This is a genomic window from Acinetobacter sp. ABJ_C4_1 (assembly GCF_044538495.1).
GTDB classification, from domain to species: Bacteria; Pseudomonadota; Gammaproteobacteria; order Pseudomonadales; family Moraxellaceae; genus Acinetobacter; species Acinetobacter nosocomialis_A.
Window position 1 is genome coordinate 1 of the sequence record NZ_JBIUCQ010000018.1, and the last position, 57,671, is coordinate 57,671.

The following is a 57,671-nucleotide window of genomic DNA, read 5'->3' on the forward strand; positions in this document are numbered from 1 at the left end:
CGGTTGTAACTGTAGATACTGCAGCAGCGAACTTGCTTGGTGCGATTACAGTACCGGATGACTTAAACATTGATGGCATCATCAATGCATCAGAACTTGGCACAGACGGTAGCTTTAATGCCCGTGTCGCGTTGGGTCCGGATGCAGTAGTGGGCACTGTCGTGAATGTTAACGGCACTGACTACACCGTGAGTGCAACTGATCTGGGCAATGGCTATATCACTGCAGCGATTCCTGTGACAGCAGATGGCCCAATCACCATCCATGCACAAGCAGTGGATTCACAAGGTCATATCAGCAGCCCGGCAGATGTCACTGTAACTGTGGATACAACACCAGCGAACTTACTTGGTGCGATTACAGTACCGGATGACTTAAACACTGACGGCATTATCAATGCATCAGAACTTGGCACAGACGGCAGCTTTAATGCCCATGTAGCATTGGGTTCAGATGCAGCGGTGGGTACTGTCGTGAATGTTAATGGCACTGACTACACAGTGAATGCAACTGACTTAGCTAATGGCTATATCACTGCAGCGATTCCTGTAACAGCGGATGGACCAATTATCATCCATGCACAAGCGGTGGATGCACAAGGCAATATCAGTAGCCCGGCAGATGTGACGGTAACTTTAGACGCTACTGCGCCGACAGTTGCGTTAAGTGATATAACCACCAATGACAGCACACCTGAATTAACAGGTACAGTGAATGATCCAGCAGCGACTGTTGTCGTGACTGTAAATGGTGTGAACTATACTGCGGTCAATAATGGCAATGGTAGCTGGACACTTGCAGACAATACACTTCCAGTGTTGGCAGATGGTCCACATACCGTGACTGTGACAGCAACCGACCCTGCAGGTAATGTGGCTACTGGCAGTGCGGTGGTGACTGTCGATACGGCAGCAGCGAACCTACTTGGTCCGATTACAGTACCTGATGACTTAAATAGTGACGGTGTTATCAATGCAGCAGAACTTGGCACAGACGGTAGCTTCAATGCCCGTGTTGCGTTGGGTCCAGATGCAGTGGTGGGCACTGTCGTGAATGTTAACGGCACTGACTACACCGTGAGTGCAACTGACCTAGGCAATGGCTATATCACAGCAGTGATCCCAGTGGTTGCTGATGGCCCAATTACCATCCATGCACAAGCAGTGGATGCGCAAGGTCATATCAGCAGTCCAGCAGATGTAATCGTGACAGTAGATACGCTACCAGCGAACTTACTAGGTCCGATTACAGTACCGGATGACTTAAATACTGACGGCATTATCAATGCATCAGAACTTGGCACAGACGGCAGCTTCAATGCGCGTGTCGCGTTGGGTCCAGATGCAGTAGTGGGTACTGTCGTGAACGTTAATGGCACTGACTACACAGTGAGTGCGACTGATCTTGGCAATGGCTATATCACTGCAGCGATTCCTGTGACAGCAGATGGCCCAATTACCATCCATGCACAAGCAGTGGATGCTCAAGGCAATATCAGTAGTCCAACAGATGTCACTGTAACTGTAGATACGCTACCAGCGAACTTACTTGGTGCGATTACAGTACCGGATGACTTAAACACTGATGGCATCATCAATGCATCAGAACTTGGCACAGACAATAGCTTCAATGCGCGTGTTGCGTTGGGTCCGGATGCGGCGGTAGGTACTGTCGTAAACGTTAATGGCACTGACTACACAGTGAGTGCAACTGACTTGACGAATGGCTATATCACAGCAGTGATCCCAGTGGTTGCTGATGGCCCAATTACCATCCATGCACAAGCAGTGGATGCGCAAGGTAATATCAGTAGTCCAACAGATGTCACTGTGACTGTGGATACAACACCAGCGAACTTACTTGGTGCGATCACAGTACCGGATGACCTAAATACTGATGGCATTATCAATGCATCAGAACTTGGCACAGACGGTAGCTTCAATGCCCGTGTTGCGTTGGGTCCAGATGCAGCGGTGGGTACTGTTGTAAATGTTAATGGCACTGACTACACAGTGAGTGCAACTGACTTGACGAATGGCTATATCACCGCAGCGATTCCTGTAACAGCAGATGGTGCAATTACCATCCATGCTCAAGCAGTGGATGCGCAAGGTAATATCAGTACTCCAACAGATGTCACTGTGACTGTGGATACAACACCAGCGAACTTACTTGGTGCGATCACAGTACCTGATGACCTAAATACTGATGGCATCATCAATGCATCAGAACTTGGCACAGACGGTAGCTTCAATGCCCGTGTTGCGTTGGGTCCGGATGCAGTAGTGGGCACTGTCGTGAACGTTAACGGCACTGACTACACAGTGAGTGCAACTGACCTAGGCAATGGCTATATCACCGCAGCAATTCCTGTGACAGCAGATGGCCCAATCACCATCCATGCACAAGCAGTGGATGCTCAAGGTAATATCAGCAGTCCTAGCGATGTCACTGTAACTGTGGATACAACACCAGCGAACTTGCTTGGTGCGATTACAGTACCGGATGACTTAAACACTGACGGCATCATCAATGCAGCAGAACTTGGCACAGACGGTAGTTTCAATGCCCGTGTTGCGTTGGGTCCGGATGCAGTAGTGGGTACTGTCGTGAATGTTAACGGTACTGACTACACAGTGAGTGCAACTGACCTAGGCAATGGCTATATCACCGCAGCCATTCCTGTGACAGTAGATGGCCCAATCACCATCCATGCCCAAGCAGTGGATGCACAAGGCAATATCAGTAGCCCGGCAGATGTGACGGTAACTTTAGACGCTACTGCACCGACAGTTACTTTAAGTGATGTAACTACCAATGACAGTACACCTGAATTAACAGGTACAGTGAACGATCCAACTGCGACTGTTGTCGTGACTGTAAATGGTGTGAACTATACTGCGGTCAATAATGGCAATGGTAGCTGGACACTTGCAGACAATACACTTCCAGTGTTGGCAGATGGTCCACACACTGTAACTGTGACAGCAACAGACCCTGCAGGTAATGTGGGTACTGGCAGTGCGGTTGTGACTGTAGATACGGCAGCAGCGAACTTACTAGGTCCGATTACAGTACCAGATGACTTAAATAGTGATGGTGTTATCAATGCAGCAGAACTTGGCACAGACGGCAGCTTCAATGCCCGTGTAGCGTTGGGTCCAGATGCAGTGGTGGGCACTGTCGTGAATGTTAACGGCACTGACTACACAGTGAGTGCAACTGACCTAGGCAATGGCTATATCACTGCAGCAATTCCTGTGACAGTAGATGGTCCAATCACCATCCATGCCCAAGCAGTGGATTCACAAGGTCATATCAGCAGCCCAGCAGATGTAATCGTGACAGTAGATACGCTACCAGCGAACTTACTAGGTCCGATTACAGTACCGGATGACTTAAATACTGACGGCATTATCAATGCATCGGAACTTGGCACAGACGGCAGCTTCAATGCCCGTGTCGCGTTGGGTCCAGATGCAGTAGTGGGCACTGTCGTGAACGTTAACGGCACTAACTATACTGTCAATGCGACTGATCTTGGCAATGGCTATATCACCGTAGCAATTCCTGTGACAGCAGATGGCCCAATCACCATCCATGCCCAAGCAGTGGATGCGCAAGGTAATATCAGTACTCCTACCGATGTCACTGTGACTGTAGATACCACACCAGCTGATTTGATTAGTGCGATCACAGTACCAGATGACTTAAACATTGATGGCATCATCAATGCAGCAGAACTTGGCACAGACGGTAGCTTTAATGCCCGTGTAGGATTAGGTCCAGATGCAGCGGTAGGTACTGTCGTGAATGTTAACGGCACCAACTACACTGTCAATGCAACTGACTTGAGTAATGGCTATATCACAGCAGCAATCGCAGTAACTGCAGATGGCCCAGTGACTATCCATGCACAAGCAGTAGATGCACAAGGCAATATCGATAACGCTACTGATGTCACAGTAACTGTGGATACTACGCCACCAGACATTAATACAGCTGCAATTGCGATTAATCCGATTACAGGTGATAACGTCCTTAGTCCGATTGAGACTGCAGGAACAGTAAATATTACTGGAACGGTGACTATTCCTGCTGATGCAACTATTACTTCGGTTGTTGTTAACGTTAATGGCACAGACTACACAGCTGTAGTAGATCCAGTAAGTGGAACATGGACAATAGGTGTACCTGGTAGCCAGCTTGTAGCTGATACTGATTTGACAGTTGATGCAAAAGCAACCTTTACGGATGCTGCTGGCAACAGTAGTAATTTGCAAGCTACCCAAAGTTATACAATTGCAAGTTCTTCTATCATTGCATATGACAACTTTGATACGGCTGTTCTTGCTCCACAACCATTACAAATTGCAAATGATGCGGCTCTTGGTAGCAAAACTTACTTGGCGCTTGTATCACTTGCTGGTCTTAACCTACAACTTGGTTCTGAAGCGGTTAACTTTAATGTAGCTGCCAATCAAGAAGGTAATGCGACATTCACCTACAGTGCTTTAATTGGGGTCAATGCTCTATCTGATTACTCATTAGTTGTACAAAAATTTGATACAGCTACTGGTCAATGGACTTCTATATATGGTGGTGGTCAAGCAGATATTCTTCACCTGACTCTATTAGGTTCTACACCAGGTGTTGTTATCGATGGGCTTGAGCAAGGTCAATACCGTGCATTCATGACTTATAACGGTCTAGCAGGTATTGGTTTACTCGGTACTTTAACAGGTACTATGGATATTTATGATACAACTCAAATCGGTAGTTTCTACACAGAAACTGCGGACGGTAATGTGATCGTAGATATTAACTCAAGCGGCCAAGCTGATGTCGTAACTCCAAATACAGTTGTGAGTGAAGTTAATAACCAACCTGTTCTTGCTAATGGCACAGTCATTAATGGTACATACGGTACGTTGGTGATCAACCTTGATGGTTCATACGTTTATACTCCAAATCAAAATGCTTCAGGAGTTGGGCAAGTCGATCACTTTGTATATACCTTAAAAGATTCTGTAACTGGTGATGTGGCCCAAGCAGCACTTAACATTCAATTAAGTTCTGTTAAAGCTGCAGATAACTTGGCAGTTGCTGAAATTAACCCAGAATCTTTACTTGTTGCGAATGATGTAGCGCTTGGTAGTGCAAGTTATTTAGCAGCAGTATCGTTAGCAGGTCTAAATTTACAACTTCTTGGTAACCCAACAGTTGCATTTAATGTAGATGCTGACCGTCAAGGTACTGCGACATTTACATTCAGTGGTTTACTCAACGCTGGTGTATTGAATGACTATTCGATTGTTGTTCAAAAATATGATGCTGCAACAGGACAATGGGTATCTATTGGCGGAAACAACCCACAAGCGACTTTAGTTAGCTTATCTCTAATAGGAGGTACTCCAACCGCAGTCATTGAAGGGCTAGATCCAGGACAATATCGTGCATTCATGGGCTACAGTGGTCTGGCAGGTGTGGGTATTGGTGGTACATTGACAGGTACAATGGATGTGTATAACCCATATGTTGTATCTGGATATTCAGTTGATCCGATCTCTGGTAACGTCATCAAAGATGCAGGTATTAATGGTGCAGTAGATGCTGCAAGCAATAATGCAGTGATCTCAGCGGTGAACGGAAATGCTGTTAATGCGACGGGTACAACTACAATCACTGGTACTTACGGTACGTTAGTCATTGATCAACATGGTAATTATACCTATACACCAAATGCAGATGGTCTCAACCTTGGTAAAGTGGATCAGTTCTCGTATACGTTACTAGACCCAGCAACAGGTAATACATCTCAAGCTATCTTGTATGTCCACTTGGATAGTAACAAGGTTGCTATGACTTGGAATGCAGCAGATCCATCACAACCTGCGGTTATTACAGGTCATGTTCCAGTTGATGCAATGGATAACGTTGCTTCAGCAGCAATTGATATGGTTTACCCGACTACACAACAAGTTCTTAATAACGCGATTAGCTATAGCTGGTTGTTAGGTGTTGGTGGCGTTGTTGTTGGTTCTAAACAAGGTACAGCAACTTTTAATGTAGCTGAAGGACATGTGTCTGAAGCTATCATCTCGGTTAACTTTGGTTCAGTAGCTACAGTTGTTGATGGTTTACATGTGGTATTAACACGAGTAAATCCAGACGGTACTCGTACAGTAATTGCAGATAGCGCGAATACTGGTGTGCTTGACCTATTAGGTATCTTCGGCTCTGAAGTGAAATTCAAAGTTGATAATTTAGGTTCTGGTAGCTATGAGCTATTTATGGAAAGCAATACGCTTCTAACTGCTCTAGGTAGTGTCACTGCAAGTATTACTTTGAATAATGGTGATATTACGCAAGTACCTAACTTGGTTGTAACTCCGGTTACAGGCAATGTTCTTTCAGACGACAACTCGGCTGTATATGGACCAAACTATACGCCAGACTATATTACGACTACGACAGTTGTGACTTCTGTGTCTTCTGAAACAGGTAATACATCGGCTGTGAATGTAGGTTCATCAACAGTTATTGTGGGTGCTTATGGTTCCTTAACGATTAATGCTGATGGTACTTACAGTTATCAAGCTACAGCGAACACACAAAATATAGGAAAAGTTGATAGCTTTACCTATACAGTGACGGACCCTGTAACTGGTAGAACAGACACAGCAACATTGCATATTCAAATTGGTTCTCCAGATGTGAATATCACTTGGAACAATGCTAACCCTGGTGCAGATGCGGTAATTCCGTTACCTGTAGCAAATGCTGATATTAATCATGCAACTGTTAGTATGAAACAAGTGACTGATGCAGTTGCTGATGTACCAAGTGGCACAGTCACTATTGGTAACCTTGCAGGCTTCCCACCATTACCTGTATTAAGCAGTACAGTGACTTCGAACCAATTCGTTATTGCTGCTAATACGGTAAGTGATGTTCATGTACAGTTAGACTATACGGCATCATTAAGCTTGTCGGCTCTTCCAACAACTGGTTATAAAATCCAGCAGTTGGTTGGTGCAACATGGGTAGATACTGTTTACTCAGGTTCTGCGACAGCCTTGGCAGGAGTTTTAGGTGCACCAGCATACTCAGCTGACGTATCTCACTTATCTGCTGGTACTTATCGAGTGGTATTTAGTTTATCTAGTCTGATTTCTTTAGGAACTGTGACTTTAGATTCTGTAGTAACTACAAAAGCTACACATCTAGATCAATACACACCTGATGGTTTAACAGATTGGATTCACGGCAATATCTTGTTAGGCGACACAACTGGTGGAGTTGCAGATACTTCAGCTGCTTCTCAACTATATGTTGAAGTTACACCAGGAAATTACCAAATTGCTGCTGGTCAGGCGATCAATACTGGCGAAGGTACGTTGTATCTCTACCATGATGGTTCGTACTACTATAAAGCTCTTGATACTGCGGCAAATGCTACGATTGATACGATTAACTACAAACTCGTATCGGTGACTGGTGCGGAGTCAACTAGCACATTAACCATCAACTTAAGTCAAGAGTTGAATAGCCTAGCTGTTAGTACAGGAGCAAATGATACATTTACGCTCGGTAATGGCGCGGATACCTTGATTTACAACACATTGACTGCTGCTGGTGTAAACAACCCAACAGGTGGTAATACAACTGCAGGTGGTGTAGATACATGGACTGATTTCCATGTGGGTAATACAGCAACTGATAGTCAAGCTGATAAGATCGATATTAGTAACTTGTTAGTTACTCATCCAAACAGTTTAACCATTGGTCAATATGTATCTGTAAGCTATGACGCTGCCACACAAAATGCCACCATTAGTGTAGACCGTGATGGCTTAGGTTTAACTTATTCAAGTACGCAATTGTTGACGATTCATTTGGATCAAGCTAGAACATCATTAACGCTTAATGATCTTCTCAACAACGGTCAAATTATCTATTAATAGATAATTAACCAAATAAAAAAGAGAACCCTAGGGTTCTCTTTTTTTATGTTTAAACAATACGTTAACTTAGCTTTTAGAGAGTTCATGCTATGATTGAAAATTTTATAGAACAACAAATAACGAATAGGGACTTAATTCGAGTGTCGGTATTTCTAGACTTTAAAAGACAACTTAAGCTTTGGTTGGAACATTTCGTTCAGCATGTTTCAGACCTTCCAGAAGAAACAGTTTTGTTTATATCATTTGGTCCTAAAGATCAAAGATGTAGTGTCTGGCATACCGAAAAAACAGCTTTTTCACAAGCAACTGTACAATTATTCGATTTTATTGATAAACAGTTTTCTCCAGATCAACTTCCAGACTATATAAAAATTGATGTTGCGTACAACCTAGAAAAACAAAGTTGGAGTCAAATAGAACAACTTGTTCATCATCAATTTCATAATAACCACTATCGTAGAGGAATTGCATTTGATGAAGCATGTTCGGTAGTTTTTCTTGAGCAAGAGATATATGGCAAAGCAATTATCCGGGGCTTAAGTTATGACAAGCCCAACTTTTTTGATGAAACCAATCTGAACTATGCAATTAAGCAAAAATATAACGCTACTAAACCACAAATTAGACTACAAGAGCTGCAAGACATTTGGACTTTCGATACCTATGCAACTTTTTATGAAAATGGACAGTTTATTAATTTAGCAAGCCGTTATGATGCAAATGGTATTAGAGCTATTGCAACCAACAAGAAGCAGCATTTTAAAGAGCTTATTGAGAAAAATGCAGCGTTTTTTCACAGTCAGATTCAAGAAAATGGCAAATTCATTTATGGCTATTTTCCTGCTTTTGATCGAGATATCCGCAACTACAATACGGTACGTCATTGCACATCACTTTATGCTCTATTAGAAACTTTCGAAGTACAAAATAAACCTGAATATTGGCCTAAAATTGTGCGTGCCATCCAATATGTACTTACTCACTTTTATAAAGAAAAAGACTCTATCACTGCTTTTATGATTGATGGAAAAGAAGGGGAGTTTGAAATTAAATTAGGTGCAAACGCAGCAGCTATTTTAATGTTAACGAAATATCAGGAAATTTCTCAAAAAGCGGATTATTTAAAATATGCAGAGAAACTTGCAAATGGTATTTTAAAATTAGTTGATTCAGATGGATTAACTACTCATGTATTAAATTATCCAAACTATGATTTAAAAGAAAAGTTTAGAATTATTTATTACGATGGAGAAGCAGCATTAGCTTTACTCAGGTTATACCAAATAAATCAGGATAAAAGATTATTAGATACCGTTAAATTAATGTTTGAAAATTTTATTTATAAAAGATATGAAAAATATCATGATCATTGGTTAAGTTACTGTACCAATGAGCTTACAAAAATATGTCCTGAAGAAAAATATTTTATTTTTGGTTTAAATAATTATTTAAAACATTTTATTTTTATTCGGAATAGAAAAACAACGTATGCGACTTTGTTAGAAATGCTCATGGCAGCTTATAAAATGGTAAATCATTTAAAAGAGCAAGGCCATCAAAAACTTTTTGAACAAGCATATATGCACGAGTTAAAAAAACTCATTACATTTCGGGCTGAGTTTCAAACCACAGGTTTTTTCTATCCAGAAATAGCGATGTATATGGCTCGTCCAGATAAAATATTGCATGCTTTTTATGTAAGACATGATCGCTTTAGAGTAAGAATAGATGACCAAGAACATAACTTATCGGGCTATATTGCCTATGTAAAAGATTTCGAAGGAGAGGAGACATGACTGATCCTCTGTTTGAAATTAAGTTATTGGCAGCTCTAGATAATACGAACTTTGATGATGCGGTTTGGGAATTTGAAATTGATGGAGACATCTCAACTTTATTGCTCATTGATTATGCATTAGAGCAGTTTCATCAAAAAAACATCAAAGCAGGTAAGACCTATGTTGTATCTGAGCAAAAGCTTAAACAAATGGGTGAGCAAAATTTAGGTTTAGAAAAAAATGAAACGTATACATTTGTCGAGCTCCTACAATTCTTAATTTTTACTCAGGCAAATGATGTCAAACATGCTTTAAGCAATATGTTTTTTGGTTCAGTTGAGCAAGCACAATTGACCTTGTCTCAAAGAGCAGGAAACTATCATTTAACTTTAAATCCATCTAATCAATTAAAAAAACTCTTTCTATTAGTACAGCACATTTATAGCTATCCAGCCGAGCTAAAAAAACTTTTCTTTATTAAGTCACTTTTTTTTAAAAATAAAGTATATCAACCTATTACACCTTTACTTGCTCATCCTGTGTTAACTTCAGTTTTATATATCTCACATACAGTTAGACAAATTTATATTACTTATTCTGAACAAAACCAGAGCATTGGCTTTTTCTCTTTTTTAGATGACATTCACCGTCTTGAGCATTTGGTTCCTTATTATCACTATTTCCAAGAAGAGTATGTAAACGCGAAGAGTTGTACTTCACGGACGGGAATCATCAATATTCTTGGAGATACTTATTTCGGTGAAATGTATACTGAAAAGCGTAAATCTAGAGGGAAAATAGATGCTCTACAACAATATGGATATCACTATTCATTTGAAAAAATACAGCCATTTTTAGGTAAAAATGACATAAACATAGCTAACTTTGAAGCAGTCTTTTCTCTAGAAAACCAATCACCTTTAAAAGATAAAAAGCCATTCATTCTAAAAGCCGATGCTAAAAAGACATTAGAAGAATTTAATAACGTTCATCTTAACTATTTGGTGTTAGCAAATAATCATTTGAAAGATTATGGCGATGAAGGGGTGGCCTATACATTACAACAGTTGGATCAGGCGAATGTTTCATATATAGGTGCTGGACTAAATCAAAAAGATGCCCACAATTACTTTGAAATATCTTTTGAAAATAAGCACTATGCGATTTTTAATGGTTACTGGCATAGAGACACCGCTTATCTAGACTATGATTTCTATGCATTAGGACCGCGAAGTGGAGTGGCTTGCTTAAATGGTGTTTTACTTGAACAAATAGTACGTTATAAGCAGGCTCATCCTAAGCATAAAATTATTGTTATTTGCCATTGGGGAATCGACTTTAAACCTCCCACAAAAGAGCAAATTAAACTTGCCGCTATTCTTACACAGGCGGGAGCTGACCTGATTATTGGTCATGGTGCTCATACTATTCAACCCATTCAGATCATCAATCGTAAGCCAGTTGTGTTGGGTATAGGCAATGCTGTGTTTAATAGTGATGGAGAGTATGAACAGCAAAGTGCTTTACCATTTGGTTGTATAGCGAGACTAGATCTAGCAAAGGACTTGCTTCGACTTTATCCAATTTATACGAATAACTTAAAAACTTTTTGGCAACCGTATCCTGTAGATACTGAGGATTTCTCAAAGGCCAGTACTTATATGACATCTTTACTGGCCCATGAGGATTACACTACTACCCAAGACAACTTGGGGGTGTATATTGAAATTAAATTTTAAGTATATTGTTTATAACTAGATAAAATGGTTTGAAGCTGTGCTTGCGTAAACCCTAAGTTTCTTAAGCCACCACTGCCTAATTTACATTCAGCGCTGGCCATAATATTGGTAGGGGTAGTTTTGGTTGCATTAGGTGCACACACGTGTTTTAAGCCGAAAGCGTGGCCCATTTCATGAATACTACCTGCTTGAATATTATAATTTAATCGATTCCAGTCTAATAAAATAAAGGGTTTTCCATTATTACGGAATGTCCGACTCGTAACATCATCAAACTCTAAGTTTTTTGAATATGCGTCGTATATAAAGATGATAACTTCTTTACGTGCTGTGCGTTTAGGGAAGCAAGCATTGGCACTTGCAGGGATAGAGCCTATAGAAATAGGACGAGCTTGGTTTATTTCATTACCAAGTTCGCAGTGCATTTTTGAAAAATCTTGATAGGAAATATAACGGTTTAATTTGAAATTAAATATTTTATTTCCTTGGTCATCTAAATAATATTTATTTAAGATGCGAACTTCTTTTCGCATTTGTGTCAGGTTATCAAAGCGTGCAGCAGAAGGATTGTCAGTAGTAAAAACGAAAGTGACTGGAACTACAGGTCTATTATTGGCAGGCTCCTCTGATAAATCAGGCGTTTGTAGAGGAGGACGGGTCGTACAAGAAACACACAGAAGTGTCCCTGTAATCATCAGTAAGGTTTTTTTCATATTCATCGCATTGTCTCTGCATATTCTTTTAAAGAGATTTAAAGTAAATTTTTATATGATATGAACGATGTCAATTTTTATGGATTCCATTTTGACAACTCAGTATGAACTACATCGACAAATTTTAGAAGTCATCGCTCTCATTCCATATGGAAAAGTAGCAACTTACGGACAAATAGCACGTATGGCGGGGTTACCTAAACACGCCAGATTAGTGGGTTATGTTCTTAAGCATCTTGAAGCAGATCATCAAGTTCCTTGGTACCGTGTTATTAACTCACAAGGTAAAATTAGCCTAAGTAAATTTAATGAAAAAGGTGAAAATGTTCAGCAGTTAAAGCTTGAAGCTGAAGGAGTCTATTTGCTGAATGGTAAAGTGAACTTAAAGCAGTTTGCTTGGCAACCTTAAAATGATTAAAGAGAACAAATACAAATGCAGAATTATAAATGGCGGAGTGTAGCCATATTACTACTCAGTTTAATAGTGCAATCGAGTTTTGCAGAGCAGACTATTTCAGCTCAACCTTTTATCAATGTGAAAGTTTCATCACAAGAGATACATTCGATTTGTCAGCAGTTGAGCCAGAAATGTAGCGATGAAGCTAAGCTATGGAAAGCCAAAAATACACAAGATCAGACTTATTATTTAATAGATGAGACTCCGCAAATTGCTCAAGTTAAAAAGCTAAATAACCAATACACAGTAATAAATCAGTGGAATTTTAAAAATTATGAACATAGTAATAAAGAGCCACATTCTGATGATTTAGGCCCTAATGGACTCAAAATCTTTCCAGCACTATATCCGCTTAATAAAAGTGAATATGCCATAGCAGTGCTAAATACATGGTTTACTGGTTATTCTGGAGGAGGGCGTTTTGAAGAAAATGCTGATTTTATTGAGCTTAAGCCTAAAGGGCAGTATCAGGTTGCATTAAAAGGTATTGCTTTTTCTTCGAATGAAATGATTCGGGCCTGTTTTTCAGAACAAGAGTATAAGAAGTCACCGCATTGCCATGATGAAAAATGGATGACATTAAATATTAGGTTTAAAGATATCGGTCAATCTTACTATTTATGGCAGTTAAATTATAAACATTATTCTTGGGATGCTTTTAAAAGTAAAAAAACAATAACGGTTGAGCAATCAGGAGAAGACATTATTCCTTTTAAAAAATAGGTGCCTATCTGGCTGAATTGAGCCAGACAGGCAATTTTTTAGCGAACAATTAAAACTGGAATATGACTTTCACCTAAAACTTTTTGTGCGACACTTCCTAAAATAAGTTTTCGCACACCTGTACGGCCATGAGAGCCCATTACAATCAGGTCAGCATTAAGCTCTTGTGCAGCTTGAATAATTTCTTCGTGAACAACGAAACCTTCAAGTAATTTGGTTTCTACAGTAAGGCCTTCTTGTAAAAATTGTTGTTTGGCTTGTTCTAAAATATCGAGTAAGTATGTTCTAGTCCGCTCAATGAGTTCATTGGTTTGACCAGTCTTCACATAAAGATCTGCAATAATTGGATCAAGTGCCATAACCTGTACGATAGTAATTTTACTATTTAATGCTTTGCCAAGTTTGATCGCTTCTTTCATAGCGACCATAGAAGTTTCAGAACCGTCAATTGGTATAAGAATATGTTGATATAACATGAGATTGTTCCTTATTGTAATGATGCTTATTTATTCAATACTTTATACTTCTTTTCTTACGATTTAAATTCGAGCACGTAATCATTTGTGATTTTAAACAATAAAACTTGAGAATATATTTTATTTGTTTCTTAAATTTTCAACATGTGCTGTTAAAGCATCAATATCATCAGTTTGCAAATATTCCCGCATTTTTAAAACTTGTTTTTCATCTAATTCATAAAGCTTTAAAGCGAGTAGTTTTTTTATTTGCTCGGGAGGAAAACGGTATTTAATAATTGTTGCTGGTACACCACCAACAATTGCGTAGGGTGGAACGTCTTTTGTCACGACGGCTCCAGTTGCAATAACAGCACCTTCACCGATTTTTACACCTTGCATAACCATTGCACGGCTTCCAATCCAACAGCCATCTGCAATGATGGTGTCACCAGCAGCTAAAAAACTGCGGGTATCAAAAGGAAAAGTCGAAATCCAGTCTGGTCTATGAAGCTGATTACCACCCATCATAATCACGCACTCAGCCCCAAAACATACAAAATTACCAATATAAAGCTGATCGATAGGTTTGTCTGGGGTCGAAGCTTTGTCGTGTAAATAGCGTACGACACAACGTTCAAAACCTTGATCCCAATAGGCTGAGTAGTAAGAATAATTACCTTTAATATGGATATTCGGATTTTTTACAGTTTTGGAAATAAACTCAAATTCGCACCAATGACGGACTGGTGTGTTAATCAGAGGCGTGTCCATAATCTATTATCCAAACAAAAATGAGCTAAACCATATTAAATAAAAACCCCTCAGAAAGAGGGGTTCAAGAGCAGTATCTTAGAGATATTCTACGCTTACAACTTCATACTCAACTTCGCCTTGAGGAGTGGTGATTTTTACTTCATCACCTTCATTTTTACCCAAAAGGCCGCGAGCGATTGGTGAGTTCACTGAGATTTTATTAATTTTAAAATCAGCTTCGTCATCACCAACAATTTTATAAGTCTTGCGTTCTTCAGTATCAAGGTTCTCAATCGTTACCGTAACACCGAATACAACACGACCGTTTTGTTCTAAGTCTTTAACATCGATGACTTGTGCAGCACCCAATTTTCCTTCGATATCTTGGATACGGCCTTCACAGAAACCTTGCTGTTCACGAGCAGCATGATATTCTGCGTTTTCTTTTAAGTCCCCATGTTCACGTGCCTCAGCAATCGCTTGAGTAATACGCGGACGTTCAACAGATTTCAGATGTTGTAATTCTTTCTCTAAGGCGCTTTTACCTTCAGGGGTCATTGGATAACGTTGCATTTCGGTCCCTCTTAAGTTGAGAAAACACAGTTAAAAAAATGAAAAAATCCCGCCACCGATAAGGTGGCGGGACTTATCGGAAAAAAATTAACCTACAGTTAAATCTTGCAAGCGGTATACATCCATTGGCAATTTCACAGCAAAGGCTTGGCAAACCGCTTCTGCACCATTGATAGTCGTTGTGTAATACACTTTGCCTTGTAGGGCAGCACGACGAATCATTGCAGAATCATATTGAGCTTGTTTGCCTTCAGTAGTGTTGACAATAAGGTGTATTTCACCATTTTTCAAGCGGTCAACAATATGTGGACGTCCTTCAGTTACTTTATTTACAGGTTCACATTCCAAACCTGCTTCTTTAAGTACTTTATACGTTCCACCTGTTGCTACCAGTTTGAAACCATATGCCACGAACTTTTTAGCGATATCAGCAATATATTTCTTATCAGATTCACGAACAGATAAGAAAGCAATCTTTTCTTCGCCTTCAGTTGGTAGGCCTGGTAAACGGTCATTTGAACCTAAAACGGCTTTATAGAACGCTTCGCCAAATGTCTTACCAACGCCCATTACTTCACCTGTAGATTTCATCTCAGGCCCAAGCATTGGGTCTACGCCTTGGAACTTAGCAAATGGGAAAACAGCTTCCTTCACAGCAAAGTGAGTTGGAATGATCTCTTTAGTAAAGCCTTGAGATTCAAGTGATTGACCCGCCATACAACGAGCAGCTACTTTGGCTAAAGATTCACCAATACATTTTGATACGAACGGAACAGTACGTGATGCACGTGGGTTTACTTCAAGAACGTAAATATCATCGCCTTTAACTGCGAACTGAACGTTCATTAAACCAACTACACCAAGTTCTTTCGCCATAGCAACTGTTTGACGACGCATTTCATCCTGAACTTCTTTAGAAAGAGAGTAAGGAGGAATAGAACATGCTGAGTCACCAGAGTGAATACCAGCTTGTTCGATGTGCTGCATGATACCGCCGATTACGACATCTTTACCGTCAGATACGCAGTCAACGTCAACTTCAGTTGCATCATCAAGGAAGTGGTCAAGAAGAACAGGCGCTTCATTAGAAGCCTGTACCGCTTCGCGAAGGTAACGTTTAAGTTCATCTTCGTTATACACGATTTCCATTGCGCGGCCACCCAATACATAAGATGGGCGAACAACTAACGGATAACCAACTTTCGCAGCTTCAGAGATACCTTCTTCAGCAGATTTTACGATGCTGTTGTTTGGTTGGCGAAGCTGTAAACGTTGAATCATTTGTTGGAAGCGTTCACGGTCTTCTGCGCGGTCAATTGCATCTGGAGAAGTACCGATAATAGGAGTACCAGCTTCTTCTAAAGCACGTGCTAACTTAAGTGGAGTCTGACCACCGTATTGTACGATTACACCTTTTGGCTTCTCAGTACGTACGATTTCAAGAACATCTTCAAGTGTTACAGGTTCGAAGTATAAACGGTCAGATGTGTCATAGTCAGTAGAAACAGTTTCTGGGTTACAGTTCACCATGATTGTTTCATAACCGTCTTCACGCATTGCTAAAGCAGCGTGTACACAGCAGTAGTCAAATTCGATACCTTGACCAATACGGTTTGGACCACCACCAATTACCATGATCTTGTCACGGTTTGATGGATTTGCTTCACATTCTTCATCGTAAGTTGAATACATATATGCAGTACCAGATTCAAACTCGGCAGCACATGTATCAACACGTTTGTAAACTGGATAAACACCCAAGTTCCAACGTTGCTTACGGAATTGCTTTTGAGAAATACCCATAAGGTTCGCAATACGAAGGTCAGATAAACCTTTACGTTTGAACGAACGGATATTTTCAGCAGTTAGATCACCAAAACCTAAAGTTTTTACTTGAGCTTCTGTCTTAACGATATCTTGAATTTGGATCAAGAACCAACGGTCAATCTTAGTTGCTTCAAATACGTCATCTAAAGAGAAGCCTTGACGGAATGCATCTGCTACGTACCAAATACGCTCAGGACCCGGAACTTTAAGCTCTTTTAAAATGGTTTCTTTTACATTTGTTGCACCAGCTTCGATTTTTTCATCGAAACCGCTTACGCCAACTTCAAGACCACGTAATGCTTTTTGTACAGATTCTTGGAAGTTACGGCCAATTGCCATGACTTCACCAACAGATTTCATCTGAGTGGTAAGAACTGGTTCTGCTTGTGGGAATTTCTCGAAGTTAAAACGAGGAATCTTCGTTACAACATAGTCGATTGATGGTTCAAAGCTCGCAGGAGTTACGCCGCCAGTGATGTCATTTTTCAATTCATCAAGGGTATAACCAACAGCTAGTTTCGCAGCAATTTTTGCAATCGGGAAACCAGTTGCTTTAGAAGCAAGAGCAGACGAACGAGATACACGAGGGTTCATCTCGATCACAACCATACGGCCGTCTTTCGGGTTAATACCGAACTGAACGTTAGAACCACCTGTCTCAACACCAATTTCACGAAGAACCGCAACTGAAGCATTACGCATCAATTGGTATTCTTTGTCAGTTAATGTTTGAGCTGGTGCTACAGTGATTGAGTCACCTGTGTGAACACCCATTGGATCAAAGTTTTCGATCGCACATACGATAATACAGTTGTCGTTTTTGTCACGAACAACTTCCATTTCGTATTCTTTCCAGCCAATTAAAGATTCATCAATCAATAACTGGTGAGTAGGAGAGAGGTCAAAACCGCGTTCACAAATTTCAAGGAATTCTTCACGGTTATATGCAATACCGCCGCCTGAACCACCCATTGTAAATGATGGACGGATAATTACTGGGAAACCAAAGCGAGATTGGATTTCCAATGCTTCTTCCATGGTTTCAGCAATAGCAGCTTTTGGACATTCCAAACCGATTTTGCGCATAGCGATGTCGAAGAGTTTACGGTCTTCAGCTTTTTCAATCGCTTCTTTTGTTGCACCAATAAGTTCTACGCCATATTTTTCTAATACGCCGTTTTCATCAAGTGCAAGTGCGCAGTTCAATGCAGTTTGTCCACCCATAGTTGGAAGGACTGCATCTGGACGTTCTTTTTCAATGATTTGAGCAACAGTTTGCCAAGTAATTGGCTCAATGTAAGTTGCATCAGCCATTGAAGGGTCAGTCATAATGGTCGCTGGGTTAGAGTTAACCAAAATAACACGGTAGCCTTCTTCACGAAGTGCTTTACATGCTTGAGCACCTGAGTAGTCAAACTCACATGCCTGTCCAATCACAATCGGGCCAGCACCAATAATTAAGATGCTTTTAATATCCGTACGTTTAGGCATTATTCGCTCCGTAATTACTGTTTAGATGCTTCGATAAGTTCGATGAAGTGATCGAACAAAGGTGCACAATCATGTGGACCAGGGCTTGCTTCAGGGTGACCTTGGAAGCTGAAAGCTGGTTTGTCAGTACGGTGGATACCTTGTAAGGTGCCATCGAACAATGATTTATGTGTTGCTTTTAAGTTAGCCGGTAATGTCTCTGCATCTACAGCAAAACCATGGTTTTGAGAGGTGATCATCACTGTACCGTTTTCAAGATTTTGTACAGGATGGTTTGCACCGTGGTGACCATGATTCATTTTTACAGTTTTTGCACCAGAAGCGAGTGCCAAGATTTGGTGTCCTAAACAGATACCAAATACAGGTAATGTTGTGGTTTCAACAATAGTTTTTACAGCTTCGATTGCGTAGTCACAAGCCGCTGGGTCACCAGGACCATTTGAAAGGAATACGCCATCTGGATTAAGTGCTAATACTTTTTCAGCCGGAGTTTCAGCAGGAACAACTGTGAGTTTGCAACCGCGGTCTGCAAGCATACGCAAGATGTTGGTTTTGACACCATAATCGTATGCTACCACATGGTATTTTAACTCAGGTTGAGTAAAGCCCTTACCTAATACCCATGAACCTTCAGACCATTCAAAACCTGTAGGATCACAGCACTCTTTGGCAAGGTCTAAACCATTTAAACCACCAAAAGCGCGAGCTTTAGCAATCGCTTCTTCTTCAGTAATATTTTCGCCAGCAAGGATGCAACCATTTTGTGCACCTTTGTCACGTAAGATACGAGTGAGTTTACGTGTATCAATATCAGCAATTGCAACCACATTGTGCGCCTGCAAATATTCACCTAACGACTGCTCAGAACGGAAGTTACTGTGTAGTAGTGGAAGGTCACGAATAATTAAACCATTCGCCCATACTTTATGGATACGACCAGATTCAACGTCTTCTTCGTTGCAACCAGTGTTACCAATATGAGGGTAAGTTAATGTCACAATTTGTTGTGCATAACTTGGGTCAGTCAAAATTTCTTGATAGCCTGTCATGGCTGTGTTAAAAACGACTTCTCCAGTCGTACTTCCCGTTGCGCCGATTGACGTTCCTTTAAAGATCGTTCCATCTGCGAGGGCTAAAATGGCGGGGGTGCTCAAACCAAAGCTCCTGAATTTCGGCTGTAAAAAAGCGAGTAGACCTAAAAAAGATAGGCGATGTTCTAAAAAACATGCCCCTCCTTATCGGTCTGCCCGCTTGTAACTTAACAGCGCATTATACGCATGGAACCCTAAAAAGTCTATTTATTTTCTATTAAAAAATATAATTCCTTGCTTGCTTTTTGCAAAAAAATTCATCCGCTTGTCTGAAATTGATACTTTTAGCAAATTGTCTAACAATCTGGTGGCTGAAATAAGCTAATTCCACTTATTGTAATGCTAGCTAAAAAATAAACAATATGAGGAAATAGCATGAGCAATAATCAAGTTTCAAAAGATATAGCTGAGAATGCTTCGTCTGTAGCAGAGACGGTTAAGACCGAAGTAACTGAAGCAAAAGAAGCTGTAGTGAAAACAACAACTCGAGCTAAAAAAGCAGTGAGTACTAAAGCAACACAGGTAAAAGAAGTTGTAGCTGAAAAAACAGAACAGGTGAAAGAAGTCGCTCATGAAGCAACTTCGCAAGTTAAAGAAGCTATTGCAGAAACTCAAGAACAAGTCAAAGCTGTAATTACCGAGACTGAAGAAAAAATTGAGGCTGAAACTCAAGAATTGAATCAGAATATTCAAAACCAGTTTGCTCAGATTAAACAAGATATTTTACAACGTCTTGATGTGATTAAAGCTCAGTTCAATACTTCTCAAGAAGGGCTCAATGAACTGAAAAATACATTGAAAGCTGAAATTAATGCGTTAATTGAAGATTTAACAAAAGTGACTAAAGAGCTTAAGGGTGACATTAGTCAGATTTCTTTAAAACATAAAGATTCTTTAAGTGAGAGCTTAAAGCGCACTAAAAATAATGCGGTTGAGGCTTGGAACAAAGCAAGAGATCACTAAAGATTTAAAATTAAAATTCAATAAAAAAGCGAGAATTAATTTCTCGCTTTTTTATTTTTTAAAACTGATGCAGCCAATCACGTTTATTGTGAAAATCAGCATTTTTTCCACTATGCTGCATTGCATAGTACTGCATACCATCTTTTGTTTTTAAAACAGCAGTTAAACCTAAATAAAGGTTTGCCCATTTCAAACGGTGCTGCTGCATAAACTGGCCTAAATCAAGACTTACATTTAAACCATAATGGGTACGCTTGAGATGATTTAGTTCGATATCGTAAGCAACGAGGGGAGGCATGCTTTCCGGATATCGATATTCTTCAAACTGGTAGGTCTGCCATGCTTGAGAAGGGGAAAGGTTAATTTCCCGGTAGAAATCTTCATCATGCACGCCGATAAAAATTTCAAAACAAGTCTCTTCCCACAAAAAATCTTGACGAGGATGAGCCGCGACTTCTTGTGGCCAGATAATAAGTTGGTTTGGATCACGAATCCAAAAACCCACATTTAATGTATGTGGGGCTTGCTGTTCAATTGCGCCAACAACAGAAACAGCATGAAAACGATCAAAAGCTGAAAGTTCGTAACTTGCCATAAGTAGTCAATAAGTTAGTTTGCTAAGTGAGCGTGACGAACGAGGTTAGATAAGTGTTGGTTTTGCTTAGCTGCTTTTTTGTAGAGTAAAACGATTTTACCGATTTTTTGCACAGCTTCAGCACCAGTCGCTTCTACAATTGCATCAATTACAGCTGCACGAGCTTCACGGTCTTCACCAGCAATTTTTACTTTGATGAGTTCATGATCATTTAAAGCACGAAGAGTTTCTTCGATTACAGCATCTGTTAAGCCTTGTCCACCAATCATGACAACCGGATTAAGCACGTGACCAATTTGACGTAAACGTTTACGTTCATGAATAGATAAAGCGGCCATTAAAAATACCTGATTTTAAAAACGACTTAGTATAGCAAAAAACTTAAAATCAAATGTACGAAAAACTGTATAAATAATCGATCAACATTATTGGAAAAAAACTGTAAAAGTTATTGAGATTAGGTTACATCCGTACTGTAATGAGAGTAATTTTCACGTACAATGAACAATCAGAAGTTTTTTTGATATTTAGTGAGTTATGGCAACACGCATCACAAACCAAAAATTGTCTAAAAGTAGTCGTGCGTGGATGAGGGAACATCTAGACGATCCTTTTGTAAAAAAAGCACAAAAGGAAGGATATCGTGCACGAGCAGCATATAAACTTCTTGAAATTCAAGAAAAATATAAGTTGATCAAGCCAGGCATGACAGTGGTTGATTTGGGAGCAGCTCCTGGGAGTTGGTCGCAAATTGCTGGGAAACTTGTTGGTAGCAAGGGTTTAGTTATTGCTTCCGATATTTTGCCTATGGATGCTTTGCCGGATGTCACTTTCTTACAAGGCGACTTCAGAGAAGAAGCTGTATTTGAAAAATTGTTAAATATTTTAAACGGAAGACAAGTAGACATTGTAATTTCTGATATGGCCCCCAATACATCAGGTAATAGGGCTGTTGATCAACCTAGACAGATTTACTTGTGTGAACTTGCTTTAGACTTTGCTCAGAAAGTTTTGGGTCCAAATGGACAGTTTGTTGTTAAAGTGTTCCAAGGCGCAGGATTTGATGAGTTTCGTAAACAAGTCGTTGATAGTTTTGATGTGTTAAAAACAGCAAAACCAGCAGCTTCTCGGGCACGATCTAAAGAAGTTTTTTTGGTTGGACAAGGGCGTAAGAAAGCATTGCAATAAAGTTTACTTGCCAAGCTCCTAAAAATTGTGCATTTTGTATCTTTTAGGTTATCCGCAAGCAAGACAATTGCTGTTTTTAAGACGATCGGCCAAGATTGGGCATGATCAAATTAGATCGATATGGGAATAAAGCTTTGAGCGATTACTTCAAGAATGCCGTATTGTGGCTAATAATACTGGGTGTTCTGATTTTAATTTTCAGTAATATCAGTGACCGCAATAAGCCTACTGCAATGAAATATTCAGATTTTGTTGCAGCGGTGAATGCTGGCCAAATTAAGCAAGTCACGATTGACGGTTTAAATATTAGTGGTGAAAAAACTAACGGATCTCAGTTTGAAACTGTTCGTCCACAAGTTGAAGACACTGAACTTATGCCAAGCTTAAACAAGCAAAATGTTGTTGTAGAGGGCACAGCACCACAACGTCAAGGCATTTTGATGCAACTTCTCATTGCTAGTTTCCCTGTACTGTTAATCATTCTGTTATTCATGTTCTTTATGCGTAACATGGGTGGTGGTGCAGGCGGTAAAAATGGTCCGATGAGTTTTGGTAAATCGAAAGCAAAAATGCTTTCCGAAGACCAAATCAAAGTGACTTTTGCTGACGTTGCCGGTTGTGATGAAGCGAAACAAGAAGTTGTGGAAATTGTAGATTTCTTAAAAGATCCTGCAAAATTCAAACGCTTGGGCGCTACGATTCCACGTGGCGTACTTATGGTTGGTCCTCCAGGTACTGGTAAAACGTTATTAGCTAAAGCAATTGCTGGTGAAGCAAAAGTTCCATTCTTCAGCATTTCTGGTTCTGACTTTGTTGAGATGTTCGTGGGTGTGGGTGCGTCCCGTGTCCGTGACATGTTTGAACAAGCAAAACGTCATGCACCATGTATCATCTTTATCGATGAGATTGATGCAGTAGGTCGTCACCGTGGTTCGGGTACAGGTGGTGGACACGATGAACGTGAGCAAACCTTAAACCAAATGCTCGTAGAGATGGACGGTTTTGAAGGTAATGAAGGCGTAATCGTTATTGCTGCAACAAACCGTGTTGACGTATTAGATAAAGCGTTATTACGTCCAGGCCGTTTTGACCGTCAAGTTATGGTCGGTTTACCTGACATCCGTGGTCGTGAACAAATCCTGAATGTACATTTGAAAAAGTTACCTTCAGTCACTGGCGTAGACGTTAAAGTTTTATCTCGTGGTACACCTGGTTTCTCTGGTGCTCAGTTGGCGAACCTTGTAAATGAAGCTGCTTTGTTTGCTGCTCGCCGTAATAAGAACACTGTCGATATGCATGACTTTGAAGATGCGAAAGATAAGATCTACATGGGTCCAGAACGTAAATCAATGGTTTTACGCGAAGAAGAACGTCGTGCAACTGCTTACCATGAAGCTGGGCACGCAATTGTTGCTGAGATTTTACCGGGTACTGACCCTGTGCATAAGGTAACAATTATGCCGCGTGGTTGGGCTTTAGGTGTAACTTGGCAGCTACCTGAACAAGATCAGATTAGCCACTATAAAGACAAAATGTTAAATGAAATTGCAATCTTGTTTGGTGGCCGTATTGCTGAAGAAGTCTTTATTCAGCAGCAATCGACTGGTGCTTCAAATGACTTTGAGCGTGCTACAAAAATGGCACGTGCGATGGTAACGAAGTACGGTATGTCTGACAAAATGGGTGTTATGGTTTACGAAGATGAAAATCAAAATGGATTCTTCGGTAATGTAGGTAGCCGTACAATTTCTGAAGCAACTCAACAACAGGTTGATCAGGAAGTACGCCGTATTTTAGATGAACAATATAAAGTTGCTCGTGATATCTTGGAAAATAATAAAGATATCGCACATGCTATGGTTAAAGCGTTGATGGAATGGGAAACTATTGATCGTGAGCAAATCCGTGACATCATGGAAGGCCGCGAACCTCAACCACCTAAAGTTTATATTGCTGAAAATCCGGTATCGGCATTTGAACCACCGAAAGATGGTCCATCTACTCCACCGCCATTACCAGCGATGAATTAAGTTAAGTAATAAAGAAGCCACAGTCATGTGGCTTTTTTTATTTGTATTAAAACTGGGTAAAGCTGAAAAGAAATCAACAGCATGTAACGTATAGTCTTGCTAAAATAGTCGCTGTTTTTTAACCGGAGCTTTTTATGCAGTTAATATCTTTACCCAAGCAGATTTTACAGTGTGGACAGCTTCAATTAGATTTATCTCAGCCACATGTTATGGGCATTTTAAATGTCACCCCTGATTCTTTTAGTGATGGTGGTAAACATAACCAATTAGACCAAGCGGTTGGCTACGCGCTTAATATGATTGAGCAAGGCGCGACTATTATTGACATTGGTGGGGAATCTACGCGGCCTGGTGCTTCAGAAGTTGCAGTAGAAGAAGAAATGCGCCGTGTGGTGCCTGTCGTTGAAGCTTTATCTCATCATAATATTATTTTATCGATCGACACGAGCCAGCCAGACGTGATTCGTGCAGCAAAAGCAGCAGGGGCGCATATTTGGAATGATGTTCGTGCCTTAACACGTCCGAATGCTTTAGAAACTGCTGTAGAGTTAGATATCCCTGTAGTGATTATGCATATGCGTGGTGAACCAACTACAATGAATCAGTTGGATCAGTACACTGATGTAACACTTGATGTGATGCAAGAGCTGCAACAGCGTATTGATGAGGCCTTGGCTGCCGGGGTAAAAAAGCACAACATTATTGTTGACCCTGGATTTGGTTTTGCAAAAAATGCTCAGCAAAATTTAAAACTATTAAAAGAATTTTGGAAACTTAATGAATTGGGCTATCCAATTTTATCTGGTCTTTCTCGTAAACGGTTTATCGGGGAAACTTTAAAAGGAGCTGTTGCTGATCAGCGTGCTGTAGGAAGTGTTACTGGGCATTTGTTGAGTATTCAGCAAGGAGCGTCGATTGTAAGAGCACATGATGTGAAAGCGATGCATGAGGCTGTTTTAGTTTGGCAGGCTATGCAACAAGCTTGAAATGTAATCTTGGAAAAGTAACTAGATCATTGTCTATTTAAATAAAGTGGAAGAGTGAGTCGGGTAAAAATCTCGTGATTTTTGCGAAAATATGTTATAAGCGGCAAGTTTTTGCTGTTGTGTAATCTTTTGTATGTTCGAAGACCTACTTCTCCCGATGTTTGATGATGAATATTATCCAGATATTTTGGTCGCTGAACTTAAGCAGTTAATTGAACAATTTGCCAAGAAAGTTCAAAAACCTGCTTTAGCTGATCAAGATGTTTATCGATATGCTCATCAGACTGTAAATGAAATTAATGAAATGAAGCCACAGTTTGAAGATCTGGATTCATCGCTTGATGATAGTGCTGCTGATTATATTGCTGAGGCAATGATGATGGTGGTACAGGATGCAGGATTTTTAGATCTTGAAATGGAAGAGCTGGTTATGAATCGAGAGTGGTAATTACTCTCGATTCTCAAAATTTTTGATCGCATCTAATAAATGACATGATGCTCCGAGATGAACTTCAATTACTTTCTCAACTTCTAAAATTAAATTCCCATTCCGCTGTTTATTTACATCTGCTACTACGTTTATCCAATAGTTTTTTTCTTGTTGCTGTAACGCTTTTAAGTGGGTGATTACATCTTGAGATGTTTCAATTAAATAATCATCTTGAGTAATAGAACAGCGTATAAAGTGCCACTGATTATTTTTGAATGAGACTGTGCCGTTAAAAATATCTCCAGCACATGCAATGGATATAAAGAGTAATGTGTTTATAAATATTAATATTCTTATCATAAGTGTCATTTTTAACAGGCATAAAAAAACCAGCTTACGCTGGATTCTTTGTAGCACCAAATTCAATAGTTGAAAATGGTGCCCGGGGCCGGACTCGAACCGGCACGCTTTGAGGGCGGGGGATTTTAAATCCCCTGTGTCTACCTATTTCACCACCCGGGCATGTGCGCAATAATAGAGGACAAGTACGCGATTGGCAAGAGAAAATCAGAGAGTTTGCTTTATTTTCAATCAGTTCTTATTTGTATTTATATAAATTAATCAATTTTTGTCATGATTTGTTCATCAAACTGAGATCAGCTGTTCATCTTATGTACTTAAGTTTAAAGCACTCATTGCTTAAAACTTAGAGAATTTTATGTCAGAGAAAATTTCACGCCGAGAATTAATTCAAAAAAGTCTATTCGGTTTTGGGGCTTTATCTATGCCGGTTGCTTTTACAGGTTGTAACGACAGTTCCGATGATGAAAGTCCACAAATACAAGCAGAGTTTCTTCATGGTGTCGCAAGTGGAGACCCGTTGCAGGATAAAGTCATCTTATGGACACGTGTAACACCTACAGACTTAGGAGTGCGCTTAAAAGTTGTGTGGGAAATTTCAACCGATAATCAGTTTAAACAAAATTTAAAGACGGGAATGGTTGAAACAAGCAAGACTGATGACTTTACAGTGAAAGTTGATGCCACTGGTTTGCAAGCAGATACGGTGTACTACTACCGTTTTAAGTTTGGAAGTAAGGTCTCACCAGTAGGGCAGACGAAAACATTACCAACATCGACCAATAAAGTAAGCTTTGCAGTATGTTCTTGCTCAAACTATCCTGCGGGTTACTTTTATGTTTATCGTGAAATGGCAAAGCAGAATGTCGATGTCATTATTCATTTGGGTGACTATATTTATGAATATGGTTCAGATGGCTATGCGACAGAGGATGCTGCAAAACTAGGTCGTACGTTACCTGCTGACAATAATAAAGAAATTATTAAATTAGATGATTATCGCAAACGCTATGCACTTTATCGTCAGGATAAAGATTTACAGGCAGCTCATCAGCGCCATCCTTTCATTGTAATTTGGGATGATCATGAGTTAGCGAACGATGCGTGGCGTGATGGTGCAGAAAACCATCAAAGTAACGAAGGGTCTTTCTCAGATCGTAAATTAGCTGCTCTACAAGCTTATTTTGAATGGATGCCGATTCGTCCAGTTTCTAGTACGGACCATTTAAATATTTATCGCCAGTTTAACTTTGGCTCACTTGTTCAATTAACCATGCTAGATACGCGTATTATCGCGCGTGATAAGCAGCTTGAATATAAAGACTACATGGCAGCCTCGGGCTTGGATATTGCAAAATTTCAAGCAGATTTAACAAATCCGGCGCGTACTTTAATGGGATATACGCAAAGAGATTGGTTGGTCGATAAATTAAAGCAATCTACAGCAACGTGGAATGTAGTAGGGCAACAAGTCTTAATGAGTAAAATGTGGATTCCAGCTGAGTTATTGGCATCGTTAGGGCAAATTACTTCAGGAGGAACTTCATCTGAAGCACTTGCTAAGATGAACGCACAAATTACCGAGTTGGTCACTTTAAAACTTCGTTTACAACAAAATGATCCAACATTAACAGCTCAAGAAAAAGCAAGGATTATGACGGTGGCACCTTACAATCTGGATGCTTGGGATGGTTACTATGCTGAGAGAGAGTTTGTATACGATAAATTGGCAGAGTTTAATAAAAAGATGATTGTACTAGCAGGAGATACGCATAATGCATGGGCATCTTACTTGTATAGTCAAAAAGGAAAATATGTTGGAGTTGAACTTGCGACGAGTTCTGTATCATCTCCTGGCTTAGAAAAATATTTAAGTATTCCTTTGGCACAGTTACAGCAGTTTGAATTTGCATTTACTACATTAATTGATGAATTGGCCTATTGTAATTTAAACCAACGAGGATACTTGCTGGTTACTTTGGATCAGGCTCAAGTTCACTCGGAATGGGTATTTTTAGATTCTATTAAAAATGCTGAATATCAAATCGATTCAAGTAGACAAAATGATATTGTATTGGATCTGAATTTGATGCCGTTAAAACAAGGTCAAAAGACGGCTTAAAATTTTAGAAAAATAGAGGGTTACATAGTAGCCCTTTTTTTTAGGCATAAAAAAACCAGCTTACGCTGGATTCTTTATGACACCATATTCAGTACTTGAAGATGGTGCCCGGGGCCGGACTCGAACCGGCACGCTTTGAGGGCGGGGGATTTTAAATCCCCTGTGTCTACCTATTTCACCACCCGGGCTTTACCAAATTTGGAGGCGGAGGTCGGAATCGAACCGGCGTCCACGGAGTTGCAGTCCGCTGCATGACCACTCTGCCACCCCGCCTACATTTGGTGATGCACATATTAGCAACCTTTACAGAAAAAACAATACTGTTTTGAGCGAAGATGCACATAAAAACAGCATCTAGAATAAAATTGTCGAAATTATCATGTATTATTAGCACATTAAATTCATGTCTACCTTGGAGATGTGCTGTGGCATTGGTTTTAGACGGTCGTGCATTAGCAAAGCAAATTGAAGAAAATTTGTTGGTACGTGTTGAAGCTTTAAAAGCAAAAACAGGTCGTACCCCGATTTTGGCGACTATTTTAGTTGGAGATGATGGTGCATCTGCAACTTATGTACGTATGAAAGGTAATGCCTGCCGCCGTGTAGGTATGGATTCATTAAAAATCGAATTACCACAAGAAACGACAACAGAACAATTATTAGCTGAAATCGAAAAGCTTAATGCCAATCCAGATGTTCACGGTATTCTTTTACAACATCCAGTTCCTGCACAAATTGATGAGCGTGCGTGTTTTGATGCGATCTCATTAGCAAAAGATGTTGATGGCGTAACTTGCCTTGGTTTTGGCCGTATGGCAATGGGTGAAGCTGCATATGGTTCAGCGACTCCTGCTGGCATTATGACGATTCTTAAAGAAAACAATATCGAAATTGCTGGCAAACACGCAGTTGTAGTTGGCCGTTCAGCAATTTTAGGTAAACCAATGGCAATGATGTTGTTGCAAGCAAACGCAACGGTAACGATTTGTCATTCACGTACACAAAACTTACCTGAGCTTGTGAAACAAGCTGACATTATTGTTGGTGCTGTAGGTAAAGCTGAACTTATTCAAAAAGATTGGATTAAACAAGGTGCAGTTGTTGTAGACGCTGGTTTCCATCCACGTGATGGCGGCGGTGTTGGCGATATTCAATTACAGGGTATTGAAGAAATTGCTTCTGCTTATACGCCAGTACCAGGTGGTGTTGGTCCAATGACAATCACAACTTTGATTCGTCAAACTGTAGAAGCTGCTGAAAAAGCTTTAGGTTAATTTATTCATGATGGCGTCCTAGCATTTAATGCAAATGTTAGGACCTCGTATGCTATTTTTCTTTCGGGATGAGTAGCGGCTATGCAAGACCAAAACCGTTGCTGTAATTAATACAGTTGAATTGAACTAACGTATTTTTTAGTAACTAAAGGCTATCATGTTATAAGCCTCTGTTTTAGTCTTGCTCGCGATGTAGTTGATCAAATAGAAATTATAAACTGTTGAGCTTATTTATGAGCTGCACCTTTCAATTGCCCAAAGCCCCAGAACATTTACTTCAAGCCTTACATGAAGTGATTCCTCATTGTGAATTAATGGCACAACAGTTGCCTGAAACGCCAATCTCTTTATGGCTGATTCCACCAGTTTTTCCGACTGATCGTTTAGATGATGAAGTCATTCGCCGTATTTGGAATGACACGCCATATTGGATTTTCTGTTGGGCATCTGGTCTGGCGATGGCTCAGTGGATACTTGCAGAGCCGCATCATGTTAAAGATAAAGTGGTATTAGATTTTGGCGCGGGTTCAGGTGTAGTTGCTATTGCTGCGAAAATAGCTGGAGCAAAACGAGTAATCTGCTGTGACATTGATCAGGTTAGCTTAAATGCTTGCCGTGAAAATGCATTGCTTAATGGTGTAGAACTTGAATATTTGGACGATTTATATAAAGCTGAACAAGTCGATATTTTATTGGCAGCCGATGTTTTATATGACCAATGTAATCGTTTCTTTTTAGATGAGTTTTTAAAATTTGCACCAGAAGTTTGGGTAGCAGATAGCCGAGTTAAAAATTTTAGTCATCCAAAATATGAAAAAATTGAAGAAAGAAGTGCTACTACGTGGCCAGATCTGGATGAAGCAAGAGAATTTAGAAACGTAAGTTTTTATAAGACGCTGTAAAAGAACAGCGTCTTTTTTTATATTATGAACAAGTATAACGAACCACTTTTAACGTGCTTGGGCGAGCTTCAAGTGCTTGGCGAGTCGCATAGTCTTCACCATTATTTAAACTAGGTGTGTTTGATAAACCGAAAGAAGCACGAGTTTCACCGAGTTGAATTCCATACTGCTCATCTTTAGCTGGGTTTGGAATTTCGTTGATACTTAAAATTGATAATTTATAAACTTTCTGAGCACCTAACACATTCTGACAAGCACGTTGTAATTTACGCTCATCAAGTTGCTGGTTGCTACGACCAGCTAACGTATAAGCTAAAGTCGCTGAAGTTTTAGTTTGGTTTTCAATCTGATAGCCAGTTGAACCATTATATTGGCGAGGTGTAGTCTGGCAAGCAGTTAAAATAAACATACTACTTAATGCCAAACATAAAATACTTTTATTCATCAGTATCGTCCTTATTTTCTTATATGAAGTATCTCATAAAATAGAAGTGTTGTTTGTGCTTATTCGCTTGCTTAGAGCCAATATTGACTGACGATATTGGCTCTAATTGTAAAATATTAATGCTCTTTAATTTTTGAATGATGCTTGGTGTCTTTCATAAATATATAGATCAGTAATGAAATGAAAATCATAATACTGACATAAATAAAGAACCATGATTCATGACCAGCTTCTTTGAAACTTAACGCGAAAAACTCGGCTGTACCACCAAATAAAGTATTGGCAATTGCATAAGGTAAAGCCACACCCAAAGCTCGAATATGTGCAGGGAAAAGTTCGGCTTTTACGACAGCGTTAATTGAAGTGTAGCCGGTTACCATGACCAGTCCACCTAAACATAACCAGAATGCTGTCCAGTAGTTATGCGTGTTTGCGAGTGCATCGAATAAAATGTAGGTGAATAAAACACCTGTTACTCCGAATGCAATCATAAGCGGTTTACGGCCAATTCGATCTGATAAGGCACCTGCCAATGGCTGTAAGCACATAAAGATGAATAGGGCTAATGTGGTAATTTGAGTCGCTTCAGGTTTAGTAAAACCAGAAGTATTCACTAAATATTTCTGTAAATAGGTGGTGTAAGTATAGAAAGCTAAAGTACCGCCAGCAGTTAAAAATAATACGGTGAAAGCTTCTTTTGGATAATGTTTAAATAAAGCAAACATGCCTGATTTCGGCTGGTCTGTTTCTGCTTGTGCATTTTTAAAAGATTGGGTTTCCATTAAACCACGGCGAATACGGAACACTACAATGGCTAAAAGAGCCCCGATGAAAAATGGTACACGCCATCCCCAGTCGTGTAATTGCTGCTCTGTAAGTACCATTTGTAAAATGAGAAGTACACACAAGGCAGTGAGCTGTCCGGCAATTAAAGTGACATATTGAAAACTAGAGAAAAAACCACGTCGGTCTTTTTCTGCCATCTCACTTAAATAAGTGGCGCTTGCACCATATTCACCGCCTACGCTTAAGCCTTGAATTAAACGTGCAACAACCAGTAGTAATGGGGCAAATACACCAATGTTTTCATAAGATGGTGTAACTGCAATGAGTAGAGAGCCAACACACATTAAAGTAACGGAAAGTGTAAGACCTGCTTTACGTCCTTTACGGTCTGAATAAATCCCCATAATCCATGCGCCGATGGGACGCATAAGGAAGCCTACTGCGAAAATTGCAGCTGCTTGAAGAAGTTGAGCAGTTTGACTTCCTTTTGGGAAAAAGGCATGAGCAAAATAGAGCGTAAATGCGGCATATACATACCAGTCGTACCATTCGACAAGGTTACCGGCAGAACCGCCCAAAATTGATTTTAGACGAGTTTTTGTATCTAAATTAGAATGCGGAGTTGTTGCGGTAGAAGGTTGATCAACCATGAGTCGCTCCATGTTTCGCTTGGGTTGAATGCTAAAAAAGAGAAGTTTTATTCCGTTTTTACATATTATCCAGAGGAGTATTTCACTTTATTTTTTTTATGTCTGTAAAACAATGTTTATTATTTAAGCAAAGGAATAAGTTGAATATTTATGTGATTTCAAATTAGCCGATCAGTTCATTTTGATGATCTTATTCGGATCTTTGGCCTATTATTTTTTCCAAGTAGTAAAAACTGATAAAGAATGAGTAATGTTTGGACGAAGAAAACCTATATCTCTTAAAAATAATGATATATTCCAAAGAAAATTTTAAATAAATACAGTTAGGCATGATGTCTTAGCATTGTGGACTAGATGTGTGTGGATAATGAAAGGGACATTCAGATGTCAAATTGCCCGAAAAAATATATTGTTGCTTTTGATCAGGGAACAACAAGCTCAAGAGCAATTGTTTTAGACCATGATGCGAATGTTGTTAGTATTGCTCAAAAAGAATTTACCCAAATATATCCTCAGCCGGGTTGGGTTGAGCATGACCCTATGGAAATTTGGGCAACACAAAGTGCGGTATGGGTAGAGGCATTGGCTCAAGCTGGCATTAAGAGCGAACAAGTTGCGGCAATTGGGATCACAAATCAGCGCGAAACCACAGTTGTTTGGGATAAAAAAACAGGTAAGCCGATTTACAATGCGATTGTTTGGCAGAGCCGACAGACGACTGAAATTTGTAATCAATTGCATAAAGCAGGTTGGCAAGAATATATACGTAAAACAACGGGTTTAGTCATTGATCCTTATTTTTCGGCCACAAAAATTAAATGGATTTTAGACCACGTTGAAGGAAGCCGTGAGCGTGCTGAGCGAGGAGAGTTGTTATTTGGTACGGTGGACACATGGTTAATCTGGAAATTAACCAATGGCGCTGTTCACGTCACTGATTTTACCAATGCTTCACGAACCATGTTGTTTGATATCGAAAAGCTTGAGTGGGATGAAAAACTTTTACAGGCCTTAGATATTCCTAGAGCAATGTTACCTGAAGTTCGTAGTTCATCTGAGATTTATGGGTATACACATACCATCAGTGGGCAAGAAGTAGGGATCCCAATTGCAGGAATTGCAGGTGATCAACAAGCTGCGCTTTTTGGTCAAATGTGTGTTGAGTCAGGACAGGCTAAAAATACTTATGGTACTGGTTGTTTTCTTTTAATGAACACGGGTAAAAAGATTGTCCGTTCAGAGCATGGATTACTCACAACTATTGCATGTGGTGCGAGTGGTGAGGTGAACTATGCCTTAGAGGGCGCTGTATTTAACGGTGGTTCTTGTGTACAGTGGCTACGTGATGAGTTAAAGGTCATTAAGAATGCTAAAGACTCAGAGCTTTATGCAACACGTGTAAAAGACAGTAATGGTGTATATGTGGTTCCTGCTTTTACTGGGTTGGGTGCACCGTATTGGGACCCGACAGCTCGTGGGGCAATCTTTGGTCTGACACGTGGAGCCAGTATTGAACATATTATTCGTGCAACTTTAGAGTCTATTGCTTACCAGACAAAAGATGTACTTGATGCTATGCAGCAAGATGCAGAAGAAGAGCTTCGTACGCTCCGTGTTGATGGTGGAGTAACGGAAAATAATTTCTTGATGCAATTTCAGTCCGATATTTTAGCGACACCAGTCGAACGCCCAATAATGAAAGAAACTACCGCTTTGGGTGCAGCTTTCCTTGCAGGGTTGGCAACGGGTTTCTGGCAAGATCTTCACGAGTTAAGAAATAAATCTGCCATAGAAAAGGTATTTGAGCCAAAAATGTCTGCTGAACAATCTGTTCTGATTTATAAGGGTTGGTTAAAAGCAGTAAAACGCAGTCAAAGCTGGGCAGAGGACTGATTTATTCTTTAACGAGTTAAATTAAAAGTAGAGTAATCAATTAATGGCTAACTAAATGCTTGCCAATTCAAATTTGATTATTCTACTTTTTAGATTGTTGTTTCATCAATTTGATGTTTTAATTTTTATAAGATCAACAATAAAAAGAATATGAGAAATGACAATACAATCTAATGATTATTCAAAAGTATATGATATTGCCGTAATTGGTGGCGGTATTAATGGCGTCGGTATTGCTAATGATGCAGTAGGCCGTGGATTATCGGTATTTTTATGTGAAAAAGATGATTTAGCCAGTCACACCTCATCTGCTAGCAGTAAATTAATTCATGGCGGTCTACGTTATTTAGAACATAAAGAATTTAGACTGGTCAGAGAAGCATTAGCAGAGCGAGAAGTGTTGTTGGCTAAAGCGCCACATATTATTGCACCAATGCGTTTTATTATGCCTCATCGACCGCATTTACGTCCTGCGTGGTTAATTCGAGCGGGCCTATTTTTTTATGATCATTTGGGAAAACGAGAAAAATTATTAGGTTCAAATCTTATTTATTTCAAAGAAGATAGCCCTTTAAAGCCAGCTATAACGCGTGGCTTTGAATATTCTGACTGTACTGTAGATGACGCACGTCTTGTTGTATTAAATGCGCTACAAGCTAAAGAGCAGGGTGCCAAAGTCGTGACACGAACACGATGTGTGAAGGCTTATCAAGAACAAGAATTGTGGCACTTGGAATTACAAAGTGGAGCTGAGGTTTATCAGATACGTGTAAGAGCTTTAGTAAATGCAGCTGGTCCTTGGGTTGAAGAAATCATTAGTGAAAACCTAAATTTAAGATCGCCTTATCAAGTCCGATTGATTCAAGGAAGTCATATTGTTGTGCCAAAGCTATATGACTGTCATAAAGCCTTTATTATGCAAAATGAAGACCGACGCATCGTTTTTGCCATTCCTTATTTAGAAAAATATACCCTAATTGGTACAACAGATCAGGAATACACAGGTGATCCACAAAAGGTAGAGATTACCGATGTAGAAATAGATTACCTTTTGACAGTCACAAATTCACATTTTAAAAAGCAGTTAACGCGAGCAGATATTGTAAGTCAGTACTCAGGTGTACGTGCTTTATGTGATGATGAGTCTGATAACCCTTCGGCAATTACCCGTGACTATACTTTAGCACTACAGGCAGAAAATACTAACGCACCATTGTTATCAGTATTTGGCGGCAAGATTACGACCTATCGAAAACTGGCTGAGGCTGCTTTAGAACATCTGTCTCCGTTCTTTAGTGAAATGGCAGAGGAGTGGACTGCCAATAAGCCATTACCAGGTGCTGAGAACTGGACCACACTAGATGATTTAATCAACCAGATTCAATTACGTGTAAGTGGAGTTTCAGAATCCCTTGCCAAACGTTGGGCACATGCATATGGCACAAGGGTTTGGAACATGCTTCAAGAACGAAATGCTATAGAACAATTGGGGCAAAATTTTGGTCACGATTTATTTGAATGTGAAGTTAAATATTTATGTGAATATGAGTGGGCAAATACTGCAGAAGACATACTCTGGCGAAGATCTAAATTGGGTTTAGCGTTTAATGAGAAACAGATAAAAGTGTTAGAAGCTTATTTATCTGAACGTCGACTAAAAGATGATGCTGCATAATAAAAAAGGCCGCATAAAGCGGCCTTTTTTATATTGAGCAATTAGAAGCCAGTTTTTACAGCTTCAAGTAATGCTGCTTGACGTTCTTTTAATGCTTTTGGTAAGCGCTCACCAAGTTTATTGAATAACTCAGTGTGGCTTTCAATTTCAGTAACCCATTGGTCTTTATCTTGAGTAGTGATAAGGTCAAATTGTTCTTTACTGAACTCAGTGCCTTTCCAGTTCAAGTCTTCATATGTTGGAACAAAACCGATTGGTGTTTCAACAGCGTTTGCACGACCTTCACAGCGGTCAATGATCCACTCAAGAACACGCATGTTTTGACCGAAACCAGGCCATACGAAGTTGCCTTCAGCATCACGACGGAACCAGTTTACGTTGAAGATTTTCGGTAATTTGTTGCCAGAAGCTTCAGCTTTCTCGCTTACTTTTGCACCAAGGCTTAACCAGTGGTCAAAGTAGTCAGCCATGTTGTAGCCAGCAAATGGAAGCATCGCGAATGGGTCACGACGAACGATACCTTGTTGACCAACAGCAGCAGCAGTAGTTTCAGAACCCATAGTTGCCGCTTTATATACACCGTCAACCCAGTCAAAAGCTTCAGAAACTAAAGGAACTGTATCTGCACGGCGACCACCGAAGATGAATGCAGAAATTGGAACACCTGCTGGGTTTTCCCAATCAGCATCGATAGATGGACATTGACCTGCTGCAACAGTGAAACGCGCATTTGGATGTGCTGCTTTTTCGCCGTTTACGTGAGGTTGACCTTTCCAGTTTGTTAAGTTTGTTGGAACTTCTTTAGAAAGACCTTCCCACCATACTTGACCATCTTCAGTTACTGCTACGTTTGTATAGATAACATCTTTATGAAGAGTTGCCATACAGTTCGGGTTAGTTTTGGTATTTGTACCAGGAGCTACACCGAAGAAACCAGCTTCAGGGTTAATCGCATATAAGCGGCCGTCTTCACCTGGTTTGATCCAAGCAATATCGTCACCTACAGTTTCGATTTTCCAACCTTCATAACCTGCTGGTGGAATTAACATCGCAAAGTTTGTTTTACCACAAGCAGATGGGAATGCAGCAGCGATGTAGTGTTTTTCACCTTGAGGGTTAGTTACACCAAGAATAAGCATGTGTTCAGCTAACCAACCTTGTTCGCGGCCCATGACAGAAGCGATACGAAGAGCTAAACATTTTTTACCAAGTAATGCGTTACCGCCGTAACCAGAACCGAAAGACCAGATTTCACGAGTCTCTGGATAATGAACGATATATTTCTCTGAGTTACAAGGCCAAGCAACGTCTTTTTGACCTTCAGCAAGTGGAGCACCTACTGTGTGTACACAAGGAACAAATTCGCCGTCTGTACCTAATACGTCATAAACTGCTTTACCCATACGAGCCATTTTGCGCATGCTAACAGCAACGTAAGGAGAGTCAGTTAACTCGATACCGATATGAGCAATATGGCTACCTAAAGGACCCATAGAGAAAGGAACAACGTACATCGTACGGCCTTCCATTGAACCTTCAAATAAACCATTTAATTTTTCACGCATAACAGCTGGATCTTCCCAGTTGTTTGTCGCACCAGCATCTTCTTTATTTTGAGAGCAGATGTAAGTACGATCTTCAACACGCGCAACGTCAGATGGGTCAGAATTTGCAAGATAAGAACCAGGATGTTTTTCTTGGTTTAATTTCTGCATGGTGCCGTTAGCGATCATCAAGTCGATTAGACGTTGATACTCTTCTTCGCTTCCGTCACACCATTCGATTTTTGCTGGTTTGGTTAAGTTTGCAATTTCTTCAACCCATGCTATAAGCTTAGGATGACGAACGAATTCTGGTGCGTTCACTGTGGTCATGGTGAGGCCTATTCAAAATATGTACAACGTACAAGTCTATTCATTGGGGTACAATGAAAGATCAAATAAAAAAGTGGCTGTATTAAAGCATAAAATCATAAAAAAAATAAGACTAAAGACTAACAATTAGATATTTGGAATTCCGATCATTTTTTGATGAAAATCATTTGTTTATAGTTTTTTATAAGGTTTTTACTTTTATATTTTTATGTTGTATGTGTGTTATTTACTTAAATTATTTTGTTTTAAATCAACAAATTAACTCTTAAATTCTTCTTGAGAATTATTATTGATTAAACAAATGAAGATCATTCAAAATTTACATAAAGAGACTTTTAATAGGTGGTTTTGTGTACAAAATAGAATAAACATCCCACTTTACGATAATAAAATGCGGCCTTTGAAACCTCTTTCGATCATCTATAACGAAAAATCAGGATTTCATGCTTCAAAACATGAAGATGTTTATGAGCAACTGATGACTTTACTCACTGAACATGGTTTTGAGATACAAGTTTTTGAATTAAATGAAAATACATTGTTTGATGATCTGATGAATAACGTGATTCATCGACATTCACAAAACGAAAATATAGGGGTAGTTGTTGCAGCAGGGGGAGATGGCACTTTAAATGCTGTTGCATCTAAACTTAAAAATACCTCTATTCCAATGGGAATTTTGCCTTTGGGTACTTTTAATTATGTGGCTAAAGTTTTAGATATTCCGCTAGATCTTTTGGACGCTGCCGAAGTTATTGCTACTGGCACACCTCGATCGGTTCATATAGCCGCCATCAATGATCATATTTATTTGAATAATGCCAGTTTAGGTCTATACCCACTCTTTATTAAAAAGCGCGAACTCTACAATAAATATTTAGGAAGACTTCCTTTACACGCTTATACCTCAGCTTTAGATGTTTTATTAAGAGAAAATAAGTCAATGAAGCTATCTATAACAGTAGATGGAAAAAAATATCCCGTTAAAGCGCCTCTAATTTTCTTTGGCAATAACCAACTACAGTTGTGTGATATGAAACTCAGGATTGCAGAGTGTGCGGCGCAGGGAAGAGTGGCTGGAGTTGTAATTACAAAAAGTGATAAGCTGAGTTTGCTGCATATGCTTTGGCAATGGGTTCAAGGTAAAGTTGAAGATGCAGAAGACGTATATAGTTTTTGTGCAGATCATGTTGTGGTGGAATGTGCAAAGAAATCGAAACTCACAGTTGCTTTAGATGGTGAAATCATAGAGATGAAACCACCTCTAAATTTCACTGTAGAAAAAAATGCTTTAAATATTATGGTGCCGAATGTTATTACATCTGTCTGATTTACACTTTGGGACAGAAAAAAAAGAGTGTTTAGAGGCAATAAGACATTTTTGTATTCAGCAAACGCCTGAAGTGATTGTCGTGAGTGGCGATGTTACTCAGCGTGCTAAATATGAACAATTTTTTAAATGTCGGCAGTTTTTAGATAGCCTCAATATTCCTTATCTTGTGGTGCCTGGAAATCATGATATTCCTTTGTATCATGTCTGGAACCGTTTTTTTTCTCCATTTACCCGATATCGATATTTCTTTGGTGAACTAGAGCCGACTTTAGAAACCGAACATTTCTATATTGTTGGGGTAAACAGCATACGTCGTCGTTATCACACACGTGGGCATATTTCGATTGAACAAATTCAAGATACTTATGAGCGTTTAGAAAAAGCCCCAAAAGATAAAATAAAGCTGGTGGTTTTTCATCAACCTTTTTATACACCACCCGATAATAAGCATGGCATAAAGGATTGTCCCGTTTTGGGAAAAATTGCTTTAGAAAAGTGGAGTACAACCGGATTATTTGGAATGCTGCATGGTCATCTTCATAAAACGGCTATATATGATTTAACTCAGATTTACCATCTGGAAATAGACCATCCTATATATGATATTCATGCGGGTACAGCAACTTCTACTCGTTTATATCATCACAATCTGAATAGCTTTAATACAGTTTCAAATACAGGAAAGATTCAGCATTACTGGTTCAATGAACAGTTGGCTGAATTCATTTCAGATTGATTTGGTTTAGATGAGATTAAATATTTGATTGTTTAAAAAATATTCAAAAAAGAAGAAAATTTTTCTTATTTCCCCTTGAAGCCATTTTTTTCATCCCCACAAAAGTGACATCTAAATATTTTGTTATTGCTCTGGATTAAGGCAATAACGATTAATCAAAAAGACTAAGTCTGATGGAGTTAATTATGAGCAACATTCGTCCATTACATGATCGCGTTGTGATTCGTCGTGTAGAAGAAGAAACCAAAACTGCTGGTGGTATTTTATTGCCAGGTTCTGCTGCTGAAAAACCATCTCAAGGTGAAGTAATTGCAGTAGGTAATGGTCAAATCACTGATAACGGCGTACGTGCTTTGGATGTTAAAGTTGGTGACAAGGTGTTATTTGGTACTTATGCAGGTACAACAGTTAAAGTAAACGGTGAAGAACTCTTAATCATGAAAGAGTCAGACATCTTAGCTGTATTAGAAGGCTAATTGATCCATAACTCAATTCATTATCAGATTCAGTATTTAAAAAGATTCGGAGTTTAATATGTCAGCTAAAGACGTAAAATTTGGTGATTCAGCTCGCTCAAAAATGATTGCAGGCGTAAACGTACTTGCAGATGCGGTTAAAGTGACTTTGGGTCCTAAAGGCCGTAACGTTGTGATCGACCGTTCTTTCGGTGCGCCGCACATCACTAAAGACGGTGTAACTGTTGCTAAAGAAATTTCATTAAAAGACAAGTTTGAAAACATGGGTGCTCAACTTGTTCGTGAAGTTTCAAGCAAAACTAACGACATCGCAGGTGACGGTACAACAACTGCGACTGTACTTGCTCAAGCAATTTTAAACGAAGGTATCAAATCAGTAACTGCTGGTATGAACCCGATGGATTTAAAACGCGGTATCGACATTGCAGTAAAAACTGTAGTTGAAAATATCCGTTCTATTGCTAAACCAGCTGATGATTTCAAAGCAATTGAACAAGTTGGTTCTATCTCTGCTAACTCTGATACTACTGTTGGTAAACTTATTGCTCAAGCAATGGAAAAAGTAGGTAAAGAAGGCGTAATCACTGTAGAAGAAGGTTCTGGCTTCGAAGACGCATTAGACGTTGTAGAAGGTATGCAGTTTGACCGTGGTTATATCTCTCCGTACTTTGCTAACAAGCAAGATACTTTGACTGCTGAACTTGAAAATCCATTCATCCTTCTTGTTGACAAAAAAATCAGCAACATTCGTGAATTGATTTCTGTTTTAGAAGCAGTTGCTAAAACTGGTAAACCACTTCTTATCATCGCTGAAGATGTTGAAGGTGAAGCGCTTGCAACTCTTGTTGTAAACAACATGCGCGGTATTATCAAAGTGTGTGCTGTTAAAGCTCCTGGTTTCGGTGACCGTCGTAAAGCTATGCTTCAAGACATCGCAATCTTGACTGGCGCAACTGTAATTTCTGAAGAAGTTGGTATGTCTTTAGAACAAGCGACTCTTCAAGATTTAGGTACAGCGCACAAAATCACTGTTTCTAAAGAAAACACAGTTATTGTTGACGGTGCTGGTGATGCTGCTGCTATCGCTGAACGTGTTCAACAAATCCGTGCTCAAATCGAAGAATCTACTTCAGAATATGACCGTGAAAAATTACAAGAACGCGTTGCTAAATTGGCAGGCGGTGTTGCTGTAATTAAAATCGGTGCAGCAACTGAAGTTGAAATGAAAGAGAAGAAAGACCGCGTAGACGACGCTCTTCACGCAACTCGTGCAGCAGTTGAAGAAGGTGTTGTTGCTGGTGGTGGTGTTGCGCTTGTACGTGCTGTAAACGTTCTTGACGGCTTAAAAGGTGCTAACGAAGACCAAACTGCAGGTATCAACATTTTACGTCGTGCGATCGAAGCTCCACTTCGTCAAATCGTTGCGAACGCTGGTGATGAGCCATCTGTAGTAATCAATGCAGTTAAGAAAGGTGAAGGTAACTTCGGTTACAACGCTGCAACTGGTGAATATGGCGATATGCTAGAAATGGGTATTCTTGACCCAGCTAAAGTAACTCGTTCTGCACTTGAGCACGCTGCTTCTGTTGCTGGCTTAATGTTGACTACAGAATGTATGATTACTGACATTCCTGAAGATAAACCAGCTGCTCCAGACATGGGCGGTATGGGTGGAATGGGCGGCATGATGTAATAAACATCAACGTCTAAATAAAAAAATCCCTGCATTTGCAGGGATTTTTTTTATTTCTTATATAAATTAAGAAAAAGTTAAGTTGATATTCTTAAACTTATAGTCAGGAACAGTAGCTGTAGTTCCTCTTTTTTGTTACACCATGCTTATCCTTTTATAAGCATGGTTTTTTTTAGCCTAATAAAATGATAAGCCATGTAACCGCAATAATAGACAGTGCAACAAACTGTGCAGCACTTCCCATATCTTTGGCATTTTTAGAGAGTTGATGTTTTTCAAGGGATACGCGGTCAACTACTGCCTCAATCGCAGAATTGAATAGTTCTACAATAATTGCAAATAGACATACAACGACCATAAGTGCATGTTCGCCACGAGTCACATCTAGGAAAAAGCTAGTAGGGATAAGCACAACATTAATTAAAATAATTTGTCGGAAAGCGGCTTCATTTTTATAAGCTGCCTTAAATCCTGAAATTGAATAACCTGTCGCATTCAAGATGCGCTTAAGTCCGCTTTTGCCTTTGTAGGGAGAATAACTATTCATTCACTTATATTTTTAACACTTTTCATGCATTATATATCGCGGCCCTCAAAAAAAATATTAAATCTTTTTTAAAGATTTTGACTTTATAACTTGATAGAGAAGAAGAGATGAAAAAACTATTTGTAGCATTAGGACTTGTCATGGGTGGCTTACATGTAAGCTATGCAGAACCTGCCTCAGCTCAGCAAGTACCGGGATATTATAAGCATCAATTTGGTAATTACCGCATCACCTCTTTACTTGACGGCACCATTTATTTAGACCCTAAGTTGTTCAAAAATTTGAGTCAGGCTGAGAAGACTAAAATTTTAACCAAGTACGCTGCTGTTAATGAGAAGGGGATTCAAACTTCGGTAAATGCATTCTTGGTAGATGACGGTAAAAGTTTAACGCTTGTTGATAGTGGAGCTTCAAGTTGTTTTGGTCCACAACTTGGCTCAATCGCTAAAAATCTTGAACTGGCAGGCTATCAACTTGCCAACGTGAAAACGGTTTTGTTAACCCATCTACACCCAGACCATGTTTGTGGAATTGCTAAAGATGGAAAAGCAGTATTTCCTAATGCAACGATTTATGCGCATGAACGTGAAGCAGATTACTGGTTAAACCCAGCTTCTGAAAAAACAGTACCAGCAAATCAAAAAGAAAATTATTTAGGCACTGTTAAAAATGTAAAAGCTGCACTTGCGCCGTATGAAGCTAAAAAAGCATTTAAAACCTTTAAAGATGGCGATGTCATTCAAGGTTTTGAAGTGATCAATACACAAGGACATACACCGGGTCACCATAGTTTCCGCTTAAAGAGTAAAGGTCAACAAATTGTATTTGTAGGGGACATTGTCCACTCACATTCTTTACAGTTTGATGCTCCAAAAACTGGTGTAGATTTTGATGTAAATTCTGAGCAGGCAATTAACACTCGTTTGAAAATGTTTGCTGAAATTTCAAATAAACAGCAATGGGTAGCTGCTCCACATTTGCCATTCCCTGGAATTGGCCATGTGTATAAAGTGAATGCAGAACAATACCAGTGGATTCCTTTATATTTTAATAACAGTCTTGATAAGTAAAAAAACAGGGCATTGAATGCCCTGTTTTTTTATTAAGCATTTAACTATTTAGTTGCTTTCTCAAAATTATTGACTGCTTCACGGCCGAGTGCTGGATCATCTGTAAAGACACCATCCACACCTGCTTTGAAATATGCTTCAAACTCTTTTAAAGCACCTGTTGGACAACGGTCAGCAGGTTTATCGCTACATTTTAAAGGCTGTGGTAAGAAGTTATTTTCTGGGCGGAAAGTATAAGGATGTACTTTTAAGCCAGCGGCATGCGCATCTGTAATAAATGAAGTGGTTTGTACTGAACCATCATTATTGAAATTGAGAATATAGTTTTTGCTTGGCCCTACGCCATTTGCATATTTAGCAACATCTTTTAAGCTTTGTGCTGTGGCTAAATCACCATATGTTTTAGACACGCCAGATTCAACAAAGTCGGCTGGTCGAGATGTTTTTGCATCATATAACTGAATGATTTGTGCATGTTTAAGGGTCTTATGAAGATCAAGTTGATCTTTTAAATATTTTAAATTGCTGACTTCAAATGATTGCAAATAGATAGGTGCGATATCACGTGTATATTGATATTTGGCAAGAGTTTTAAGAAGTGTGTCTTCCATAGCCAAATTCTTATTTTTAAAATAAGTCGGGTGTTTAGTTTCGATATATAAGCCAATAATCTTGCCAGTTTTTTTATAATTTGCTTCGGCAAGTTCAATGACTTGTTCGAGTGTCGGAATTGAATAGAGGTCATTGTAAGCTGTATTTGCTGGTCGAAACTCAGGAATACGCTCACGTGCTTTAACTTGTTGTAATTCATTTAGGGTGAGGTCTTCCGTAAACCAACCCGTTAAATTTACACCATCAATATTTTTGGTGGTTTTGCGGTCCGCAAATTGGGCAAGGGTACTGATATTGGTGGTCCCACCAATTTCGTTTTCATGACGCGTAACCAATACACCATCTTTCGTTGACACTAAGTCAGGTTCAATAAAGTCAGCACCATCATCAATGGCTTTTTGATATGAAGCCAAAGTATGTTCAGGACGTAAAGCGCTTGCGCCACGGTGTCCGATGACTAAAATTTTAGGAAGCTGATACTCTGGTGTGGTTGGGGTTGTTTCGGTTTTATCATCGTCATTACAACCGACCAAGCTAATTAAACTTAAGCATAAAAGTGCTTTTCTAAACATAATTCTACTCATATTGTTTTAATTGAAACGACTCAAGTATTGGGATTTAGTTTGACGTGATGATGAAGAATTCATGAATTTTAAGTGACACTATTTAACTGGTTCTTTATTGCTTTGTTGGAAATAGTGAAACAGGCTTTGTTTTTGTCTTAATTACATTTATTGTTTTAATTCCACTTGTCTTTTTTACACCGCTCGTTGATGATCACAAGGTCTCAAAGCGGCATTTTCTCCTGTTAATTAACGACACCATACCGAGCAGCCATGCTATCTAAATTTTTTATTCAGCGCCCCATTTTTGCCAATGTACTGGCGATCATTGTTATGGCTTTTGGTATTTTTTCGGTGATGCATTTGCCCGTAGAACGGTATCCTGATATTGCACCTCCGAAAATTACAGTGTCGGCAAGTTATAGCGGGGCAGATGCACAAACGGTTGAGCAAAGTGTTACCCAAATTTTAGAACAGCAAATACAAGGGATTGATCACTTACTCTATTTTAGCTCATCAAGTGATTCATCTGGGCGTAGCCGAATTACCATTAGTTTCGATAATGGAACCAACCCAGATACTGCTCAGGTACAAGTTCAAAATAGCATTAGTGGTGTCATACGCCGTTTACCCGATGAAGTTCAGCGCCAAGGTGTTACCGTTACCAAGTCTTTAGGCGATACTTTTATGGTGATTGGCTTATATGACTCAACTGGTAAAACCGGAAATATTGAGCTGTCAGACTATTTAACTACGCATGTCGTCGATAACTTAAACCGTATTGAAGGGGTGGGGGAAACAGATATATTTGGATCACAATATGCGATGCGTATTTGGTTAAATCCAGAGAAGTTAAAGCAATATAATTTAATGCCAAGTGATGTTGCGAGCGCAATCACTGCCCAAAACACCCAAGTTGCTGCAGGTGCGATTGGCGATTTACCAGTCATTGACGGTCAATATTTAAATACAAAAGTGACCGCAGGTTCTCGACTCAAAACAGTCGAGGACTTTAAAAATATTGTCGTAAAGTCGAATAAAACGGCGAGTTATGTTTACTTAAAAGATATTGCTAGAGTAGAGCTTGGTGCAGAAAACTATCAATTTTTGAATACGATTAATGGTTATCCTGCGGCAGGGGTAAGTATTTCTTTATCTTCAGGTGCGAATGCGATTCAAACCTCTAAGCTCATTCATCAAACCTTAGATCAGCTTTCAACGAAACTACCAGCAGGCTATAAAATCGTTTATCCGCGAGATAATACGCCGTTTGTTCAAGAGTCAATTAAGGAAGTTGTAAAGACCCTTGTAGAAGCTATTATTTTAGTAATTTTGGTGATGTTCCTGTTTCTGCAAAGCTGGCGCGCCACACTTATTCCGAGTATTACCGTTCCAGTTGTTATTTTGGGTACCTTTGCTGTCTTATATGTGCTTGGGTTTAGTATTAACACATTAACGTTATTTGCACTGGTACTCGCCATCGGTTTATTAGTCGATGATGCGATTGTGGTGGTCGAAAACGTTGAGCGGCTCATGCATGAACAGCACTTAAGCCCTAAAGAAGCTGCAATTGAGTCAATGGGTGAAATTAGTGGTGCCTTAGTCGGCATTACATTGGTTTTAACTGCTGTTTTTATTCCAATGTCTTTTTTAGGTGGCTCAATTGGCGTGATTTACCGTCAGTTTTCCATTACTTTAGTTGCCGCTATGGCATTATCGCTTACGGTTGCACTTATTTTAACGCCTGCATTGTGTGCATTAATTTTAAAACCGAACCCTGAACCTATGCGTTGGGCAGTTTGGTTTAACCAAAAAATTGATCAACTTAAAAATAAATATATCAAGCTTGTTCAAACGAGTATTCACTACAGTAAATCGGTTATTGTGATTTTTGTGGCGCTGATTGCCATTTTTTCGCTGTTCTATAGTGGTTTGAAAAGCGGATTTATTCCTAAAGAAGACCAAGGCATTTTAAGTGTTCAAATTAAGCTAGTAGATAGCGCTCCAATGTCTGAGAGTAAAAAAATTGGTGAGCAAGTTCGTCAATACTTTCTGACTCAAGAAGATAAAAATGTTGATCTGGTTCTAATTCGTTATGGTCGAAATAATGCCGGTACAGGGCAAAACTTAGCGCAAGGCTTTATTGCTTTAAAACCTTGGGATGTACGTACGGCTAAAGAGGACTCGGCTGACGCTATACAAAAGCGCGCAATGAAATATTTCAGAAATTTTAGCAATGCTCAAATTAACGTGACCTTACCACCATCAGTAAATGGTTTGGGTCAAACTGATGGTCTGGATTTTTGGATTCAAGATTTAAATGGTCAAGGGCAAAACTTCTTAGATGGTATGTTCCGTCAGTTACAGGCTCAAAGTAAAAACTATTCAACTTTCGAAAACTTTGATAAGCAGTCTACCAATAGTAAAGCGAATCTGAATATCAAGATTGACCAGAAACAGGCTTTGGCAAATGGTTTGGAACTCTCGGCAATTAATAATACGTTGTCGAGCGCATGGGGCGGAACTTACGTAAATGACTTTATTGATCGGGGCCGTATTAAACGCGTCATGATTCAAGGTGATGCCGAGTTCAGATCTAAACCTGAAGATTTATATAATTGGTCTGTGCGTAATAGCCAAAATGAAATGGTGCCTTTTAGCTCATTTGCGAACTTTAGCTGGGGCGGTGCTCCGGAAATTGTAAAACGCTATATGGGATATAGTGCTTTACAGTTACAAGCAGATGTTGCGAGTAATAGCAGTTCTGGTCAGGCTATGAAAGATATTGAGCAACTCGTCAACCAGCAAAAAGATATTGGTTTGGCTTGGACAGGTTTGTCTTTTGAAGAACAGAAGTCGACAAATCAGGCCGTCTGGTTATATTTAATTTCGGCAGGTTTTATTTTCTTATGTTTAGCTGCTTTGTATGAGAGCTTGAGCATTCCTGCTGCCGTGATGACCTCTATTCCATTAGGTGTAGGGGGAAGTGTCATTTTCTCTTATATCTTTGGTTTGCCAAATGATGTGTATTTCCAAATTGCACTTCTAACCACGATTGGATTGTCATGTAAAAATGCAATTTTAATTGTTGAGTTTGCTGCATTAGCCCAAGAGAAAGGAAAGAATGCTATTCAGGCCGCTTTAGAAGGCGCGAGTTTACGTTTAAGACCGATTCTAATGACTTCTTTAGCCTTCGGCGCTGGTGTGATTCCACTTGTGTTTGCACAGGGCGCTGGTGCGGTGAGTCGTCAAGAAATTGGTATTAGTATTTTAGGTGGTGTGATGTTTGGTACTGTGCTGGTTTTATTCTTTATTCCGGTTATGTACGTGTTATTACGCTCACTGTTTAAATCGAAAGCTTCGAGTTAAAAGCAAACAATTTAAAAACAGGCATTAAATCAAGTATATTAAGTTTAACTTCTCTTCATATATTTGATTTAGATGCCTCAAGAAAAAAAACTAACACAGCAACAGGTCATCGCATTAGAACGAGATCTGGCTAAATTCGCCACCATGATGGATAGCGCCGTCCGCATTCCTTTTACAAAACAGGGTATTGGTGCCGATGCGGCCCTAAGTACTATTCCTGTTGCGGGTGATGTAGCGGGTTTTGTTCTGACTTGCTATGCCATATATAAAGCCAAGCAAATTGGTGTGCCGCAGCATAAGCTCACTCCCGTCATAAAATTGGCTGTAGTCGATGCTGTGGTGGGTTGTGTTCCAGTTGCAGGGACTATTTTCGATATTTTTATACGCCCTAGTAGAAAAGCATTAGATGTGGTTCATACCCACATACGCGAAGAATATGCAATTCAAAGTGATATGCATGTTGTTCATCCGTATTTACACGAAAAGCTTGAAAAGAAGCAGCAACAGTCAGCCTTCTGGCGTAACCCTGTTGTGAGTTGGCTATGGCTACATATACCCGATTTATTAGGGGTATTAGTGCTTGTTCTGATTGGTTTTGCGATGTGGTGGGGAATTAGTTTTCTTTGGGGACTTGCTCATTCAGCCTAATAAAAAAGCCTCCAAAAGGAGGCTTTTTTATTTAGTGTATTATGGACAATCTAACTGATGTAGAGCTGCCACACGTTGTTCAATTGATGGGTGGGTTTGGAACAAAGCAGCTAAACTAAAGCCTTGTTCTTTACCTTCCGCAATAGCGAACGCTTTCATTTCTTTTGGCATTTGGTCAGGTAACTCTGTTTCAGCTTGCAAACGTAATAAAGCAGAAATCATTGCTTGTTTACCAGCTAAACGTGCACCAGCTTCATCAGCACGGTATTCACGGTAACGAGAGAACCACATCACAATAGCTGAAGCTAGAATACCGAACACGATATCTAGAACCATCGTAATGAGGAAATAACCCATACCAGGGGCTTCGTTGTCTTGACGACCAAAAACATTACGGTCGATAAAGTCACCTACTACACGAGCAAAGAACATCACAAAGGCGTTTACTACACCTTGGATGAGTGCGAGAGTAACCATGTCACCATTTGCAACGTGGCCGATCTCGTGCGCAAGTACTGCACGTAGCTCATCTTTGTTCATACGCTCAAGTAGACCGCTTGAAACGGCAACTAAGGCATCATTTTTATTCCAGCCTGTTGCGAAGGCATTAGACTGATATGAAGGGAAGATACCAACTTCTGGCATATTAATACCAGCACGTTGAGAAAGTTCAGCGACTGTTTGCAATAACCAGCTTTCAGCTTGGTTACGAGGAGCATTTGGGTCAATCAGTTCTGTACCAGTAGTTTTCTTAGCCATCCATTTGGACATAAATAGAGAGACTAAAGAGCCCACCATACCAAACACAAAACAGATGACTAAAAGGTTGCCTAGATTCAAGCCACCCGCGCCATGGTAACTACCGACACCGAAGAGTGACAAAATAATGCCAGCTACAACCAGTACCGCGAGGTTGGTAAGCAAAAACAAACCAATCCGCATCATTGAGAAAATCCTCTTATAAATAAAATATTATCTGATTTATAAATTATAAATCACTCAGCTAATATGCGGCGCTTAGGGGAAAAATTCAAGGAAAAAATAAGGAATCGATACATTCTTTCCTGTGAAAGAATGTATTTAAATTAAACAAGTTATTTATAAGGCCCGTCTAAACGCTCGGGTAGGGGTAATACATCATTACAATTTTTAGACAATGGGCCTCGTTAAAAGATTAACCGCGATACATGCGGTTTTAAACTTTACTCGATTCTAATATGCGCAATTGCTGTTGCGTTATTGGTGACATAAGTACCCGTCGGGGCATCTGTATAAGTGCCATCTGACAATGTCACGATTTGGCGCCCAGAAGAGTATTTAACAGATTTAGCCGATACTTGTTGAGGTGTGGTGGCTTGTGGCGAAACAGGGGGATTTACTGCTTGAGCAGAAATATTTGAGTTACTAAACGATGAAAGGCTTACCCCAGAAGAATATAAGTTTTGATATCGACTAGTTACACGGCGAACATAATCTTGGGTTTCACGAAATGGAGGGATACCACCATACTTATCTACGTTACCTTCACCAGCATTATAGGCAGCAAGCGCCATTTGCGTATTGCCATTAAAACGCTTGAGCAACCAACCTAGATATTTCGCACCAGCAAAGATATTTTGCTGAGGATCATAGGCGTTAGATACATTAAAACGGCGAGCAGTAGCTGGCATCAGCTGCATGAGCCCTTGAGCACCTACTGGAGAGTGAGCATTCACATTAAAACCAGATTCGGTATGCATGACTGCCTTAATTAAACCTTCAGATACACCATGCTGTTGTGCGGCCTGTTTAATAATATGGTCAAACGCATTTTTATTTCTGCTATAGCTCGGTAGGACAGAAGCTTCTGAAGCGCCCCAGTTTGTATAACTATGAATATTACTATCTGGATAGTAAGTCACTTTTACTTTCTTGAGTGAATTGTCATAGCTTTTACGGTTAGTCAGTAAAGTACTGCCATTTTTGTCTTGGTAAACGTACATCTGACCCGCAAAAGTCGGCGTTATACCTACCGAAAAAGTGGTCATCCCCAGTAAACAAGAAAAAAGATATTGAACCGAATTTTTCATTTTATGTTATTCACAATTTTAAGGTATTCGAAACTTGTCAAAGAGTTTATCAAAAAATATTACAGAAAGAAGTTTTGTGTAATTTTTTTTATTTTGGCTGTTTTAAAAAATCAAGCTGTTTTGTTCGAATGATCATCAAAAAAAATTAAAAAAAATTTTTAAAATGATTCTATTGACTTGAATAACTATTTGAAAATTAAAGGTAAAAATCATTGGTTAAAAAATGATCAATTTAAATAAAACCCTTAACAGAAGGTGAAAACAGTTTGTCAAGCACGAAGAAATCCACAATTTTATCCACAGGTTTTGTGGAAAACTGTGGAAAAGTCCAAAAAGTAAGCATTTTGCGCAAAAAATGAACTCATCGGTCAAAATGGAGCACGGCTTTTGCATCATGCCTGAGCATTATGACGACTTCAAGAATTGAAACTATTCTTTTGATGCGATTCCCGTCCGAATCATATAAAATTGCGCGGTATTTTTATTTATGGGTATATCTCGTCTATGTACGCGCCAGTTGAGTCCAACGAAGGATTTAATTTTAAGCCTGAACTTCCAACAAGCTCGGTCTATTATCGTTTGCTTAAGAAGCTTCGCCGTCAAGTTGGACATGCCATTCGTGACTTCAATATGATTGAAGATGGTGACAAGGTCATGGTGTGTGTGTCTGGTGGTAAAGACAGTTATACCTTGCTCGACATTTTGTTGCAGTTCAAACGTATTGCACCGATCAACTTTGACATTGTTGCGGTTAACCTTGACCAAAAGCAGCCGGGCTTTCCTGAAGATGTCTTACCACGTTATATGGAAGAAAATAACATTCCATATTACATTTTGGAAAAAGACACTTATACCATTACCAAGCGTTTAACACCTGAAGGTAAAACATACTGTGCAGTGTGTTCACGTTTACGTCGTGGTTCGCTTTATGGCTTTGCTCAAGAAATTGGTGCCACTAAAGTTGCGTTAGGCCATCACCGTGATGACATCATTGCAACTTTCTTCTTGAACTTGTTCCATGGCGGCAGCTTAAAGGCAATGCCACCTAAGCTTTTGTCGTCAGATAAGAAGAATATTTTGATTCGTCCTTTGGCTTATGTTGAAGAAAAAGACATTATCAAATATGCCGAATTACGTAAGTTCCCAATTATTCCGTGTAACCTTTGTGGTTCACAAGAGAACTTACAACGTGCCATGCTTAATGAAATGCTACGTGAGTGGGATAAACAATATCCGAAACGTTTACACAGCATTTTTGGTGCTTTACAAAACGTATCTCCGTCTCAGTTAGCGGACCGTGATTTGTTTGATTTTGAAGCGCTAGATTCTCAGCGCGAGATCGACTTTAAAGACCCTGAAGAACTTAAAAAACGTTTAGATGTAGTGAACTTAAGTTTTGCTGCTGAATAAAACGATTAAGTAAGTCAATTAAAGGCACTTTATAAACAAGTGCCTTTAATGTATCAAAATACTAAAAAGTGAATGTTCCGTACAAAAAGTCATAGCCCAACCTTAAAATTACATGCTATAACAACGCACAAGCAGAAGTGCTTCATATGATGTTGTCTGGATAGGCAACTAACTAGAGAAATTGAACAAATAAATTTGAGGAAGAATCATGCCTGCATTTTTAACTGATGATTGGTTTGCGACTGTCGAAAAATTAACTGCTGAAGCAGGTGATCTTAATTTGCCACCAGCTCTTGCGAATTTGGCAATTAATTTAGTAGTTACAGATGCTTCTGGAAATACCGAATTAGCGTTAGATGGGGGTAAAATCCAAAAAGGTTTGTCTTCAAATGCCAAAACAACTTTGAACATGGATGCTGAAACTTTACGTAAAGTATTCCTTGAGTTTGATATGGCAGCAGCTATGCAAGCATTTATGACTGGTAAAATTAAAGTTCAAGGCGACATGTCTCAGTTAATGGCTTTACAAACAGCTAAACCAAGCCAAGAACAAAAAGATTTGTTCAAGAAAGTATTAGAACAAACAGCTTAAGTCTAAAAGAATTCATATAAAAAGCTTACCCCAAGAGGTAAGCTTTTTATTGATACAAACAATGAATTTATCAACTTTTAAAAACAATAAAACTAGATATTGATTCGCGTTTGCGCCGTTTTAATATGCTCAAGATAAGCACGAATACGAGTCACGTACTGCACTGCTTGTTTGTATCGACCATTTCGCATTTGATTGCGCTGTAAATAGTCATAGAGATTCACCCACTGGTTTGGGTCTTTCCCTTGAGTTTGTAAGCGCTTCTGGATCTGGTTGACTGCGCCTGGACCCATATTGTAGGCCACAAGGGCATACCAGTTACGATCTGGGAAGGGAATATCACCATACTCACTTAGCATGAGATCATAATATTTCGCACCGCCCTGAATGCTTTGCGCTGGATCGCTACGGTTACTTACACCCATTGCCCGAGCTGTACTGTTGGTTAACATCATTAACCCGCGTACGCCTGTTGGTGAAACAGACTCTGGCTTGAGATACGATTCTTGATAGCTCATTGCTGCAAGCAAATGCCAATCTAAATCGTACTTCGCCGCGCTTTGTTTAAAGCTGGCTTTGTAAATAGGTAAACGTGTACTTATGTCACGTTGAATCGTAGACCAAGACTCAGGTTTTACAACATTACGGTTGTAAAATGAAGCCAGTTGTTGAGTCAGACCATTTTGCTTGCTTTGACAAACAAAACCACTGGCAGTTTGTGTAAGAGGATCATCTGCTTGTTTAAACACCCAGCTTAAATCGGGATTTAATCCATTTTTTTGCAAATTTACGATGTCACCACAACTTGCAGAAAAAGACATTAAACCTTTGTTCTCGATTGAGCTTAAGCTCGCGGTCGTCATGGCAAGATTTGCTTTACCTTGCTGGACCCATTTGAGTGCGGTGGCGTTATCTGCCACGATTTTGAAGTCCAACTTTACATTTAAGCTTTGCGCATAGTTACGAGCCAAGTCATAACCGAAGCCATGTAAAAATTGATCTTCTTTAAAAACAGTAGTTGGGCTTTCTACAGCAACTACGGTTAATGTGTTTGTGTTAACTACAGTATTGTACTGTAGGGTTTTTCCTGCATTGATACTATGAAAGGGAAAAAACATAGTGCTGAGTGCAAGAACTTTCAATGGGAGAGAAGAAAATAAAGAGTTAAGGCTAAGCCTCGACCCAGAACTTGAATTACTGTGCATGTTGTCTCCGCTACAGATAATTTATGCCCTAGAAAGCCAGGCAAAAAGCTGCCATAACTTCTAAAAGTTGATAAATTCAATAAGGGGTGGGCAGTCATGACGTCATTCAAAATGACATGAAATGAAAAAAATAAACTGTGTAGAAAATCTACATAGTTGCTGGTTGGGTTAAAAAATACTCAACATTTAAGATGCGCGCATCATAATATTCAAAAAAAAGATTGTCAAATTTTGAACAATTAAATATTCGATATATCAACATAACAACATGAATTTATTAAGGAAGAAAATTTATACACTTCTGATATGGGTAAATAGGGTATAAAATGCTACATCTTGTAAGCAGTATGTTGTTCATCAGTGGTTTTTTATCATGAAATCTAACTTAATCACGCGGTCAGGACATGACAAATTAGTTGCTGAATTAAAACAACTTTGGCATGAAGAACGACCAGAAATCACCAAGAAAGTGAATTGGGCTGCAAGCCTCGGCGACCGCAGTGAAAATGCCGATTATCAGTACAATAAACAGCTACTGAGAAAAATTGATCGCAGAGTACGTTATTTAGGAAAACGTTTAGAAGAGTTAAAAATTGTTGATTATGCTCCGGAGCAAGAAGGCAAAGTTTATTTTGGAGCTTGGGTCGAAATTGAAAATGAAGAAGGGGAGCAAAAAACCTTACGAATTGTCGGGATTGACGAAATTTATGATCACCATCCTCAGCATATCTCGATTGAGTCGCCAATGGCACGTGCACTCTTGAGTAAAGAAGTCGATGATGAGGTCGAAGTGCATACTCCTTTAGGTAAAAAGCTTTGGTATATCAATGCAATTCGTTATGAAAAGCCTAAAAATGATGAAATTTAAATAGATTTGTTTTTATTTTGAGCGTTTGAATTAAAAATTAAATAAAAGATTTGCCAACTTGCATTTTTGTTTATATTATAGCGCTCGTTGGAAGCGTGGCAGAGCGGTTTAATGCACCGGTCTTGAAAACCGACGAGGGTGTGAGTCCTCCGTGAGTTCGAATCTCACCGCTTCCGCCAAAATTCTTAAAAAGCCCTTGTTAATGACAAGGGCTTTTTTTTATCTATTATTTTATCCCTCAACCGCTTCACCTTAAAACGTGGACTGGAATAGTCCGAATAAAAATAAATCTAATGGCTGTGCATAATAGATGAATCGTATTTAAGCTGAAATTTTAGAAAACACACGACTCTGTAGCTACGCACTACATGCATGATTTTTGACTCTGCTTTTAGTTGTTAATGACAACATCTCTGCGTATTTCTTGATTTTTATTCAATAGTATTTGCCAACTCAATGATTTTTAGTGAGATAAATTCATTCTAATATGCCTGTCATCTCTAAACAATAAGTCCTTTTAATAACGATAAAAGGCTGTTTTAAAATGAAATATTCAGGTGGAATACATGAAAACCAAACATTATTTAACATTGAGTGATGCAGAAGTTTTATTGGAACAAGCACATAAAGCCGCCAATGAAATGGGTCTGAACGTCAGTATTTCTGTTGTTGATGAAACAGGAAGTCTGTTAACTATGAAACGTCTTGATGGAGCATCACCCTTGACGGCTAGCTTTTCTTTGGAAAAAGCCAAAGGCTCTGCAATAAGTAGACTTCCATCAAAAAGCTTGGAGGATATGATTAAGAACGGCCAAATTGGTATTCTTAATATGAGCAGTTTTTCTGGTAGCTTAGAAGGTGGTGAACCGATACTGTATCAAGGGAATCTAATAGGTGCGGTAGATGTCTCTGGTGCTCAATCTTTTCAAGATGCTGAAATTGCACGCTCAGCAATAGATGCTTTTTTAGCACATGTAACTCAATAAATAATAATGCTGTATAAGTAAAAAATTATCAGGTTACGGTCAAAATTAAAAAAAGCAGTAAGATTAATCTTGCTGCGTTTTTTTATGTCTGGTTTATAACGACCCGTGAAGTAAACAAGCTTAGTGCTTTGTAAGTTAAAAAATCTAACTGATTCTAATAAGCTGTATAAGTTGTTAAGAGGGAAACCTGTATTTGCGTATTGGCCAGAGTGGTAGCAAATACGGATATTCAACTATACACACCCTTTTTAGGCAAACGTAACGATTTATCTTTGGATAATTACCCAGAAGTTTCTCTAGATGATGCCCGCTCGCATCATTCAGGATTCTATCAGGAGGCATTAGATCAGACAGCATGATAAGGTTATATGAATGCTAAGTTTGAGGGGGAGGCGGTCTTGGATGTAGTTAATGAGTTTTATAATCGTGATGAACAGGGACAGCCCCTAGACTGATACTTTAAATACGAATGTAGGACCACTGCAAAAGGAATTAGTACAGAGTGTCACGGTACTGAATTAAAGAATCTTAGGGCCGTTTATTACCTATATTCTTATTTTATTTTCATATTTTAATGGAATATATCAGTTTTATATTTTTAATAAGTCTAATCTAAACAACTTTTTTGAAATAAAATCCACAAAAGCTCTGATTTTGGGAGAAAGATGACGGTTTGACGGCCATAATGCCCAGAACTGAACGAGTTCCTGTTCGGCATTATTCAATACAATTTGAAGTTTTCCCTCTTCGAAAGCTTTATGCACCAAGAAATCAGGCATGTAAGCAATCCCGTGTCCATCAATCGTAGCAGTCAATACGGCCTCCATGTTGTTAAACGTTAAGATAGTGTGTAACCGTAGTTGTGACCAGAGGGGATCGGCTGACATCGTCCATGCCATGAGCTTCCCAGTATTTGGAAAGCGATAACGTATGCAGTCATGCTGTTCCAATTCAACAGGTGTGCGTGGGATGCCCCTACGTGCAAGATATGCAGGCGCTGCACACAATACATGACGACACGTTCCTAGCCGCTGCGACATCAGTTTAGAATCTGGCAGATCTCCACTACGTATGACGATATCAAAACCTTCCTTAATGACATCGACAAGTTGGTCATTAAAATCAATGTCTAGCTCAATTTCTGGATAAAGTCGGCGAAATTCAGGTAGCTCAGAAAGTAAGAAGTGGTAACCGATGGTCGGCAAGCTTAATCGCAGCTTACCGCGTGGTGTCTGGATGGCATGCGACAGCATAGCCTGTGCTTCGTCGAGATCGTCCAAGATTGATCGACAACGTTGATAGAACATCTCACCTTCAGCAGTCAAATGAACTTTGCGCGTGCTGCGCTGAAACAATCGTACTCCCATCGCTTGTTCAAGCTTAGCAATACTTTTGCCCACAGCAGATGCGGACACACCGAGTGCGCGGGCAGCACCGACAAAGCTGAGTGCTTCAGCTGTTTTTACAAAGTAGACAATTCCATTAAAGCTATCCATGAAATACCCGATTAATTATAGAATTTTATTCCATTATAAGTGGAATTATATCGTATTTATCTAATATTAAGTCGAAATTATACTCACCATAGCAATTCATTCACTGAAATCATCTTTCTCAGAATAGGTATTTTCATGACAAATACGACTTTCACCACTGACCGAAGCAAAGTACTCATTCTGGTTTCGATTTGCCTTGCTGCGGTAGTCCTGCCATTGAGCTTTACTGGAGGAGTAGTTGCAACGCCTATGATT

The 57,671-nt window shown here is 39.4% G+C and carries 45 protein-coding genes, 4 tRNA genes and 1 pseudogene (1 of these 50 running past the window's edge); 29 read left to right on the plus strand and 21 right to left on the minus strand.

From position 1 onward, the window contains the following. The 3 genes from ACIF8R_RS16600 to ACIF8R_RS16610 form a co-directional block, all read left to right on the plus strand. The coding region (locus tag ACIF8R_RS16600) for a beta strand repeat-containing protein (RefSeq protein ID WP_396482037.1) at nucleotides 1-7,964 on the plus strand (7,964 nt) is incomplete at its 5' end. 143 nt (nucleotides 7,965-8,107) lie between these two features. Next, on the plus strand, nucleotides 8,108-9,763 hold the full coding sequence (locus tag ACIF8R_RS16605; protein ID WP_396482090.1) for a poly alpha-glucosyltransferase: 1,656 nt from the start codon (nucleotides 8,108-8,110) through the stop codon (nucleotides 9,761-9,763). After that, complete coding sequence (locus ACIF8R_RS16610; protein ID WP_396482039.1) at nucleotides 9,760-11,484, plus strand: CapA family protein; 1,725 nt, start codon at nucleotides 9,760-9,762, stop codon at nucleotides 11,482-11,484. Before ACIF8R_RS16605 ends, ACIF8R_RS16610 begins: the two co-directional genes overlap by 4 nt. Here the strand turns inward: ACIF8R_RS16610 and ACIF8R_RS16615 are convergent. Continuing rightward, nucleotides 11,481-12,197, minus strand: a complete 717-nt coding sequence (locus ACIF8R_RS16615; RefSeq protein WP_311069499.1) for a metalloprotease — start codon at nucleotides 12,195-12,197, stop codon at nucleotides 11,481-11,483. The two genes, ACIF8R_RS16610 and ACIF8R_RS16615, sit on opposite strands and share 4 nt — an antisense overlap. A 79-nt stretch (nucleotides 12,198-12,276) precedes the next feature. Between ACIF8R_RS16615 and ACIF8R_RS16620 the strand changes: the two genes are divergently transcribed. Together ACIF8R_RS16620 and ACIF8R_RS16625 are read left to right on the plus strand one after the other, a co-directional pair. Next, a complete protein-coding gene (locus tag ACIF8R_RS16620; protein ID WP_077164276.1) occupies nucleotides 12,277-12,606 on the plus strand; it encodes an MGMT family protein in 330 nt (109 codons plus the stop codon). Between the two features lie 24 nt (nucleotides 12,607-12,630). Beyond that, the gene (locus ACIF8R_RS16625; RefSeq protein ID WP_396482042.1) at nucleotides 12,631-13,377 is read left to right on the plus strand and encodes a hypothetical protein; all 747 of its coding nucleotides are present in this window, start codon (nucleotides 12,631-12,633) and stop codon (nucleotides 13,375-13,377) included. A gap of 38 nt (nucleotides 13,378-13,415) precedes the next feature. Here the strand turns inward: ACIF8R_RS16625 and ACIF8R_RS16630 are convergent, their stop codons facing one another. The 5 genes from ACIF8R_RS16630 to carA all read right to left on the minus strand — a co-directional run bounded on the left by ACIF8R_RS16630 (nucleotide 13,416) and on the right by carA (nucleotide 19,633). After that, a complete protein-coding gene (locus ACIF8R_RS16630) occupies nucleotides 13,416-13,853 on the minus strand; it encodes a universal stress protein (protein ID WP_396482044.1) in 438 nt (145 codons plus the stop codon). Between the two features lie 120 nt (nucleotides 13,854-13,973). Beyond that, the gene (locus ACIF8R_RS16635) at nucleotides 13,974-14,606 is read right to left on the minus strand and encodes a CatB-related O-acetyltransferase (protein ID WP_396482046.1); all 633 of its coding nucleotides are present in this window, start codon (nucleotides 14,604-14,606) and stop codon (nucleotides 13,974-13,976) included. A gap of 78 nt (nucleotides 14,607-14,684) precedes the next feature. Continuing rightward, entirely contained in the window at nucleotides 14,685-15,161 is a 477-nt protein-coding gene (gene greA, locus ACIF8R_RS16640; protein WP_191010364.1) for a transcription elongation factor GreA, read from the minus strand. An 87-nt stretch (nucleotides 15,162-15,248) separates the two neighbouring features. Continuing rightward, nucleotides 15,249-18,479 carry a carbamoyl-phosphate synthase large subunit gene (gene carB / locus ACIF8R_RS16645; protein WP_396482048.1) on the minus strand — a complete coding sequence of 1,077 codons (3,231 nt, stop codon included), beginning with the start codon at nucleotides 18,477-18,479 and terminating at the stop codon, nucleotides 15,249-15,251. Between the two features lie 14 nt (nucleotides 18,480-18,493). Next, complete coding sequence (gene carA / locus ACIF8R_RS16650) at nucleotides 18,494-19,633, minus strand: glutamine-hydrolyzing carbamoyl-phosphate synthase small subunit (RefSeq protein ID WP_191010362.1); 1,140 nt, start codon at nucleotides 19,631-19,633, stop codon at nucleotides 18,494-18,496. A 312-nt stretch (nucleotides 19,634-19,945) separates the two neighbouring features. Between carA and ACIF8R_RS16655 the strand changes: the two genes are divergently transcribed. Beyond that, nucleotides 19,946-20,533 (plus strand): hypothetical protein, encoded by a 588-nt coding sequence (locus tag ACIF8R_RS16655; RefSeq protein ID WP_311069496.1) that lies wholly within the window; start codon nucleotides 19,946-19,948, stop codon nucleotides 20,531-20,533. Between the two features lie 58 nt (nucleotides 20,534-20,591). Here the strand turns inward: ACIF8R_RS16655 and ACIF8R_RS16660 are convergent, their stop codons facing one another. Beyond that, a complete protein-coding gene (locus tag ACIF8R_RS16660) occupies nucleotides 20,592-21,128 on the minus strand; it encodes a DOMON-like domain-containing protein (protein WP_002048508.1) in 537 nt (178 codons plus the stop codon). Nucleotides 21,129-21,142: 14 nt separating this feature from the next. Then, nucleotides 21,143-21,466 carry a ribosome assembly RNA-binding protein YhbY gene (gene yhbY / locus ACIF8R_RS16665; protein ID WP_000729551.1) on the minus strand — a complete coding sequence of 108 codons (324 nt, stop codon included), beginning with the start codon at nucleotides 21,464-21,466 and terminating at the stop codon, nucleotides 21,143-21,145. 199 nt (nucleotides 21,467-21,665) lie between these two features. Here yhbY and rlmE point away from each other — a divergent pair, with 199 nt between their 5' ends. From rlmE to ACIF8R_RS16685, 4 genes are all read left to right on the plus strand, one after another. Next, complete coding sequence (rlmE, locus tag ACIF8R_RS16670) at nucleotides 21,666-22,316, plus strand: 23S rRNA (uridine(2552)-2'-O)-methyltransferase RlmE (protein WP_000235573.1); 651 nt, start codon at nucleotides 21,666-21,668, stop codon at nucleotides 22,314-22,316. A 134-nt stretch (nucleotides 22,317-22,450) separates the two neighbouring features. After that, nucleotides 22,451-24,346 carry an ATP-dependent zinc metalloprotease FtsH gene (gene ftsH / locus ACIF8R_RS16675; protein WP_263614916.1) on the plus strand — a complete coding sequence of 632 codons (1,896 nt, stop codon included), beginning with the start codon at nucleotides 22,451-22,453 and terminating at the stop codon, nucleotides 24,344-24,346. Nucleotides 24,347-24,480: 134 nt separating this feature from the next. Beyond that, complete coding sequence (folP, locus tag ACIF8R_RS16680; RefSeq protein WP_396482051.1) at nucleotides 24,481-25,332, plus strand: dihydropteroate synthase; 852 nt, start codon at nucleotides 24,481-24,483, stop codon at nucleotides 25,330-25,332. Nucleotides 25,333-25,465: 133 nt separating this feature from the next. Then, complete coding sequence (locus tag ACIF8R_RS16685; protein WP_004699637.1) at nucleotides 25,466-25,780, plus strand: DUF5713 family protein; 315 nt, start codon at nucleotides 25,466-25,468, stop codon at nucleotides 25,778-25,780. Here ACIF8R_RS16685 and ACIF8R_RS16690 read toward each other — a convergent pair whose 3' ends face one another. Further along, complete coding sequence (locus ACIF8R_RS16690) at nucleotides 25,781-26,122, minus strand: hypothetical protein (protein WP_396482053.1); 342 nt, start codon at nucleotides 26,120-26,122, stop codon at nucleotides 25,781-25,783. A gap of 76 nt (nucleotides 26,123-26,198) precedes the next feature. Further along, nucleotides 26,199-26,284: transfer RNA gene (locus ACIF8R_RS16695), tRNA-Leu, on the minus strand. A 196-nt stretch (nucleotides 26,285-26,480) separates the two neighbouring features. On the opposite strand from ACIF8R_RS16695, the gene ACIF8R_RS16700 reads away from it, so the two are divergent. Next, nucleotides 26,481-28,244: an alkaline phosphatase D family protein gene (locus tag ACIF8R_RS16700; RefSeq protein WP_396482055.1), complete on the plus strand. Its 1,764-nt coding sequence runs from the start codon at nucleotides 26,481-26,483 to the stop codon at nucleotides 28,242-28,244. A 102-nt stretch (nucleotides 28,245-28,346) separates the two neighbouring features. Here the strand turns inward: ACIF8R_RS16700 and ACIF8R_RS16705 are convergent. Next, a tRNA-Leu gene (locus ACIF8R_RS16705) sits at nucleotides 28,347-28,432 on the minus strand. A gap of 11 nt (nucleotides 28,433-28,443) precedes the next feature. Beyond that, nucleotides 28,444-28,517, minus strand: a tRNA-Cys gene (locus ACIF8R_RS16710). Nucleotides 28,518-28,669: 152 nt separating this feature from the next. Between ACIF8R_RS16710 and folD the strand changes: the two genes are divergently transcribed. Then, nucleotides 28,670-29,518: a bifunctional methylenetetrahydrofolate dehydrogenase/methenyltetrahydrofolate cyclohydrolase FolD gene (gene folD, locus ACIF8R_RS16715; RefSeq protein WP_001229846.1), complete on the plus strand. Its 849-nt coding sequence runs from the start codon at nucleotides 28,670-28,672 to the stop codon at nucleotides 29,516-29,518. A gap of 233 nt (nucleotides 29,519-29,751) precedes the next feature. Then, nucleotides 29,752-30,420, plus strand: a complete 669-nt coding sequence (locus ACIF8R_RS16720; protein WP_396482057.1) for a class I SAM-dependent methyltransferase — start codon at nucleotides 29,752-29,754, stop codon at nucleotides 30,418-30,420. Between the two features lie 22 nt (nucleotides 30,421-30,442). Here ACIF8R_RS16720 and ACIF8R_RS16725 read toward each other — a convergent pair whose 3' ends face one another. After that, on the minus strand, nucleotides 30,443-30,865 hold the full coding sequence (locus ACIF8R_RS16725) for a hypothetical protein (RefSeq protein ID WP_343569027.1): 423 nt from the start codon (nucleotides 30,863-30,865) through the stop codon (nucleotides 30,443-30,445). 116 nt (nucleotides 30,866-30,981) lie between these two features. After that, a complete protein-coding gene (locus tag ACIF8R_RS16730) occupies nucleotides 30,982-32,313 on the minus strand; it encodes an MFS transporter (RefSeq protein WP_396482059.1) in 1,332 nt (443 codons plus the stop codon). A gap of 372 nt (nucleotides 32,314-32,685) precedes the next feature. Here ACIF8R_RS16730 and glpK point away from each other — a divergent pair, with 372 nt between their 5' ends. After that, complete coding sequence (gene glpK, locus ACIF8R_RS16735; RefSeq protein ID WP_396482061.1) at nucleotides 32,686-34,194, plus strand: glycerol kinase GlpK; 1,509 nt, start codon at nucleotides 32,686-32,688, stop codon at nucleotides 34,192-34,194. Between the two features lie 157 nt (nucleotides 34,195-34,351). Continuing rightward, entirely contained in the window at nucleotides 34,352-35,869 is a 1,518-nt protein-coding gene (glpD, locus tag ACIF8R_RS16740; protein WP_396482063.1) for a glycerol-3-phosphate dehydrogenase, read from the plus strand. Nucleotides 35,870-35,910: 41 nt separating this feature from the next. On the opposite strand, the gene ACIF8R_RS16745 is transcribed toward glpD, so the two are convergent. Continuing rightward, on the minus strand, nucleotides 35,911-37,743 hold the full coding sequence (locus ACIF8R_RS16745) for a phosphoenolpyruvate carboxykinase (GTP) (RefSeq protein ID WP_396482065.1): 1,833 nt from the start codon (nucleotides 37,741-37,743) through the stop codon (nucleotides 35,911-35,913). A 391-nt stretch (nucleotides 37,744-38,134) separates the two neighbouring features. Between ACIF8R_RS16745 and ACIF8R_RS16750 the strand changes: the two genes are divergently transcribed. From ACIF8R_RS16750 to groL, 4 genes are all read left to right on the plus strand, one after another. Continuing rightward, entirely contained in the window at nucleotides 38,135-39,073 is a 939-nt protein-coding gene (locus ACIF8R_RS16750) for a diacylglycerol/lipid kinase family protein (protein ID WP_396482092.1), read from the plus strand. After that, nucleotides 39,054-39,812 carry a metallophosphoesterase family protein gene (locus ACIF8R_RS16755; protein ID WP_396482066.1) on the plus strand — a complete coding sequence of 253 codons (759 nt, stop codon included), beginning with the start codon at nucleotides 39,054-39,056 and terminating at the stop codon, nucleotides 39,810-39,812. The genes ACIF8R_RS16750 and ACIF8R_RS16755 overlap by 20 nt, the downstream gene beginning before the upstream one ends. Before the next feature lie 185 nt (nucleotides 39,813-39,997). Continuing rightward, nucleotides 39,998-40,288: a co-chaperone GroES gene (gene groES, locus ACIF8R_RS16760; protein ID WP_000065579.1), complete on the plus strand. Its 291-nt coding sequence runs from the start codon at nucleotides 39,998-40,000 to the stop codon at nucleotides 40,286-40,288. A 58-nt stretch (nucleotides 40,289-40,346) separates the two neighbouring features. Next, nucleotides 40,347-41,981, plus strand: coding sequence for a chaperonin GroEL (gene groL, locus ACIF8R_RS16765; protein WP_134263511.1), 1,635 nt, complete (start codon nucleotides 40,347-40,349; stop codon nucleotides 41,979-41,981). A 172-nt stretch (nucleotides 41,982-42,153) separates the two neighbouring features. On the opposite strand, the gene ACIF8R_RS16770 is transcribed toward groL, so the two are convergent. After that, nucleotides 42,154-42,528 carry a diacylglycerol kinase gene (locus tag ACIF8R_RS16770; RefSeq protein WP_396482068.1) on the minus strand — a complete coding sequence of 125 codons (375 nt, stop codon included), beginning with the start codon at nucleotides 42,526-42,528 and terminating at the stop codon, nucleotides 42,154-42,156. A 107-nt stretch (nucleotides 42,529-42,635) separates the two neighbouring features. On the opposite strand from ACIF8R_RS16770, the gene ACIF8R_RS16775 reads away from it, so the two are divergent. Beyond that, on the plus strand, nucleotides 42,636-43,598 hold the full coding sequence (locus ACIF8R_RS16775; RefSeq protein ID WP_263614438.1) for an MBL fold metallo-hydrolase: 963 nt from the start codon (nucleotides 42,636-42,638) through the stop codon (nucleotides 43,596-43,598). A gap of 44 nt (nucleotides 43,599-43,642) precedes the next feature. Here ACIF8R_RS16775 and ACIF8R_RS16780 read toward each other — a convergent pair whose 3' ends face one another. After that, a complete protein-coding gene (locus ACIF8R_RS16780) occupies nucleotides 43,643-44,782 on the minus strand; it encodes a glycerophosphodiester phosphodiesterase (protein ID WP_396482071.1) in 1,140 nt (379 codons plus the stop codon). A 264-nt stretch (nucleotides 44,783-45,046) separates the two neighbouring features. On the opposite strand from ACIF8R_RS16780, the gene ACIF8R_RS16785 reads away from it, so the two are divergent. Together ACIF8R_RS16785 and ACIF8R_RS16790 are read left to right on the plus strand one after the other, a co-directional pair. Continuing rightward, on the plus strand, nucleotides 45,047-48,142 hold the full coding sequence (locus ACIF8R_RS16785; protein WP_396482072.1) for a multidrug efflux RND transporter permease subunit: 3,096 nt from the start codon (nucleotides 45,047-45,049) through the stop codon (nucleotides 48,140-48,142). Nucleotides 48,143-48,214: 72 nt separating this feature from the next. Further along, entirely contained in the window at nucleotides 48,215-48,790 is a 576-nt protein-coding gene (locus ACIF8R_RS16790; RefSeq protein ID WP_396482074.1) for a DUF4112 domain-containing protein, read from the plus strand. Between the two features lie 39 nt (nucleotides 48,791-48,829). Here ACIF8R_RS16790 and htpX read toward each other — a convergent pair whose 3' ends face one another. Both htpX and ACIF8R_RS16800 read right to left on the minus strand, forming a co-directional pair. Next, nucleotides 48,830-49,735, minus strand: coding sequence for a protease HtpX (gene htpX, locus ACIF8R_RS16795; RefSeq protein WP_004699673.1), 906 nt, complete (start codon nucleotides 49,733-49,735; stop codon nucleotides 48,830-48,832). 257 nt (nucleotides 49,736-49,992) lie between these two features. Beyond that, the gene (locus tag ACIF8R_RS16800) at nucleotides 49,993-50,859 is read right to left on the minus strand and encodes a lytic transglycosylase domain-containing protein (RefSeq protein WP_396482076.1); all 867 of its coding nucleotides are present in this window, start codon (nucleotides 50,857-50,859) and stop codon (nucleotides 49,993-49,995) included. A gap of 504 nt (nucleotides 50,860-51,363) precedes the next feature. On the opposite strand from ACIF8R_RS16800, the gene ttcA reads away from it, so the two are divergent. Together ttcA and ACIF8R_RS16810 are read left to right on the plus strand one after the other, a co-directional pair. Further along, on the plus strand, nucleotides 51,364-52,269 hold the full coding sequence (ttcA, locus tag ACIF8R_RS16805; protein ID WP_107972573.1) for a tRNA 2-thiocytidine(32) synthetase TtcA: 906 nt from the start codon (nucleotides 51,364-51,366) through the stop codon (nucleotides 52,267-52,269). Between the two features lie 208 nt (nucleotides 52,270-52,477). Then, nucleotides 52,478-52,861, plus strand: coding sequence for an SCP2 sterol-binding domain-containing protein (locus tag ACIF8R_RS16810; protein ID WP_001110719.1), 384 nt, complete (start codon nucleotides 52,478-52,480; stop codon nucleotides 52,859-52,861). A gap of 92 nt (nucleotides 52,862-52,953) precedes the next feature. On the opposite strand, the gene ACIF8R_RS16815 is transcribed toward ACIF8R_RS16810, so the two are convergent. Then, nucleotides 52,954-54,066: a transglycosylase SLT domain-containing protein gene (locus ACIF8R_RS16815; RefSeq protein ID WP_107972574.1), complete on the minus strand. Its 1,113-nt coding sequence runs from the start codon at nucleotides 54,064-54,066 to the stop codon at nucleotides 52,954-52,956. A 373-nt stretch (nucleotides 54,067-54,439) separates the two neighbouring features. Between ACIF8R_RS16815 and greB the strand changes: the two genes are divergently transcribed. The 4 genes and pseudogenes from greB to ACIF8R_RS16835 all read left to right on the plus strand — a co-directional run. After that, nucleotides 54,440-54,934, plus strand: coding sequence for a transcription elongation factor GreB (gene greB / locus ACIF8R_RS16820; RefSeq protein ID WP_396463447.1), 495 nt, complete (start codon nucleotides 54,440-54,442; stop codon nucleotides 54,932-54,934). 89 nt (nucleotides 54,935-55,023) lie between these two features. After that, nucleotides 55,024-55,113, plus strand: a tRNA-Ser gene (locus ACIF8R_RS16825). Between the two features lie 387 nt (nucleotides 55,114-55,500). Next, the gene (locus tag ACIF8R_RS16830; protein ID WP_396482078.1) at nucleotides 55,501-55,920 is read left to right on the plus strand and encodes a heme-binding protein; all 420 of its coding nucleotides are present in this window, start codon (nucleotides 55,501-55,503) and stop codon (nucleotides 55,918-55,920) included. Nucleotides 55,921-56,015: 95 nt separating this feature from the next. Then, nucleotides 56,016-56,234 (plus strand): annotated as a pseudogene (locus ACIF8R_RS16835) (Arm DNA-binding domain-containing protein); the annotation flags it as partial. 276 nt (nucleotides 56,235-56,510) lie between these two features. Here the strand turns inward: ACIF8R_RS16835 and ACIF8R_RS16840 are convergent. Next, the gene (locus tag ACIF8R_RS16840) at nucleotides 56,511-57,416 is read right to left on the minus strand and encodes a LysR family transcriptional regulator (protein ID WP_396482080.1); all 906 of its coding nucleotides are present in this window, start codon (nucleotides 57,414-57,416) and stop codon (nucleotides 56,511-56,513) included. A gap of 135 nt (nucleotides 57,417-57,551) precedes the next feature. Here ACIF8R_RS16840 and ACIF8R_RS16845 point away from each other — a divergent pair, with 135 nt between their 5' ends. Then, a protein-coding gene (locus ACIF8R_RS16845) for an MFS transporter (RefSeq protein WP_396482082.1) crosses the window boundary here: on the plus strand, nucleotides 57,552-57,671 show its beginning. Its footprint extends 1,449 nt past the window's final position; 120 of the gene's 1,569 nt are visible here — the first part of the coding sequence; its start codon is at nucleotides 57,552-57,554; its stop codon lies off the right edge, out of view.

Coding starts and splice junctions, on each gene's coding strand:
- ACIF8R_RS16635 (WP_396482046.1), bottom strand. CDS start 14,606: ATGGACACGCCTCTGATTAACACACCAGTCCGTCATTGGTGCGAATTT.
- ACIF8R_RS16655 (WP_311069496.1), top strand. CDS start 19,946: ATGAGCAATAATCAAGTTTCAAAAGATATAGCTGAGAATGCTTCGTCT.
- ACIF8R_RS16815 (WP_107972574.1), bottom strand. CDS start 54,066: ATGCACAGTAATTCAAGTTCTGGGTCGAGGCTTAGCCTTAACTCTTTA.
- ACIF8R_RS16700 (WP_396482055.1), top strand. CDS start 26,481: ATGTCAGAGAAAATTTCACGCCGAGAATTAATTCAAAAAAGTCTATTC.
- ACIF8R_RS16660 (WP_002048508.1), bottom strand. CDS start 21,128: ATGGCAAGTTACGAACTTTCAGCTTTTGATCGTTTTCATGCTGTTTCT.
- ACIF8R_RS16615 (WP_311069499.1), bottom strand. CDS start 12,197: ATGAAAAAAACCTTACTGATGATTACAGGGACACTTCTGTGTGTTTCT.
- ACIF8R_RS16750 (WP_396482092.1), top strand. CDS start 38,135: ATGCGGCCTTTGAAACCTCTTTCGATCATCTATAACGAAAAATCAGGA.
- ACIF8R_RS16840 (WP_396482080.1), bottom strand. CDS start 57,416: ATGGATAGCTTTAATGGAATTGTCTACTTTGTAAAAACAGCTGAAGCA.
- glpK (WP_396482061.1), top strand. CDS start 32,686: ATGTCAAATTGCCCGAAAAAATATATTGTTGCTTTTGATCAGGGAACA.
- ACIF8R_RS16790 (WP_396482074.1), top strand. CDS start 48,215: ATGCCTCAAGAAAAAAAACTAACACAGCAACAGGTCATCGCATTAGAA.
- ACIF8R_RS16810 (WP_001110719.1), top strand. CDS start 52,478: ATGCCTGCATTTTTAACTGATGATTGGTTTGCGACTGTCGAAAAATTA.
- ACIF8R_RS16755 (WP_396482066.1), top strand. CDS start 39,054: ATGTTATTACATCTGTCTGATTTACACTTTGGGACAGAAAAAAAAGAG.
- ACIF8R_RS16685 (WP_004699637.1), top strand. CDS start 25,466: ATGTTCGAAGACCTACTTCTCCCGATGTTTGATGATGAATATTATCCA.
- ACIF8R_RS16630 (WP_396482044.1), bottom strand. CDS start 13,853: ATGTTATATCAACATATTCTTATACCAATTGACGGTTCTGAAACTTCT.
- htpX (WP_004699673.1), bottom strand. CDS start 49,735: ATGATGCGGATTGGTTTGTTTTTGCTTACCAACCTCGCGGTACTGGTT.
- yhbY (WP_000729551.1), bottom strand. CDS start 21,466: ATGGCCGCTTTATCTATTCATGAACGTAAACGTTTACGTCAAATTGGT.
- ACIF8R_RS16730 (WP_396482059.1), bottom strand. CDS start 32,313: ATGGAGCGACTCATGGTTGATCAACCTTCTACCGCAACAACTCCGCAT.
- greA (WP_191010364.1), bottom strand. CDS start 15,161: ATGCAACGTTATCCAATGACCCCTGAAGGTAAAAGCGCCTTAGAGAAA.
- ACIF8R_RS16725 (WP_343569027.1), bottom strand. CDS start 30,865: ATGAATAAAAGTATTTTATGTTTGGCATTAAGTAGTATGTTTATTTTA.
- ACIF8R_RS16720 (WP_396482057.1), top strand. CDS start 29,752: ATGAGCTGCACCTTTCAATTGCCCAAAGCCCCAGAACATTTACTTCAA.
- ACIF8R_RS16775 (WP_263614438.1), top strand. CDS start 42,636: ATGAAAAAACTATTTGTAGCATTAGGACTTGTCATGGGTGGCTTACAT.
- glpD (WP_396482063.1), top strand. CDS start 34,352: ATGACAATACAATCTAATGATTATTCAAAAGTATATGATATTGCCGTA.
- ACIF8R_RS16745 (WP_396482065.1), bottom strand. CDS start 37,743: ATGACCACAGTGAACGCACCAGAATTCGTTCGTCATCCTAAGCTTATA.
- carB (WP_396482048.1), bottom strand. CDS start 18,479: ATGCCTAAACGTACGGATATTAAAAGCATCTTAATTATTGGTGCTGGC.
- ACIF8R_RS16620 (WP_077164276.1), top strand. CDS start 12,277: ATGGATTCCATTTTGACAACTCAGTATGAACTACATCGACAAATTTTA.
- greB (WP_396463447.1), top strand. CDS start 54,440: ATGAAATCTAACTTAATCACGCGGTCAGGACATGACAAATTAGTTGCT.
- rlmE (WP_000235573.1), top strand. CDS start 21,666: ATGGCAACACGCATCACAAACCAAAAATTGTCTAAAAGTAGTCGTGCG.
- groES (WP_000065579.1), top strand. CDS start 39,998: ATGAGCAACATTCGTCCATTACATGATCGCGTTGTGATTCGTCGTGTA.
- ACIF8R_RS16690 (WP_396482053.1), bottom strand. CDS start 26,122: ATGATAAGAATATTAATATTTATAAACACATTACTCTTTATATCCATT.
- folP (WP_396482051.1), top strand. CDS start 24,481: ATGCAGTTAATATCTTTACCCAAGCAGATTTTACAGTGTGGACAGCTT.
- groL (WP_134263511.1), top strand. CDS start 40,347: ATGTCAGCTAAAGACGTAAAATTTGGTGATTCAGCTCGCTCAAAAATG.
- ACIF8R_RS16625 (WP_396482042.1), top strand. CDS start 12,631: ATGCAGAATTATAAATGGCGGAGTGTAGCCATATTACTACTCAGTTTA.
- ACIF8R_RS16830 (WP_396482078.1), top strand. CDS start 55,501: ATGAAAACCAAACATTATTTAACATTGAGTGATGCAGAAGTTTTATTG.
- ACIF8R_RS16780 (WP_396482071.1), bottom strand. CDS start 44,782: ATGTTTAGAAAAGCACTTTTATGCTTAAGTTTAATTAGCTTGGTCGGT.
- ttcA (WP_107972573.1), top strand. CDS start 51,364: ATGTACGCGCCAGTTGAGTCCAACGAAGGATTTAATTTTAAGCCTGAA.
- ACIF8R_RS16770 (WP_396482068.1), bottom strand. CDS start 42,528: ATGAATAGTTATTCTCCCTACAAAGGCAAAAGCGGACTTAAGCGCATC.
- ACIF8R_RS16800 (WP_396482076.1), bottom strand. CDS start 50,859: ATGAAAAATTCGGTTCAATATCTTTTTTCTTGTTTACTGGGGATGACC.
- ACIF8R_RS16785 (WP_396482072.1), top strand. CDS start 45,047: ATGCTATCTAAATTTTTTATTCAGCGCCCCATTTTTGCCAATGTACTG.
- ACIF8R_RS16610 (WP_396482039.1), top strand. CDS start 9,760: ATGACTGATCCTCTGTTTGAAATTAAGTTATTGGCAGCTCTAGATAAT.